General features: G+C 46.9%; 50 protein-coding genes, 1 tRNA gene and 1 pseudogene (2 of these 52 cut by a window edge). 41 read left to right on the top strand and 11 right to left on the bottom strand.

Features of this window, described 5'->3' with window-relative positions:
• The 7 genes and pseudogenes from IC571_RS06555 to IC571_RS06525 all read left to right on the top strand — a co-directional run.
• Positions 1–1545: the 3' portion of an efflux RND transporter permease subunit gene (locus tag IC571_RS06555; protein ID WP_215315530.1), read on the top strand. It extends 1533 nt beyond the left edge of the window; 1545 of the gene's 3078 nt are visible here — the last part of the coding sequence; the start codon falls outside the window, past its left edge; it ends in the stop codon at positions 1543–1545.
• A gap of 2 nt (positions 1546–1547) precedes the next feature.
• Positions 1548–2339, top strand: coding sequence for a 5'/3'-nucleotidase SurE (gene surE / locus IC571_RS06550; protein WP_215315529.1), 792 nt, complete (start codon positions 1548–1550; stop codon positions 2337–2339).
• Positions 2340–2368: 29 nt separating this feature from the next.
• Positions 2369–2992, top strand: a pseudogene (locus IC571_RS06545) (protein-L-isoaspartate(D-aspartate) O-methyltransferase); the annotation flags it as partial.
• A gap of 23 nt (positions 2993–3015) precedes the next feature.
• Positions 3016–3792 (top strand): peptidoglycan DD-metalloendopeptidase family protein, encoded by a 777-nt coding sequence (locus IC571_RS06540; RefSeq protein WP_251373270.1) that lies wholly within the window; start codon positions 3016–3018, stop codon positions 3790–3792.
• A gap of 53 nt (positions 3793–3845) precedes the next feature.
• Positions 3846–4667 carry a 3'-5' exonuclease gene (locus IC571_RS06535; RefSeq protein ID WP_215315526.1) on the top strand — a complete coding sequence of 274 codons (822 nt, stop codon included), beginning with the start codon at positions 3846–3848 and terminating at the stop codon, positions 4665–4667.
• Positions 4660–6084, top strand: a complete 1425-nt coding sequence (gene rlmD / locus IC571_RS06530; RefSeq protein WP_215315525.1) for a 23S rRNA (uracil(1939)-C(5))-methyltransferase RlmD — start codon at positions 4660–4662, stop codon at positions 6082–6084. The genes IC571_RS06535 and rlmD overlap by 8 nt, the downstream gene beginning before the upstream one ends.
• A 59-nt stretch (positions 6085–6143) precedes the next feature.
• Positions 6144–6698, top strand: a complete 555-nt coding sequence (locus tag IC571_RS06525; RefSeq protein WP_215315524.1) for an outer membrane protein — start codon at positions 6144–6146, stop codon at positions 6696–6698.
• 344 nt (positions 6699–7042) lie between these two features.
• Here the strand turns inward: IC571_RS06525 and IC571_RS06520 are convergent, their stop codons facing one another.
• Positions 7043–7744 carry a Bax inhibitor-1 family protein gene (locus IC571_RS06520; RefSeq protein WP_215315523.1) on the bottom strand — a complete coding sequence of 234 codons (702 nt, stop codon included), beginning with the start codon at positions 7742–7744 and terminating at the stop codon, positions 7043–7045.
• A gap of 269 nt (positions 7745–8013) precedes the next feature.
• Between IC571_RS06520 and ndk the strand changes: the two genes are divergently transcribed.
• The 15 genes from ndk to IC571_RS06445 all read left to right on the top strand — a co-directional run bounded on the left by ndk (position 8014) and on the right by IC571_RS06445 (position 25157).
• On the top strand, positions 8014–8439 hold the full coding sequence (gene ndk / locus IC571_RS06515; protein ID WP_215315522.1) for a nucleoside-diphosphate kinase: 426 nt from the start codon (positions 8014–8016) through the stop codon (positions 8437–8439).
• 87 nt (positions 8440–8526) lie between these two features.
• Positions 8527–9675, top strand: coding sequence for a 23S rRNA (adenine(2503)-C(2))-methyltransferase RlmN (rlmN, locus tag IC571_RS06510; RefSeq protein WP_251373558.1), 1149 nt, complete (start codon positions 8527–8529; stop codon positions 9673–9675).
• 36 nt (positions 9676–9711) lie between these two features.
• On the top strand, positions 9712–10980 hold the full coding sequence (gene ispG, locus IC571_RS06505; RefSeq protein ID WP_215315520.1) for a flavodoxin-dependent (E)-4-hydroxy-3-methylbut-2-enyl-diphosphate synthase: 1269 nt from the start codon (positions 9712–9714) through the stop codon (positions 10978–10980).
• A 23-nt stretch (positions 10981–11003) separates the two neighbouring features.
• The gene (gene hisS / locus IC571_RS06500; RefSeq protein ID WP_215315519.1) at positions 11004–12332 is read left to right on the top strand and encodes a histidine--tRNA ligase; all 1329 of its coding nucleotides are present in this window, start codon (positions 11004–11006) and stop codon (positions 12330–12332) included.
• Between the two features lie 73 nt (positions 12333–12405).
• The gene (locus IC571_RS06495; protein WP_215315518.1) at positions 12406–13065 is read left to right on the top strand and encodes a tetratricopeptide repeat protein; all 660 of its coding nucleotides are present in this window, start codon (positions 12406–12408) and stop codon (positions 13063–13065) included.
• On the top strand, positions 13065–14216 hold the full coding sequence (bamB, locus tag IC571_RS06490; RefSeq protein WP_215317849.1) for an outer membrane protein assembly factor BamB: 1152 nt from the start codon (positions 13065–13067) through the stop codon (positions 14214–14216). Before IC571_RS06495 ends, bamB begins: the two co-directional genes overlap by 1 nt.
• A complete protein-coding gene (gene der / locus IC571_RS06485) occupies positions 14213–15577 on the top strand; it encodes a ribosome biogenesis GTPase Der (RefSeq protein WP_215315517.1) in 1365 nt (454 codons plus the stop codon). Before bamB ends, der begins: the two co-directional genes overlap by 4 nt.
• 212 nt (positions 15578–15789) lie before the next feature.
• A complete protein-coding gene (gene hfq, locus IC571_RS06480) occupies positions 15790–16032 on the top strand; it encodes an RNA chaperone Hfq (RefSeq protein ID WP_215315516.1) in 243 nt (80 codons plus the stop codon).
• 70 nt (positions 16033–16102) lie between these two features.
• Positions 16103–17266 carry a GTPase HflX gene (hflX, locus tag IC571_RS06475; RefSeq protein ID WP_251373267.1) on the top strand — a complete coding sequence of 388 codons (1164 nt, stop codon included), beginning with the start codon at positions 16103–16105 and terminating at the stop codon, positions 17264–17266.
• Positions 17256–18830 (top strand): FtsH protease activity modulator HflK, encoded by a 1575-nt coding sequence (hflK, locus tag IC571_RS06470; RefSeq protein ID WP_215315515.1) that lies wholly within the window; start codon positions 17256–17258, stop codon positions 18828–18830. The genes hflX and hflK overlap by 11 nt, the downstream gene beginning before the upstream one ends.
• On the top strand, positions 18830–19699 hold the full coding sequence (hflC, locus tag IC571_RS06465; RefSeq protein ID WP_215315514.1) for a protease modulator HflC: 870 nt from the start codon (positions 18830–18832) through the stop codon (positions 19697–19699). The genes hflK and hflC overlap by 1 nt, the downstream gene beginning before the upstream one ends.
• A 20-nt stretch (positions 19700–19719) precedes the next feature.
• Positions 19720–20880 (top strand): ATP phosphoribosyltransferase regulatory subunit, encoded by a 1161-nt coding sequence (locus IC571_RS06460; RefSeq protein ID WP_215315513.1) that lies wholly within the window; start codon positions 19720–19722, stop codon positions 20878–20880.
• A 70-nt stretch (positions 20881–20950) separates the two neighbouring features.
• The gene (locus tag IC571_RS06455) at positions 20951–22291 is read left to right on the top strand and encodes an adenylosuccinate synthase (protein WP_215315512.1); all 1341 of its coding nucleotides are present in this window, start codon (positions 20951–20953) and stop codon (positions 22289–22291) included.
• 71 nt (positions 22292–22362) lie between these two features.
• The gene (locus IC571_RS06450) at positions 22363–24579 is read left to right on the top strand and encodes a malate synthase G (RefSeq protein ID WP_215315511.1); all 2217 of its coding nucleotides are present in this window, start codon (positions 22363–22365) and stop codon (positions 24577–24579) included.
• A 74-nt stretch (positions 24580–24653) separates the two neighbouring features.
• Positions 24654–25157, top strand: a complete 504-nt coding sequence (locus tag IC571_RS06445; protein WP_215315510.1) for a hypothetical protein — start codon at positions 24654–24656, stop codon at positions 25155–25157.
• Here the strand turns inward: IC571_RS06445 and IC571_RS06440 are convergent.
• Entirely contained in the window at positions 25144–25701 is a 558-nt protein-coding gene (locus IC571_RS06440; RefSeq protein WP_251373265.1) for a hypothetical protein, read from the bottom strand. The two genes, IC571_RS06445 and IC571_RS06440, sit on opposite strands and share 14 nt — an antisense overlap.
• A gap of 26 nt (positions 25702–25727) precedes the next feature.
• Here IC571_RS06440 and IC571_RS06435 point away from each other — a divergent pair, with 26 nt between their 5' ends.
• The 4 genes from IC571_RS06435 to IC571_RS06420 are packed head-to-tail and all read left to right on the top strand — an operon-like array spanning position 25728 to position 29027.
• The gene (locus IC571_RS06435; protein ID WP_215315509.1) at positions 25728–26969 is read left to right on the top strand and encodes an MFS transporter; all 1242 of its coding nucleotides are present in this window, start codon (positions 25728–25730) and stop codon (positions 26967–26969) included.
• Between the two features lie 9 nt (positions 26970–26978).
• A complete protein-coding gene (locus IC571_RS06430) occupies positions 26979–27665 on the top strand; it encodes a dienelactone hydrolase family protein (protein ID WP_215315508.1) in 687 nt (228 codons plus the stop codon).
• Between the two features lie 27 nt (positions 27666–27692).
• Positions 27693–28478, top strand: a complete 786-nt coding sequence (locus tag IC571_RS06425) for a DUF4239 domain-containing protein (RefSeq protein ID WP_215315507.1) — start codon at positions 27693–27695, stop codon at positions 28476–28478.
• A gap of 51 nt (positions 28479–28529) precedes the next feature.
• A complete protein-coding gene (locus IC571_RS06420; protein ID WP_215315506.1) occupies positions 28530–29027 on the top strand; it encodes a hypothetical protein in 498 nt (165 codons plus the stop codon).
• A gap of 17 nt (positions 29028–29044) precedes the next feature.
• On the opposite strand, the gene IC571_RS06415 is transcribed toward IC571_RS06420, so the two are convergent.
• Together IC571_RS06415 and IC571_RS06410 are read right to left on the bottom strand one after the other, a co-directional pair.
• Positions 29045–30361, bottom strand: a complete 1317-nt coding sequence (locus tag IC571_RS06415; RefSeq protein WP_215315505.1) for an APC family permease — start codon at positions 30359–30361, stop codon at positions 29045–29047.
• Between the two features lie 67 nt (positions 30362–30428).
• Positions 30429–30515 (bottom strand) — tRNA-Leu (locus IC571_RS06410).
• Positions 30516–30670: 155 nt separating this feature from the next.
• Between IC571_RS06410 and rnr the strand changes: the two genes are divergently transcribed.
• Genes rnr through IC571_RS06395 form a run of 3 tightly spaced genes read left to right on the top strand, consistent with a single transcriptional unit; the run spans position 30671 to position 34036 of the window.
• Positions 30671–33055, top strand: a complete 2385-nt coding sequence (gene rnr / locus IC571_RS06405; protein ID WP_215315504.1) for a ribonuclease R — start codon at positions 30671–30673, stop codon at positions 33053–33055.
• A gap of 11 nt (positions 33056–33066) precedes the next feature.
• Positions 33067–33822, top strand: a complete 756-nt coding sequence (gene rlmB / locus IC571_RS06400) for a 23S rRNA (guanosine(2251)-2'-O)-methyltransferase RlmB (protein ID WP_215315503.1) — start codon at positions 33067–33069, stop codon at positions 33820–33822.
• A 28-nt stretch (positions 33823–33850) separates the two neighbouring features.
• Positions 33851–34036, top strand: coding sequence for a DUF2892 domain-containing protein (locus IC571_RS06395; protein ID WP_215315502.1), 186 nt, complete (start codon positions 33851–33853; stop codon positions 34034–34036).
• Positions 34037–34048: 12 nt separating this feature from the next.
• Here the strand turns inward: IC571_RS06395 and tal are convergent, their stop codons facing one another.
• A complete protein-coding gene (gene tal, locus IC571_RS06390) occupies positions 34049–35023 on the bottom strand; it encodes a transaldolase (protein WP_215315501.1) in 975 nt (324 codons plus the stop codon).
• 79 nt (positions 35024–35102) lie between these two features.
• Between tal and rpiA the strand changes: the two genes are divergently transcribed.
• The gene (rpiA, locus tag IC571_RS06385; RefSeq protein ID WP_215315500.1) at positions 35103–35813 is read left to right on the top strand and encodes a ribose-5-phosphate isomerase RpiA; all 711 of its coding nucleotides are present in this window, start codon (positions 35103–35105) and stop codon (positions 35811–35813) included.
• Between the two features lie 285 nt (positions 35814–36098).
• On the opposite strand, the gene IC571_RS06380 is transcribed toward rpiA, so the two are convergent.
• Together IC571_RS06380 and argA are read right to left on the bottom strand one after the other, a co-directional pair.
• The gene (locus IC571_RS06380; RefSeq protein WP_215315499.1) at positions 36099–36371 is read right to left on the bottom strand and encodes an oxidative damage protection protein; all 273 of its coding nucleotides are present in this window, start codon (positions 36369–36371) and stop codon (positions 36099–36101) included.
• A gap of 32 nt (positions 36372–36403) precedes the next feature.
• Positions 36404–37768 carry an amino-acid N-acetyltransferase gene (gene argA / locus IC571_RS06375; protein ID WP_215315498.1) on the bottom strand — a complete coding sequence of 455 codons (1365 nt, stop codon included), beginning with the start codon at positions 37766–37768 and terminating at the stop codon, positions 36404–36406.
• Positions 37769–37833: 65 nt separating this feature from the next.
• On the opposite strand from argA, the gene hrpA reads away from it, so the two are divergent.
• The 11 genes from hrpA (at position 37834) to IC571_RS06320 (ending at position 52187) form a co-directional block, all read left to right on the top strand.
• The gene (hrpA, locus tag IC571_RS06370) at positions 37834–41859 is read left to right on the top strand and encodes an ATP-dependent RNA helicase HrpA (RefSeq protein WP_215315497.1); all 4026 of its coding nucleotides are present in this window, start codon (positions 37834–37836) and stop codon (positions 41857–41859) included.
• A 58-nt stretch (positions 41860–41917) separates the two neighbouring features.
• Positions 41918–42943: a cytochrome D1 domain-containing protein gene (locus tag IC571_RS06365; RefSeq protein ID WP_215315496.1), complete on the top strand. Its 1026-nt coding sequence runs from the start codon at positions 41918–41920 to the stop codon at positions 42941–42943.
• A complete protein-coding gene (locus IC571_RS06360; RefSeq protein ID WP_251373262.1) occupies positions 42944–43747 on the top strand; it encodes a polysaccharide deacetylase family protein in 804 nt (267 codons plus the stop codon).
• Positions 43748–43750: 3 nt separating this feature from the next.
• Positions 43751–44731, top strand: coding sequence for a sterol desaturase family protein (locus IC571_RS06355; RefSeq protein ID WP_215315495.1), 981 nt, complete (start codon positions 43751–43753; stop codon positions 44729–44731).
• A gap of 22 nt (positions 44732–44753) precedes the next feature.
• Positions 44754–45623, top strand: a complete 870-nt coding sequence (locus tag IC571_RS06350) for an EI24 domain-containing protein (protein WP_215315494.1) — start codon at positions 44754–44756, stop codon at positions 45621–45623.
• 127 nt (positions 45624–45750) lie between these two features.
• Positions 45751–46491 carry a molybdopterin-binding protein gene (locus IC571_RS06345; RefSeq protein WP_251373556.1) on the top strand — a complete coding sequence of 247 codons (741 nt, stop codon included), beginning with the start codon at positions 45751–45753 and terminating at the stop codon, positions 46489–46491.
• 206 nt (positions 46492–46697) lie between these two features.
• Complete coding sequence (gene glnA, locus IC571_RS06340) at positions 46698–48113, top strand: type I glutamate--ammonia ligase (protein ID WP_215315493.1); 1416 nt, start codon at positions 46698–46700, stop codon at positions 48111–48113.
• 92 nt (positions 48114–48205) lie between these two features.
• Positions 48206–49261 (top strand): nitrogen regulation protein NR(II), encoded by a 1056-nt coding sequence (gene glnL / locus IC571_RS06335; protein WP_251373554.1) that lies wholly within the window; start codon positions 48206–48208, stop codon positions 49259–49261.
• The gene (ntrC, locus tag IC571_RS06330; RefSeq protein ID WP_215315491.1) at positions 49258–50712 is read left to right on the top strand and encodes a nitrogen regulation protein NR(I); all 1455 of its coding nucleotides are present in this window, start codon (positions 49258–49260) and stop codon (positions 50710–50712) included. Before glnL ends, ntrC begins: the two co-directional genes overlap by 4 nt.
• Entirely contained in the window at positions 50705–51553 is an 849-nt protein-coding gene (gene xth, locus IC571_RS06325; RefSeq protein WP_251373259.1) for an exodeoxyribonuclease III, read from the top strand. Before ntrC ends, xth begins: the two co-directional genes overlap by 8 nt.
• A gap of 25 nt (positions 51554–51578) precedes the next feature.
• The gene (locus IC571_RS06320) at positions 51579–52187 is read left to right on the top strand and encodes a glutathione S-transferase (RefSeq protein WP_215315490.1); all 609 of its coding nucleotides are present in this window, start codon (positions 51579–51581) and stop codon (positions 52185–52187) included.
• Between the two features lie 10 nt (positions 52188–52197).
• Here IC571_RS06320 and IC571_RS06315 read toward each other — a convergent pair whose 3' ends face one another.
• The 4 genes in view from IC571_RS06315 to IC571_RS06300 are tightly spaced (at most 34 nt apart) and all read right to left on the bottom strand, a layout consistent with a single transcriptional unit that may run on beyond the window.
• Positions 52198–54324 (bottom strand): M3 family metallopeptidase, encoded by a 2127-nt coding sequence (locus IC571_RS06315; protein WP_215315489.1) that lies wholly within the window; start codon positions 54322–54324, stop codon positions 52198–52200.
• A gap of 18 nt (positions 54325–54342) precedes the next feature.
• Positions 54343–55197, bottom strand: coding sequence for a bifunctional methylenetetrahydrofolate dehydrogenase/methenyltetrahydrofolate cyclohydrolase FolD (folD, locus tag IC571_RS06310; RefSeq protein ID WP_215315488.1), 855 nt, complete (start codon positions 55195–55197; stop codon positions 54343–54345).
• Positions 55198–55215: 18 nt separating this feature from the next.
• Positions 55216–55863: a response regulator transcription factor gene (locus IC571_RS06305; protein WP_071467798.1), complete on the bottom strand. Its 648-nt coding sequence runs from the start codon at positions 55861–55863 to the stop codon at positions 55216–55218.
• Between the two features lie 34 nt (positions 55864–55897).
• Positions 55898–57671, bottom strand: the 3' portion of a protein-coding gene (locus IC571_RS06300; protein ID WP_215315487.1) for a PAS domain S-box protein. 749 nt of this gene lie beyond the right edge of the window; the window shows 1774 of its 2523 coding nt (coding positions 750–2523); its start codon lies beyond the right edge, outside the window — the gene reads right to left on this strand; it ends in the stop codon at positions 55898–55900.

Here is a 57671-nt window from a genome sequence, read left to right as displayed (position 1 = left end):
CCATTATTGCGTAAATGGATGGATCATCCACGCCATGTGATTGCGATTTCTTTATTTATTTTGGGCGTGACATTGCTTAGCGCAATTCGCTTAGGTACTGCCTTCTTGCCAACCTTGGAAGAAAACAATATTTGGCTACGTGTAGTGCTGCCTAATACAGTGGATTTGAACTACTCCGTTGAAGTGGCCAATCAATTGCGTGAGACTTTCTTAAAACAGCCTGAGCTAGAGCGCGTCGCCGTACAGATTGGTCGTCCGGATGATGGCACCGATTCCACAGGCGTATTTAATCAAGAGTACGGCCTGTATCTCAAAGCGCCTGACCAAATGCCTAAGGGCACGACGAAGCACGAGTTGATTAAGCATTTGCAAGCAGAGCTCGATAAGATTCCGGGCGTCAAATATAGCTTCTCGCAATACATCCAAGATAACGTGAATGAAGCCTTATCTGGGGTAAAGGGTGAGAACTCAGTCAAGATTTTTGGATCGGACTTAGAAGTACTTGCACAAAAGGCGCATGAAGTTGTTAATCAGCTTAAAAAAGTTCGCGGCATTGAAGATGAGAACATTCTCAAAGAGTTGGGACAACCCACTTTAAATATTCAGATTGACCGCGAGCAAGCAGCGCGTTACGGCGTGAATGTAAGTGATATTCAAACTGTAGTTGCGAACTCCATTGGGGGCGCCCCAGTGTCTAACTTCTTAGAAGAAGAGAAGACCTTTGGTATTGCTGTGCGCCTCAATGAAGCGAGTCGTAACGACATACCAGATGTAGCTAATTTACTGATTGATACGCCTAATGGCCAGAAGGTACCTTTGAGTATGGTGGCCAAAGTGCAATTAACAGATGGCCCATTCTTCATCTATCGTGAAGCCGGCAAGCGTTACATCGCGGTCATCTTTAGCGTACGTGGCCGCGACCTAGGTAGTGCAGTTGAAGATGCGAAGTATTTAGTGCAAAAGAACGTTGCCTTACCAACCAATTACACCATTGCTTGGGATGGTCAATTTAATCAGATGAAGGCTGCTCAGCAAAAGCTGATGGTCATCATTCCATTGACACTTGTGGCAATTTTCTTATTGCTGGTAACTGCTTTGGGTAACTTCCGTGATGCGGTGATTGTCTTGATTAACGTTCCATTCGCAGCCATTGGCGGCATCATTGCCTTGCATCTGGGTGGCGAGACCTTAAGTATTTCTGCTCTGTTTGGTTTCTTATCCTTGTTTGGTATTGCGATTCAGGATGGCGTCATTTTGATTTCGTATATCAATAAGACTGTCGCCGAAGAACATGGCGCCATGAAAGATGCCATGGTGGATGGTGCGGCATTACGTGTTCGCCCAGTGTTGATGACAGCGATGTTGGCAGGCTTGGGTCTATTGCCAGCGGCACTTTCCCATTCGATCGGTTCAGAAGCGCAACGCCCACTGGCATTGGTCATTGTGGGAGGCATGGTGACCACCACCGTTCTGACACTTTTAGTGTTGCCGGTGATTTATGCTGCTATGAGATCGCGCGGTAAGCATAAGCCTGGATTGGTATAAACATGTCTATACAGCCACACATTCTGGTGTCCAACGATGACGGCTACTTAGCGCCAGGACTGCTGGCGCTGGTGAATGCCGTGCGCCCCTTGGGTCGCATAACCGTGATTGCTCCAGAGCAAAACCATAGTGGCGCTTCAAACTCTTTAACACTCTCACGGCCGCTCTCGATTCATCGCGTTGCAGGAGGAGAGCGGGATGGGTTTTTCTTTATCAATGGCACACCCACCGATTGTGTGCACGTAGCTATGACAGGTTTCTTGGATGAGAAACCCGATCTCGTTATTTCTGGGATTAATCAGGGCGAGAACATGGGTGAGGATGTGCTCTATTCGGGCACAGTGGCCGCCGCCATTGAGGGTGTGATGTTTGGTGTTCCTGGCATTGCTTTTTCTCAAATCGATCGCGGCTGGAACCGAATTGACGATGCTGCTAAAGCGGCGCACGACATCGTGGCGCAAATGCTGGTATCCAACTTAAGTAAAAATCACACCGACGGTATGGCATCTTTACTGAATGTCAACATTCCAAATCGCCCATATGAGGACTTGTACCGTTGGCGCGTAACTCGTTTGGGTAATCGCCATCATTCACAACCAGTAGTTGTGCAAGATAGCCCACGTGGCGATAAGATTTATTGGATTGGTGCAGCAGGGCATGTCAAAGATAATTCCGAGGGTACGGACTTTCATGCGATTGACGATGGATGCATCTCCATCACGCCAATGCAATTAGATTTAACGCATCATGCGCGTTTGGCAGCGATGCGTGCAAACGGTTGGGACCGCGGTTGAAGCAGCCGGTAGAGCGATTCGCAGCCTATCGTCAGGCACTTGCAGCCAAAGTGCATGCTGCTGGCGTCAAGCACGGCAAAACATTAGAAGCGATTGCAACCGTTCCACGCCATGCGTTCATGGATCCAGGTTTACATGCACAGGCGTATGAAGATACCGCTTTACCAATTGGCCATGAGCAAACGATTTCTAAACCATCGGTAGTGGCGCGCATGATTGAGCTTATGCACAAACCGCGTCATCCCTTAGGTAAGGTATTAGAGATTGGTACAGGCTGTGGCTATCAAGCAGCTGTACTGAGTCTATTGGCTGATGAGGTCTATTCCATTGAGCGGATTCGGCCATTGCATGATTTGGCCAGAGCAAAGTTGCGCCCATTTCGGATTAATAACTTACGCCTGATTTATGGCGATGGTATTTTGGGCTTGCCACAAGCAGCACCTTTTGACGGCATCATCTTGGCCGCTGCTGGTTTAGGTATCCCGGATGCCTTGCTCGATCAGTTAGCCATCGGTGGTCGCCTAGTAGCTCCCGTTGCCAAGAATGAAAAAGAGCAGCAATTGGTGATGGTGGAAAGAATGAGCTCCCAGCGCTATCAAAGAACCGTTTTAGATGGGGTCTTTTTCGTCCCCTTACAATCAGGGGTAGTATGAGATTAATAAAGAAATCTGATTCTATGACCCTCCTATTTAAAGCAATTTTCTTTTTGGTTTTGTCTACTTCCATATTGTTAGTGGCAGGCTGTTCAACCCCTCGTACAAAACCAGCTGGCGTCATTGACCGTACCAGTGGATCTAGTTCATATGAGCCAGCACCTCCAGGTTACTACCGAGTGAAAAGAGGCGACACCTTGGCGCGCATTGCTCTAGATCATGGGCAGGCGCCGCGTGATGTGGCTCAGTGGAATAAAGCGGAGAATCCCAACTTTAATCCTGATGTCATTGAAGTCGGTGATTTAGTTTTGATTAAGTCACCAGCAAATACAAAAGCAGTTGCGGCAAAACCAGTAGATAAAAAACCTTCAAGTTCTGTGATAGATAAAGCGGATGCACCTACGCCAGTAGAGACGACTAAGCCTGAGATAGTTGCAGAGCCTGGTATTCGTTTGTCATGGCCAGCAAAAGGCAAAGTGACTGGTGAATTTAACGAAACCAACAAAGGTATTGATATTGCAGGTAAGGTTGGCGAACCAGTTCTGGCAGCAGCCGATGGCAAAGTCGTTTACGCTGGCAATAGCTTGCGTGGCTACGGTAATCTCGTGATTGTGAAACATGACAATACCTACCTGACTGCTTATGCTCATAACAGCAAGCTCTTGGTTAAAGAGGGTGATAGCGTGCGTAAAGGTCAGAAGATTGCAGAGATGGGCGATACCGATACCAATGCACCAAAACTCCACTTCGAGTTGCGCGTGAATGGCAAGCCAGTAAATCCAACGCCATACTTGCAGTAATTTGTAGCGGTATCTAATACTACATCTACAACTTCATCTCCACATCTTTATTCATGGCAACCGTTCTCGTCTTTGATATTGAAACTATTCCAGATGTAGCTGGTCTGCGTCGGGTCGAAGACTATCCCGAATCCATGAGTGACGCTGAAGTGGCTGCTAAGGCCATGGCAGCGCGCGCTGAGAAAACAGGCAGTGAGTTTCTTCCTCTGTTTTTGCAAAAAGTGGCGGCGATTTCTTGTGTCATTCGCAGAACCACTAAAGAAGGCGCACCTCAAATTAAAGTCGGTACGCTTGGCACACCAGAAGATGATGAGAAGGTGATTATTCAAGCCTTCTTCGATCTGGTTGAAAAGTACACCCCACAACTAGTTTCCTGGAATGGCAGTGGTTTTGATTTACCAGTACTGCACTACCGCGCTTTAGCCAATCACATTCAAGCATCACGCTATTGGGAGATGGGCGAGAGCCAAGAAGCCGATAGCCGTGACTTTAAGTGGAACAATTACATCAGTCGTTATCACATGCGCCATCTGGACATGATGGATTTGTTAGCTAAATTTAACGGTAGAGCCAACGCACCTTTGGATGGTTTAGCTAAGCTATGTGGTTTCCCCGGCAAGATGGGGATGGATGGCAGTCAAGTATGGCCAGCGTATCAAGAAGGCAAGATAAACGATATTCGTCGCTATTGCGAAACGGATGTGGTGAATACCTATTTGATGTACTGTCGCTTTCAGTTATTGCGTGGTGGATTTACTCCAGAAGAGTACCAAGAAGAAATCGCTTTTGTTAAAGCCTATTTAGAGAAAGAAGCCAAAGAGCCAAACGGCGGACAGTGGCAGGAGTATCTAAAAGGCTTCGCACCGGATGCGTAGAGGGGATAAGCCAGTCAATATTGAAGTGACTGAGCCCATTACTGTTACCTCCCTCGATTTAGATGCCCAAGGGATAGCACGCCTTACCCCGACTGAGCAGTATGATCCAGAATCTAGCGGTAAAGTGATTTTTATTAAAGGCGCCTTGCCTACTGAACTGGTGACCTACACCATTACTAGTGATAAAGCGCGCTTTGCTAAAGCCAAGGTACGTGAAATTCTCAAGCCCGCAGTCTTTAGAGCGCAACCGAAGTGTGCAGCGTTTGGCGTTTGTGGCGGCTGCACCATGCAGCACTTAGATATTCGGGCGCAAGTGGCAATGAAGCAGCGCGTGCTTGAAGATGACTTGCAGCACATAGCTAAAGTGACCCCAGAAGAAATTCTGCGTCCTATGGGTGGCCCTACCTGGGAGTATCGACATCGTGCACGTTTGAGCGCAGTCAATCGCTCGATTAAAAAAGGTACAGTCTTAATTGGATTTCATGAGGGTAAAAGTGGCTACGTAGCCGATATGCTTGCCTGCGAAATTTTGCCAAAGCATCTCTCTGATCTTTTGCCGGAGATGCGCAAATTGGTAATGGGCTTGTCGATTGTAGATCGTATGCCGCAAATCGAGATTGCCGTGGGTGAGCCAGAAGAGCCCAATTCTGAAGACCCCATAAAAGCAGCGCCCGTTACGGCTCTTGTATTTCGAAATCTCAAGCCCTTAACTAAAGCGGATGAGGATTTGCTACGGGCATTTGCTGACCGCCACAAGGTCTGGATTTGGTTGCAACCCAAAGGCATTGAAACGGTTGCGCCGTTTTATCCGGAGACTGGCAAGCTCTGCTATCGTCTGCCCGAGTTCGAAATCGAGATGCCGTTCAAACCAGCTGACTTTACGCAGGTTAATCACATGATGAATCGCTCGCTCGTCAGTAAAGCGATTCGTTTGCTAGAAGTAAAAGAGACTGACCGAGTGCTTGATTTATTTTGCGGCATTGGTAATTTCACCTTGCCGCTGGCACGTAAAGCAAAGCAAGTTTTAGGTATTGAGGGTTTGGCTACATTAACGACGCGTGCTAAAGCAAATGCGCAGCATAATGGCTTGGCAGATAAAGCTAGCTTCATGCAAAGCGATTTGTTTGAAGTGACTACAGAGACAATTGCTTCATGGGGCAAAGCCAATCGTTGGTTAATGGACCCCCCTAGAGAGGGTGCCATGGAAATCTGCAGGGCACTCGCAGAACTGCATGACCAGAAAAGCAATCTTTTGCCAGAACATATTGTCTATGTGTCTTGTAATCCCAAGACTCTAGCTAGAGATGCTGATATCTTGTGCCATCAGGCAGGCTACACCCTCAAGGGTGCAGGTATTGTGAATATGTTCCCACATACATCGCATGTGGAATCGATGGCGGTTTTTCACAAAAAATAGACCCATAAACCCCTCTGATATAGTCTTTCGTATTATTAAAAAAAGTGGTGGGATGTGTTGTGAAAAAAATTGCGTTCTTACTTTTGGTATTGCTAGCACCGATTGCCTACGGGCAGTCCCAAAATTTTGAAGGTTTTGGCCTTTCGTTTGATTACTCCCTAAACTCCATTACAGATAAATCCAATCCAGGCGGATCTGCAACTAGTAATAGTGGTATTCCGAGTATTACTGCAGATGCTTACAAAGCCATCAACGATCAATGGTTAGTTGGCATCTATGGAACCTATGATTTGGGCACAACAGATACTTCTGGATCTGACCCTGATGCGCATCACCCGATAGAGGCGGGTGCAAAAGTTGGCTACGCCATCACAGAAAAACTTCTGGGCTATGTAAAGCTTGGATACTCTTGGTCAAAATATTCATCACCAGGTTATTACCAATGGATTAATGGACCTAGTTACGGACTCGGTGTGGAATATCTGCTAACCAAGAATCTATTTACCAGGGCGGAGATTTCACAACAGAACTACAAAACGGTTTACTGGAGCGATGGCTCTAGCGATAAGGTAAACATCAACTCTTATGGCGTTTCTATCGGTTGGCGCTTCTAATAAATAAAGATGCACCAAATTAGCGCTTAGTCAGTACCTCTGTGGTGCGCAGTTCAAAAAGGTAGTGCGTATAAGTTCAACCCCAGTCCTCTGTAAGAGTAGATTGAAAGCGTGCGGTGATGGTTTGCCGTCAATCAATTGGCTGGGAGTAAATCATGAGAGCCTCGGATAGTTTTGCAATCCTATTAATTTTGATTGCACTGTCTTACGCTGTGAGTATGTTTGTAGCAAATTAATACAAACATAAGTTAGGCAGTAGAAAGATAGTAAGCAGGCAATAAAAAAGCGCCCGTAGGCGCCTAAAGAGAACAACACACTTTAATTAAAGTGTGTCTTGAATTCTCTTAGTCTCGGTTACCGCCAAAGATGCCCAAGAGGGCAAGTAAGTTGGTGAACACGTTGTACACATCTAAGTAGATCGCTAATGTCGCCATGATGTAGTTGGTTTCACCGCCATTTACTACACGCTGCACATCAACCAGGATGAAGGCGGAGAAGATAGCGATTGCTAAAACCATCACAGTCAACATTAAAGAGGGCAACTGCAACCAGATGTTGGCCAAAGAGGCAACGATCAAGAGCAGAACGCCCACCATCAACCATTTACCTAGGCCAGCAAAATCACTCTTGCTCACAGTAGCAATCGTAGCCATGGTCGCAAAGATTGCGGCTGTGCCACCAAAAGACAGCATGATGAGTGCTGCGCCATTGCTGTAGCTGTTAAGCGTAAAGCCAACTAAGCGAGAGAGCATGATGCCCATGAAGAAGGTGAAGCCCAATAAGAGCAGAACGCCTAGACCAGTGTCTTTGTTCTTATCGATAGCCCAGAAGAAGCCAAAAGCCACTGCCATGAATACGATGAAACCCATGAATGGGCTGCCAGCAAACAGGTCAAGACCCATGGCAACACCAAGCCAAGCGCCGATAACAGTAGGCACCATGGAGAGCGCCAAGAGCGCATAAGTATTGCGTAGCACGCGGTTGCGTACTTGAACGGTACTGATCGAGCCAGCTTGACCAAAGCCGTAAGAGTTAAGGTCACTCATAAAGACTCCTTCTTTCGTAGTAAACACATAAGCCCATCAAGGACTGTTGACACTAAGTATAGACAAAACACCCTAATTTCAAGATCTGGCATAAAAAGACTACAAAACGAGGGGTTATACCCTGTAAATTCAAGACCTTAGCCCTACCGTTATAGGGGTAAATACGGTCAGACAATGTATAATTCGGGGGTCGTTGGAGTGGGGTGTCCGTTTGGACTGACATAGACCTTACCCAACAAATACCTTTGAAATCACTATTGGAGTCCTGAATGGCAATCGAACGCACCCTCTCAATCATCAAACCTGATGCTGTCGCTAAAAACGTCATCGGCAAAATCTATGACCGTTTTGAATCAGCTGGTTTGAAGATCGTCGCGTCCAAAATGGCACATCTTTCACAGTCTGAAGCAGAGCAGTTCTATGCCGTTCACAAAGAACGTCCTTTCTTCAAAGATTTGGTGAGCTTTATGATTTCTGGCCCAGTCATGATTCAAGTTTTGCAAGGTGAAGGCGCAATCGCTAAGAACCGCGACTTGATGGGTGCTACCGATCCTAAGAAAGCAGAAAAAGGCACAATCCGTGCTGATTTTGCTGACAGCATCGATGCAAACGCAGTACACGGTTCTGACGCTCCTGAAACTGCTGCTGTGGAAGTTGCATTCTTCTTCCCTGGCATGAACGTTTTCAATCGTTAATCGTTACTTGCTGTTCAATACTTTTATTGATAAGTAGGCGCATTGACCTCCCCGCGCGTAAATCTCTTAGATTTTGACGCTGACCAAATGGCGGCGTATGTCGCGGGGTTAAATGAAAAGCCCTTCAGGGCAAAGCAACTCATGCAGTGGATACACCAGCGCGGCGTATCTGACATCAACGACATGAGTGATTTAGCAAAAAGCTTTCGAGCGACCTTGCTCGATAAAGCAGAAGTTCTCTCTCTTCCGGTTATCAAAGACGAACATGCTCAAGATGGCACACGCAAGTGGCTATTGGATGTGGGGGCAGGTAATGCGGTTGAGTCTGTTTATATTCCAGAAGATGACCGTGGCACTTTGTGTATCTCTTCTCAAGCTGGCTGTGCAGTCAATTGCCGCTTCTGTTCAACAGGGTATCAAGGCTTCTCGCGCAATCTGACTTCAGGCGAAATCATTGGCCAATTGTGGTTTGCTGAGCACCTATTACGCAATGACCCTGATGCAGTGCGTCGTATTGAAAAATATCCTACGCCAGGTTGGGAGCACACTGGGCGCGTAATTTCAAATGTCGTGATGATGGGCATGGGTGAACCATTGCTCAACTACGACAATGTCGTATCTGCATTACGTCTCATGCTCGATGATAGGGCTTATGGATTATCTCGTCGTCGCGTAACAGTTTCAACATCGGGCGTTGTGCCGATGATTGATCGATTAGCGCAAGATTGCCCAGTGGCGTTAGCAGTATCTTTGCATGCGCCGAATGACGCATTACGCGACCAGTTGGTGCCATTGAATCAAAAATACCCACTGCGTGAATTACTTGATGCTTGTGAGCGTTACCTGCCATTTGCACCAAGAGATTTCTTGACCTTTGAATACTGCATGCTTGATGGTGTGAATGATTCTGACATCCAAGCAAAAGAATTAGTGCGCTTGTTGAAAAACATCAAGTGCAAGATCAACCTCATTCCATTTAATCCTTTCCCTGAGTCTGGCTTGAAGCGTTCGCCGGCTCAACGGGTTAATACCTTTGCCAGTATTCTCTTAGATGCCGGTATGGTGGCAACGGTGCGTAAGACCCGTGGCGATGATATTGTCGCTGCCTGTGGTCAGTTAGCAGGGGATGTGATCGATCGTACTCGCGTACGTGAGCGCGCGGTACATGATTCTGAAATCATTGTCGACACACCATCGAATGAACGGCCGATTGAATGGCTGAAAAAGCTAAATTAAGAAATAAGTTAAGAAATAAGTTAAGCATTCATTGATATGAGCGATTCCTTAAATCAAACCAAGTTGCCTTTGGGTCCTTCTCCCAAACGTGCCACTCGCCAAGCGAGGGTGGTTTGGAAAACGAATATCGTGACGGTTGGTGGTGATGCCCCAGTGCGCGTGCAATCGATGACCAATACCGACACTGCAGATGCAGTCGGTACTGCCATTCAGATAAAAGAATTAGCACGCGCAGGCTCAGAGATGGTTCGTATTACCGTGAACACACCTGAAGCGGCGGCAGCAGTTCCTTATATCCGCGAGCAGTTAGACAAGATGGATATCTTGGTGCCGTTGATTGGTGACTTTCATTACAACGGCCATACGCTATTAAATGATTTTCCGGACTGTGCAAAAGCACTCTCTAAGTACCGCATCAATCCAGGCAATGTAGGTAAGGGCGCGAAGCGAGATCCTCAATTTGCGCAGATGATTGAAGCGGCATGCAAATATGACAAGCCTATTCGGATTGGTGTGAATTGGGGTAGCTTGGATCAAGATCTATTGGCTTCCATTATGGATAGCAATGCAACGCTCGAAGTTCCAAAGACTGCGCAAGAGGTGATGATTGAGGCCTTGATTCAGTCGGCCTTGCAATCAGCTGAGAAAGCGGTTGAGTTGGGCATGAACCCCAATCAAATTCTGCTCTCATGCAAAGTGAGCAACGTACAAGACCTAGTAGCTGTCTATCGTGATTTGTCACGTCGCTCAGACTACCCATTGCATTTGGGGCTTACTGAAGCCGGCATGGGCAGTAAAGGTATCGTGGCTTCGACTGCAGCCATGGGAATTTTGTTGCAAGAAGGTATTGGCGACACGATTCGTGTTTCTTTAACGCCTGAACCTGGCGCTCCGCGTGAGAACGAAGTAATCGTTGCTCAAGAAATTTTGCAAACCATGGGCTTGCGTAATTTCACGCCGATGGTGATTGCATGTCCTGGATGCGGTAGAACAACCAGCACCACTTTCCAAGAATTGGCGGCTAATATTCAGTCTTATCTGCGTCAGCAAATGCCGATTTGGAAAAAGACACATCCTGGCGTGGAAAACATGAATGTGGCAGTCATGGGTTGCATCGTGAACGGCCCTGGTGAAAGCAAGCATGCCAATATCGGTATTTCCTTGCCCGGCACAGGGGAGACCCCTGCAGCCCCTGTATTTGTGGATGGGGTTAAAGTAAAGACCTTACGTGGCGAGAATATTGCTCAAGAGTTTCAAGTCATCGTTGATGACTATGTCAAACAAAACTACGTTGCAAAGAATTAATTAAAAACAATAAGAACAAGACAATGACTGACCAGAACAATCAAGCTAAAGTTCAAAAGGCACAAAAAATCAATGGCGTGCGTGGCATGAATGATTTATTGCCGGCTGATGCTGCGCAATGGGCGCATCTTGAGCATGTTCTGCGTGACCTTACTCGTGCTTATGGTTATGAGTTTTTAAGAACGCCGATTGTGGAGGCTACAGCGGTATTTCAACGAGGCATTGGTGAAGTCACCGACATCGTAGAAAAAGAAATGTATTCCTTCGAGGATCGTCTTAATGGTGAGCAGCTTACATTGCGACCTGAAGGAACTGCGGCATTAGTACGCTCCGTTATTGAAAATAATCTTCTCTACGAAGGACCAAAGCGTCTTTGGTACACAGGTCCGATGTTCCGCCATGAGCGCCCACAGCGTGGCCGCTATCGCCAGTTCCATCAATTTGGTATTGAGGCATTGGGTTTTGCGGGCCCAGATATTGATGCTGAAATCATTCTCATGGGACAACGCCTTTGGGATGAGTTGGGTCTCAAAGGAGTGCGCCTTGAAATTAATTCATTAGGCCAAGCAAATGAGCGTGCCGAGCACCGCGCAGCCTTGGTGGCGTACTTCGAGAAAAACCAGTCACAGCTGGATGAAGATTCTCAACGTCGTTTATTAACCAATCCACTGCGCATCTTGGATTCTAAAAATCCAGAGATGCAAGCTTTGATTGAGAGCGCACCAAAGTTATTAGATTTCTTGGGTGAAGAATCACTCAAGCATTTTGAGGCAGTTCAAGCATTGCTCAAGGCAAACAATATTCCTTGCAAAATTAATCCACGCTTGGTTCGTGGTTTGGATTACTACAACCTCACCGTCTTTGAATGGATTACTGATGAGTTAGGTGCGCAAGGCACGATTGCAGGTGGGGGTCGCTATGATCCATTAATTGAACGCATGGGTGGTAAGGCTGCTCCGGCATGTGGTTGGGCAATGGGGATGGAGCGTGTTCTCGAACTCATGAAGGTTTCCGGATCTTTGCCTGAGACCCAAGCCCAATGCGATATTTTTGTTTTGCATCAAGGTGGCGAGACCTTGACTGCTGCCATGATCATTGCCGAGCGTTTGCGCAGTGCGGGCATCGATACGATTTTGTTCTGTCCGCCAGATGGTCAATCTGCCAGCTTCAAGTCTCAAATGAAGAAGGCTGATGCCAGTGGAGCAGCGTTTGCCGTCATTATTGGTCCAGATGAGCTGGCCAAGAACGAGGCAGCCCTAAAAGACCTGCGTGGTACAGGGGAGCAAAAGACCGTGCCTTTGGATGGGGTGCTTGAGGCAGCAATTGACGCCTTGGTTGGTGCCTCCGAATAGAATAGTGGAATAGCGATATACCTATATAAGTAGCTGTTACCTGAAACAACGTGATTTATGAGTTTGGATTGATATGCCATTAGATTTAGAAGAACAAGAACAATTAGACCAATTCAAAGCGTTTTGGCAAAAGTATCGCAACCTCATTACCGGCGTTGCCACAGTCGCATTATTTGCCTATGCCGCTTATAGTGGTTACGAATGGTGGCGCAATAGTCAAGCGCTTGAGGCATCCAAGTTGTACGAGACGATGGTAACTGCCATTGCAAAGGGTGATAAAGAGCAAACTTTACGTGCAGCAGATGATTTGCAAAAAGATTTTGCCCGCACACCATATGCACCAATGTCCAGTTTGATTGCTGCTCGTATTGCCTCTGATGCGGGTGATAGTGCTAAGGCATTAGATTATTTACGCTGGGCTGCTAAGAATGCTTCTAATGATGCCTATCTTGCTTTAGCCAAGATGCGTTTGGTATCTCAACTGATTGAACAAGGCACTGAAAAAGACTTTGCTGAAGCAGATCAGATTTTGCAGAGCAAGCCCATTGTAGGCTTCGAAGCCCTTTGGCTTGAGCGTCGTGGGGATTGGTATTTGGCGCAAAAGAAAAATGAGCAAGCTAAAACTAGCTATCAAGATGCTTGGAAAAAATTAGATCAAGCTAAAGAGTTTCCTGAAGAGGCGCGCCGTCTCTTGAAGGTGAAGCTTGATGCGGTTGGAGGAGTTGCACAGTGATGGTAGCTAAGCGCATGGTAGGGTTGGTAAGTAAAGTTTTCGTGCTAGGAGTAGTTGCAGCAGCGCTAGTCGCTTGCTCTGGAAACTCTCGTGTTCGTAAACCTGCCGAGTTGGTTGAAGTCAAAAATCAATTTGATTTGCAACCAGTGTGGTCTACCAGCGTTGGCTCATCCGAGTCATTTAATTTTCATCCGGTAGTAGCGGGTAACTCGGTCTATGCAGCATCGCACCGCGGCAATTTGGCGAAGATTGATTTGGCTTCTGGTAATAAGGTGTGGGAAGTCTCTGTACCTGAGCGTTTGGCTATTGGTCCTGGTTCAGACGGCCGTACGACTGTCGCAGTATCTATTAAGGGTAATGTTTATGCCTACGACGATACAGGCAAGGCCCTGTGGAATGTCAATGTCGGTAGCGAAGTATTAAGCGAGCCTGTAGTTGCCGGTGGCGTAGTCGTTATTCGTGCACTTGATAACCGTTTCATTGGTTTAGATGCACAAACAGGTGCTCGTAAGTGGAATTACCAGCGTCAACAATCCGCATTGTCATTGCGTGTAGGTTATGGCATGTTGCCAATTAACAATGAAGTGATTGTGACCGGTTTTGCAGGCGGTCGTTTTGGCATGATTGCACTTGCCAATGGCGGGTTAATTTGGGAGACCCCAGTGTCTTTTCCAAAAGGTTTCTCTGAAATTGAGCGCTTAAATGATGTGACGGCTAAGCCCAGCATGGAAGGGGAGATTCTGTGCGCAGTGTCTTATCAGGGGCGTATCGGTTGCGGTCAAGCACGTACTGGCAACTTGCTCTGGTTTAAAGATTTCTCAAGCTATACCGGAACTGCGCAAAGCTCAGATTTAGTATTCTCTGCTAATGAGAAGTCGCATGTATTTGCCTTTGCAACAAAAGATGGCGGACAGTTTTGGGAGAATACCCAGCTGACATTCCGTGATGTAGGAGAACCTCTTGCGGTTGGAAGAGTGCTATTGATGGGCGATGCACAAGGTTATGTGCATGCATTTGCACAAGCCAATGGTGAGATGGTGGCACGTATTCGTCATGACAGCAGCCCGATATCAGCAGCTCCGATTGCGGTAGGTGGTTTGATTGTGATTCAGTCTCAAGGCGGGAAGATTGCCGCCTATAGCCCCAAATGAATCCAGTCATCACCATCGTTGGTCGTCCCAATGTCGGGAAGTCCACTCTCTTTAATCGCTTAACGCGTTCGCGTGATGCTCTCGTTGCCGACTTTTCTGGTTTAACGCGTGACCGTCACTATGGCAAAGGTCGCATTGGCGATCGCGCATTTATTTGTGTAGACACCGGTGGTTTTGAGCCGGTTGCCAAGACTGGCATCGTGGCTGAGATGGCAAAGCAAACCAAACAAGCGGTTGCTGAGTCTGACATTGTGATTTTCTTGGTCGATGGCCGTTTAGGTTTAGCGCCACAAGACAGAGTCATTGCGGATTTCTTGCGCAAGTCTGGCAGACCCGTCATTTTGGCGGTGAACAAAACTGAGGGCATGCAAGCCGGTTTAGTGACTGCAGATTTTCATGAGCTTGGACTTGGTGAACCCTTTCCGATTTCTTCTGCGCATGGTGATGGTGTCCGTGGCCTGTTGGATGATGCACTCGATTCTTTAGGTATTGAGGAGCCGGACGAAGAAGAGTTAGCGAACGACCCTAATCGCCCTATGAAGATTGCGGTGGTGGGTCGTCCAAACGTGGGTAAATCCACCCTGATTAACAAATTGATTGGTGAAGAGCGCGTTATTGCGTTTGACATGCCAGGAACTACGCGTGATGCGATTGAAGTTCCTTTTGAGCGCAATGGCAAGCCTTACATCCTAGTAGATACCGCAGGCCTGCGTCGTCGTGGCAAGGTATTTGAGGCGATTGAAAAGTTTTCTGTTGTCAAAACATTACAAGCAATTGCGGATTGCAACGTCGTGATTTTGATGCTCGATGCGCAGCAAGATATTTCCGAGCAAGATGCCCATATCGCTGGCTTTATTGTTGAAGCCGGTCGTGCTTTAGTCGTTGCTGTCAATAAATGGGATGGTATTGATGCCTACGTGAAAGAGCGTGCGCGTCTAGAGATTGCGCAAAAATTACGTTTCTTGGATTTTGCTAATGTGCATCCGATTTCAGCGAAGAAGGGCACTGGTTTAAAAGAGCTCTTTAAGGATGTCGATTCTGCTTATGCGGCAGCGATGGCAAAACTGCCAACCCCACGCTTAACCCGAATCTTGCAAGAAGCAGTGGAGCATCAGCAACCTAAACGAGTAGGTATGGGTCGACCCAAATTGCGTTATGCGCACCAAGGTGGCATGAACCCGCCTATCGTGGTGATTCATGGAACATCTTTAAGTGGCGTAACCGATAGCTATAAGCGTTATTTAGAAGGCCGTTTTAGGGATGTCTTCAAGTTACGGGGAACCCCATTACGAATCCAGATGAATACCGCCAAAAATCCTTATGTGGATGCGGATAAGGGTAAAAAAGGGAAAAAGCGCTAGTTTTCTCCTGTTTTATCCCTAGATTCGAGTAAGGGCTTGATTTTTATAAAATTAGGCTCAATATACCAAGTTCAAGAATCCATTTTTAAGCAGAATTAAGACACGATTAAAACGGCAACAAATTAAAAGCAACGCAATAAAAGCAGCACAACAAAAGCAAGACTCCCATAAAAAACAAATCAATAAAAATTCAAAAATAAATTAGGAGCGGTATGAGCGCTAAACAAATCCAATTACTTCAAGATCCATTTCTGAACGCTTTGCGTAAAGAACACATTCCTGTGTCGATTTATCTGGTTAACGGTATTAAGTTGCAGGGCAATATTGAGTCATTCGATCAATACGTTGTCTTGTTGCGTAACACCGTGACGCAAATGGTTTACAAGCATGCGATCTCGACGATCGTTCCTGCTCGTGCTATTGATTTTCGTATAGAAGAAGGCAGCCCTGTATAAAACTGGAGTAGATGCGGCACGCGCAGTTCTGGTTGGAGTAGATACAGGACGCGAAGATTTTGCAGATAGCATGGCCGAACTCAGCCTTCTGGCTGATAGCGCTGGCTCTATACCCGCAGCTAGTGTGATTGCCCGTAAGGGTAGAACCGATCCTGCTTTATTTATCGGTTCAGGTAAAGCCAATGAGCTTAAGCGGGTGATGGAAGAGCAAGACGCAGAGCTGGCCATCTTCAATCACCCCTTATCTCCAACTCAGCAGCGTAATCTCGAGCGTCATATTGGGCGCCATGTGATGGATCGCACTGGCTTGATATTAGATATCTTTAGCCAACGCGCACAAAGTCATATCGGTAAGACTCAAGTGGAATTGGCGCAAGTGCGCTATCGCATGTCACGATTAGTCAGAGCATGGAGTCACTTGGAGCGGCAGCGTGGTGGTATTGGTGTACGCGGTGGTCCCGGTGAAACCCAGATGGAGCTCGACCGCAGGATGTTGGCAACCAAAGCCAAGCGCCTAGAAAACGAATTAGAAAAACTTCAGCGTCAGCAACGCACGCAACGTCGGGCACGTAATCGCAAAGATGTGTTTTCGGTATCGTTGGTTGGCTATACCAATGCTGGCAAGTCAACTTTATTCAATGCTTTAACTAAGGCTGGTACCTATGCTGCTGATCAGCTCTTCGCCACCTTGGATACCACCTCCAGAAAGGTGCATTTGGATGGGGTGGGGTCGATTGTGGTGTCTGATACGGTGGGCTTTATTCGGGAGTTGCCCCACCAGTTGGTGGAGGCATTTAGGGCTACTTTGGATGAAACGATCCATGCGGACCTGATATTGCATGTGATTGATGCCTGCAGCCCCGTTGCCAAGGAGCAAAAAGCAGAGGTAGAGGCGGTTTTAGCTGAAATCGGGGCGGATGAGATCCCCCGCATTGAGGTGATGAATAAGATCGACCTGATGCCCCAAACCTTTACCCATGGGGCGGTTTTAGAGAGGGACGCCCAAGGCTTCCCAGCCCAGATTTTCCTATCAGCCCAGTCCGGCTTAGGCCTTGATTTACTGCGCTCAACCTTAGCGGAATGCTCCCAAATGACTGATAAAATGAGGGCTGAACAAAATCGTGCCAAAACTCAGATGACTCCTGAGGAGTTTTTAGCTCCTCTACCTGAAAGACCCGAGTCATCCGAATTTAATCCGATACCTAAGCAAAGCTATTTTTCGAATGATGCGTAAATTCTTGGGCCTGTTTTCGGTCAATGATCCCAATTGGGGCAATAGCTCTAACGGAGGATCTAAAGATGCCAAAGAGGGGCAGGAGAATGAACAAGCTCCAAAAGTAGATCCAGGTCAAACCAACGCACCAGCAGATAAACCAACTGGTCAGCAAACCAAACCAGATGGCCCGCCCGATTTAGATGAATTGTGGCGTGATTTCAATGACCGCATTGCTGGCTTATTTGGTGGCAAGAAAAAGCCAGGAGGTGCGAGCAGTGGTGGGAATGGAAGTGGAAATGGAAACACGGCTTCCAATCCAAATCCAAATGCTAATAAACCGAATAGCACCGATATTCCTCCGCCATCTCAACGAGGTAATTCAGGAGGTGGTGGCAATGGTTTTTCTGCCCCCAACTTTAATTTCGTAAATCCATTTGAATCCAAAAAAGGATTTTTGGTGACGATTGCCATTGCTGCCTTTATTTGGCTAGGCAGTGGCTTTTTTATTATTCAAGAAGGTCAGGCAGGCGTAGTGCTGACTTTCGGTAAGTACGATTACACCGCTAAGTCCGGCATCAACTGGCACTTACCTTGGCCGATTCAATCGGAAGAGACAGTGAACTTATCGGGTGTTCGCTCAGTTGAGGTGGGTCGCCCAGTATTAATTAAGGCAACCAATCAAAAAGATTCTTCAATGCTCACTGAAGATGAAAACATTATTGATGTGCGCTTTGCTGTGCAGTACCGCCTAAAAGATCCAACTGATTATTTATTTAATAACCGCGACCCTGATGCTGCTGTAGTGCAAGCAGCAGAAACTGCTGTGCGCGAGATCGTGGCGCGTAGCAAGATGGATACCGTGTTGTATGAAGGGCGCGAAAAGATTGCGATTGATCTGGCGAGTTCTATTCAGAAAATTCTGGATAGCTACAAGGCTGGTATTTATGTGACCAGCGTTACCGTGCAAAACGTTCAGCCTCCAGAGCAAGTGCAGGCAGCTTTTGATGATGCGGTTAAAGCAGGTCAAGACCAAGAGCGCCTCAAGAGCGAGGGAGAGGCATACGCTAATGACATCATTCCGCGCGCCAAGGGTACGGCTGCGCGCTTGGTTCAAGAGGCAGAGGGTTATAAGGCTCGTGTAGTAGCGACTGCGGAGGGTGATGCAGCTCGCTTCAAACAAATTCTGGCGGAGTACACCAAAGGACAGCAAGTCACGCGCACTCGCATGTACATCGACACTATGAGTGAGGTGTATAGCAATGTAACCAAGATTTTGGTGGATACCAATAAGAGCAATAGCTTGTTGTATTTGCCGCTTGATAAGATCGTTTCCCAAGTAAATGCCGAAAGTGCGCAAGCAACGGGCGTGCCTGCAACAACTAGCGGTACACAAACCCCTTCGGGCTCTGTAACTGTTGGTGGTGCAACTGGATCCAATAATTCAGCGAGCTCTACAACGGCGCCACCAGCGCCGACGGGAGCTGCAAATAATTCAGGTGCATCAAGTGCTGCAAATACTTCTGGCAGCAAGTCAGTAGATAAGCGTGATGGCTTACGCAGTCGCGATCGGGATTCACGCTAATGAATGCCAATCGTCTTATCGCTGGTGTTATTGCCTTTGTCGCTTTGATCTATGTGCTCTCATCAAGCATTTTCATCGTAGATCAACGAAAGTTTGCCGTCGTCTTTTCGTTTGGTCAGATTGTGCGCGTGATTGAGAAGCCAGGTATCCAGGTGAAGTTTCCTGCGCCATTTGAGAGCGTACGTTTCTTTGACCGCCGTATCTTGACCATTGATAACCCAGAAGCAGAACGCTTTATTACAGCTGAAAAGAAGAATCTACTTGTTGATTCTTATGTGAAGTGGCGCATCGTAGATCCACGTAAGTTCTTTATTAGCTTTAAAGGCGATGAGCGCCTTGCGCAAGACCGTTTAACGCAGTTGGTGCGCTCAGCATTAAATGAAGAGTTCACAAAGCGCACTGTTCGTGAATTGATTTCAGATCAGCGCGAGCAAGTCATGCAGGGCATTCGCAAAAAGGTTGCTGATGACGCTTCTGATATCGGCGTTGAGATCGTTGACGTTCGCCTAAAGCGTGTTGATTTATTAGCTGAAATCAGTGACTCTGTTTACCGTCGTATGGAAGCTGAGCGTAAACGTGTGGCGAATGAGCTGCGCTCGATGGGCGCTGCAGAGTCTGACAAGATACGAGCCAATGCCGAGCGCCAGCGCGATACGATTTTGGCGGAAGCTTATCGTGAAGCCCAAAAAATTAAAGGGGCGGGTGATGCTAAGGCAATTGCTATCTATAACGAAGCATTCTCCAGAGATCCAAACTTTGCTGAGTTCTATCAGAGCTTGCAGGCTTATCGCAATACCTTCAAAGATAAGAAGGATGTGATAGTGGTAGAGCCCAATAGTGATTTCCTGAAGTATCTGCGTAAAAAATAAGAAAGCGAATAGTTCACATCATGAATCGTTGGTTACTTCCTGAAGATATTGCAGATGTTTTACCAGCCGAGGCTCGTAAAGTCGAATCTTTACGTCGCTCGATTTTGGATCTCTATCAATCCTATGGCTATGAACTCGTAGCACCTCCTATCCTGGAGTTTTTGGATTCATTATTGACGGGTACTGGTTCCGATCTCAATCTACAAACCTTCAAGTTAGTAGATCAACTATCTGGTCGTACTTTGGGATTGCGTGCTGATATCACGCCACAGGTGGCACGGATTGATGCGCACCTATTGAATCGTGTGGGAGTCACTCGTCTTTGCTATGCAGGGTCTGTGGCACACGCTCGTACCCCGGTAGGGAGCTCTTCACGTGAACAGTTGCAGTTGGGTGCAGAGATTTATGGTTGCGCTAGCTGGGAAGCTGACTTTGAGGCGATTACCTTGCTACTCAAAACTCTAGATGTCGCAGGATTGAAGAGGGTCTACCTAGATCTATCTCATGCCGGAATTTTGGCTGGCATCTTAGCGGATCAAAAACTCGATAAGAGCACTGTCGAATCTTTATATGGCTTGTTGCAAAGTAAAGATCGTCCCCGTTTGCGCCAGTGGGCTACATGCTTACCTGCTAAGGTAGCTGATGCATTGCTGGCATTGACTGAGCTCAATGGCCCATGCGCAGAAGTATTGGCTAATGCTAAGAAAGTATTGCCAAAGCACGCTGCTATAGATCAAGCCTTAACGGATTTAGAGCGCATCGTCACTACTAGTAAGGCCAATAGCAATCTTGAGCTCAGTATTGATTTGGCTGACCTGCGTGGTTACCAGTATCACAGTGGGGTGATGTTTGCAGCTTATGTCGACGGATTGCCTCAGCCGATTGCCAGAGGGGGTCGCTATGACCAGGTAGGCCAAGCCTTCGGTCGCTCACGCCCGGCGACAGGATTCTCATTGGATTTACTGACCTTAGCAAGCTTGTCACCGTTAATTGTTCGCAAGATGGCCATCTTGGCGCCTTGGGTACAAGATGCTGCTTTGGAAAAAGCGATTGCTGATTTGCGTAATCGTGGCGAAGTGGTTATTCAGGTACTCGCTGGTGAATCCGTTGAGGCTGCTGAATATGAATGCGATCGAGAGTTGGTAAAGCAGGGCAGCTCTTGGGAAGTAAAGAAGAAATAAAGAAGAAGCAATCAACTTAAAACAGAATTTTTACCCTTAACCTATTTTGTAATTATCTTTTGGATTAAATATGTCTTCAAAGCAGCAAGCACAAGGTCGTAACGTCGTTGTCATTGGTACCCAGTGGGGTGATGAAGGCAAAGGTAAGGTGGTCGATTGGTTAACTGATCATGCTCAAGCAGTAGTTCGCTTTCAGGGTGGTCACAATGCCGGCCACACACTCATTATTGGTGACAAGAAAACAATTTTGCGTTTGATTCCATCAGGCATCATGCATAAAGATGTCATTTGCTACATTGGTAATGGTGTTGTGCTCTCACCAGAAGCGCTCTTTAAAGAGATTGGTGAGCTCGAAGCTGCTGGTTTGAATGTCCAGTCGCGTTTGAAGATTTCTGAAGCAACGACTTTGATTCTGCCGTATCACGTGGCGATCGATCATGCACGTGAGAAGAAGCGTGGTGAAGCCAAAATTGGTACAACCGGTCGTGGCATTGGCCCTGCATACGAAGATAAGGTAGCGCGTCGTGCCTTACGCGTTCAAGATTTATTCTATCCAGAGAAGTTTGCAGCTCAGTTACGTGAAAACTTGGAGTATCACAACTTCATGCTCACCAATTACTACGGTGCTGAGCCTGTGAATTATGAGAAGACGCTTGCTGAAGCAATGTCTTATGCTGAACGCCTCAAGCCCATGGTGGTTGACGTTTCTAGTGCCTTATATGCTGCTGAACAAGCTGGTCAAAACCTCTTGTTTGAAGGTGCGCAAGGCACTTTGCTCGATATTGATCATGGCACTTATCCGTATGTAACCTCTAGTAACTGTGTGGCAGGTAACGCGGCTGCCGGTTCTGGTGTTGGCCCAGATTCATTGCAATATATTTTGGGTATCACTAAAGCTTATTGCACTCGTGTTGGCGCAGGCCCTTTCCCAAGCGAACTGTATGACCATGACAATCCAGCAAGACAAGATCCAATTGGTGTTCGTCTTGCAGAAGTAGGTAAAGAGTTTGGCTCTGTAACAGGACGTCCACGCCGTACAGGTTGGTTGGATGCTGCCGCTCTGAAGCGCTCAATTCAGATTAATGGTCTTACTGGTTTGTGCATCACTAAATTGGATGTGCTTGATGGCTTAGAAACCATTCGTTTATGTGTTGGCTACACCTTGGATGGCAAGAAATTGGATGTATTGCCACGTGGCGCTGAATCGGTTGCTCGCTGTGAGCCAATTTACGAAGATTTCCGGGGCTGGAAAGGCACGACTTTTGGTATTCGGGAGTGGGGTAAGTTACCGGTTGAGGCGCAAAATTTCCTGCGCCGTATTGAGGAAGTGGCCGGAAAACCGATCGCCATGGTGTCTACGGGCCCAGAGCGTGATGAAACGATCTTGCTCCAGCATCCTTTTCAGGATTGATGGAAAATAATCGATTCCTCCCTTAATTATTTAAGTTATTTAATTTTTGCATTAGAAACTAAGGTTTAAACATGACTGCGCGTACTATCTGCAATAGCCTTCAAGTGGCAACCCCTTTATATCGTTTTATTGAAGACAAAGTGCTTCCTGGAACCGGCATTAAGAGCGCCGACTTCTGGAAAGGTTTTGATGAAATCGTTAAAGACCTCACTCCTAAAAATGAAGCATTGTTGGCCAAGCGTGACCGCATTCAGTTGGATTTAGATAAATGGCATCAAGCTAATCGTGGCCCGATTAAAGATATGCCTGCCTATCGCAAATTCTTAAAAGAGATTGGCTACCTTGATGAAGTCCCAGGCAAAGTTGCTGGCACAACTAAAAACGTTGATGATGAGTTAGCTTTACAAGCAGGTCCTCAATTAGTTGTTCCTGTGCTCAATGCACGTTATGCATTGAATGCTGCTAATGCCCGCTGGGGTTCTCTATATGACGCCTTGTATGGCACTGATGTTATTTCAGAAGATGATGGTGCCACTAAAGCAGGGGCATACAACCCGATTCGTGGTGCAAAAGTAGTTGCTTATGCACGTAATTTCTTGGATCAAGCAGCGCCTTTGGCAAAGGGCTCACATCGTGATTCAGTAGCGTACACAGTAGATGGTAATAAATTGTCTGTGAAGCTCAAAGATGGCAGCACTACCGGCCTTGCAGATGAGAAGCAGTTTGTAGGCTACCAAGGCGATGCAGCAGCCCCAAGTTCTGTGCTCCTACGTAATAACGGCGTTCATATCGATATCGAAATCAATAAGAGCAAAACCATTGGCGCTGGTGATCCAGCAGGCATCAATGATGTTGTGCTTGAGGCAGCGCTCTCTACCATTTTGGATTTGGAAGACTCAATTGCTGCAGTGGATGGCGACGATAAGGTACTCGCCTATGAAAACTGGCTTGGTATTTTGAAGGGCACCTTGGTTGAAGAGGTCAGTAAGGGTGGCAAGACCTTTACTCGCACTCTGAATCCAGATCGCCAGTACAAAGCTGGTATTGGTGCAGTAAATGCCAAAGATGGTGTAGTGACTTTGCATGGCCGCTCACTCTTATTCCTCCGCAACGTTGGCCACTTAATGACTAACCCAGCCATTTTGACTGGTGAAGGTAAAGAGATTTATGAAGGTATTTTGGATGCGGTAGTAACGGTATTGATCGCGCTCTACGACATCAATCGTCCAGCAAGCCAAGCTATTGGCAATACCCGTAAAGGTTCTGTTTACATTGTTAAGCCAAAAATGCATAGCCCAGAAGAAGTGGCTTTCGCTGCTGAACTCTTTGGTCGTGTAGAGAAGTTATTGGGCTTACCAGCAGATACCGTAAAACTAGGCATCATGGACGAAGAGCGTCGCATGAGTGCAAACATCAAAGCAGCTATTGCAGCGGCTGGCGCACGTGTGGCCTTTATTAATACCGGCTTCTTGGATCGTACCGGCGATGAAATGCATACTTCTATGTACGCTGGCCCAATGATCCGTAAGGGCGATATGAAAACCAGCAAATGGTTGTCCGCCTACGAGCGTCGTAACGTATTTGCTGGTTTGGATTGTGGCTTGCGTGGTCGCGCTCAGATCGGTAAGGGTATGTGGGCAATGCCAGACATGATGAAGGCGATGGTTGAGCAGAAGATTGTTCATCCAAAAGCTGGTGCAAATACTGCTTGGGTTCCATCACCAACAGCGGCTACCTTGCATGCGCTTCACTATCACCAAGTAAACGTGGCTGAACTCCAAAAGGAAATGGAAAAGTTGGATACCGCTGCTGAAGCCGAAGCCTTGCTAAATGACTTGTTAACTATTCCAGTGGCTGAGCAAGCAAATTGGTCTAAGGAAGAGATTCAGCAGGAGTTGGATAACAACTGCCAAGGTATCTTGGGTTATGTAGTGCGCTGGATTGACCAAGGTGTTGGTTGCTCTAAAGTTCCTGATATTCATAACGTTGGTTTGATGGAAGACCGTGCAACTTTGCGTATTTCTAGTCAGCATATCGCTAACTGGTTATTGCATGGCATCGTCACTGCGGATCAGGTGAACGAAACATTGCAGCGGATGGCCAAGGTAGTAGATGGCCAGAACGCAGGTGATCCACTGTACAAGCCAATGATGCCGAACTACAAAGATTCTTATGCTTACAAAGCAGCTAGCGATCTGATTTTCAAGGGTCTTGAGCAGCCAAACGGCTACACTGAGCCGCTCTTGCATGCATGGCGCTTGGAAGTGAAAAAGGCGCAAGCGAAGTAACCCCCATTCGCTTGCAAATGAAATGGATTTGTCGAGAGGCAAATCCATTTTTTATTGCGCAGACCTGTTAAGTCATGTTTAGTTTTCTCAATCCATTCCTGCGTTTTCAGCGTTCGCATATAACCTTTCCATTTATGCATCATGATGGTGGAAGAGAGGCTGCCGGTTTCAAAGGCGGGGCAGGTGACTGTGTAGTCAGGTCAATCGCAATTGCTGCCAAACTTCCTTATCTGCAAGTCTATGAAGACTTGCGCCAAGCAAATGCGAGCTATGCGCTTGAGCGAGATAACAAGGTGTCAAGACATCTTGCCCGCAAAGGTTCATCTCCGCGAAATGGTAATCATCGAGATGTCTTTCATGACTACATTCTTAGTCATGGCTTTGATTGGGTGCCAACCATGAAAGTAGGTGCGGGCTGCCAGGTGCATCTCAGGCCAGATGAGCTACCTGCAGGCACATTGATCGTCAAAGTATCAAAGCATCTGACTACTGTGATTAATGGGGTGATTTATGACACGCATAACCCATCTAGAGGGGGAAATCGTTGCGTGTATGGCTACTATATTAAGAGTCGTTGAAGCTGCTGCGACCATATTTAAGGTTCCAAGCCGCTTTATACGTATTGGTCATGCCAATCATGATTGAAGTGGTCCAGGCCAAAGAAAACAGGCCAGTAAAGGCAATAAAGAAAGCGAGACTTTTCCAGCCGGCTGGCAAGATATCCGCCACAAATCCGACGGTTGTATAACAGCTTCCGGCAAATAGCAGCGCTTGAACTGCATCGTCGATTAAACCAAGACCCAGCAGGTAAAAGCACCATAGGATAATTTCGCAGAGATGTACTAATGCCACGAAGAAAAAAGAGGCATAAAAATGGATGAATACACGGTTGTATTGCCCATTGTTTAAATTGACATCAGTCCTTTTTTCAAAGCGCATGATGATGTGATTAATGCCGCTACCATGAAATATCAGTACGACCACCATTCCAACAAGACCAAAAAATACATCGGTAATCAGCGGAATGAGGGGAAGGCCCATGATGCTGGAGTTGGCAATCTGTTCAGGTAGGAGTGGCATGGAAAGCCCTGCAAGTATTGGTATCAAGAGGGATAATGTCATATTGACCAATTCCTGTAAAGCAAACCTTGAAGCAGCCATCCCCTCTATTTGAATCCCCAAAGCGCGAGCGTTTTTTTCTCTTTGCGCTTGCCGGAATTCAGTTCACTCATATCTTGGACTTCATGATCATGATGCCTTTAGGGCCTCAGTTCATTACAGCGCTATCGATTAACACCCACGAGTTTGGCTTATTGCTTTCTTCTTACACTTTCGCCGCTGCGATAGCGGGAGTATTTGCCACCTATTACATTGATCGCTTTGAGAGAAGGCAGCTACTGCTACGCCTATATGTCTGCTTTATTGTGGCAACGGTCGCCTGTGCGTTTGCGCCAAACTATCACATGCTATTTATTGCGCGTGCTTGTGCTGGTGCATTCGGGGGAATACTAGGTTCTTTTGTGCAAACCATTGTTGCCGATTCCATCCCGTTTGAGCGTAGAGGTAAAGCCTTGGGAACGGTGATGGCGGCTTTCTCGGTATCTACGGTTGCTGGTGTACCCCTGAGTTTATTTCTGGCAAACCATATCTCCTTCTTAGGCTGGCGTGCGCCATTCCTATTCATCGGCATTATTTCTATTGTGATTTTGTTTATTGCTTATCGCAATATTCCCAAGATTGCTGGCCATCTCGGCCACGTCAACGAAGGGAATCGTTTTAAGCAAATCTATGAGATTGCCATTGCCCATCAACATGCCCGCGCATTTCTATTTATGGGCTTGATCATGATTACTGGTTTCTCGGTTATTCCCTATATAGCCTTGTATCTCACTTCAAATGTTGGGGTGGCTAATTCATATATCTCTCTCATCTATTTGTGTGGGGGCGTTGCTACTTTAATGAGCTCAAGATTAATTGGTCATATGGCCGACCAGTATGGCAAGGTTAGGGTGTTTAGAGTGCTGGCTATCATCAGTTTGATTCCCTTGATTGTTACCACCAATTTAGTGCCCGTACCCTTGTGGGTCGTTCTAATCAACTCTACCTCGTTCTTTATATTAATTTCAGGGCGCATGATTCCAGCAATGGCAATCGTAAGTCAATTAGTTGAACCAAAGATCAGAGGCGCTTTCATGAGCTTAGTGGGCTCAACACAGATGCTTGCTTCTGGCATTGCATCTGTTCTAGCGGGCCTTATAGTGACTATTACCCCAGATGGAAAGATGGAGCATTACAGCCTAGTTGGATATGGCGCTGCAGTCTGCGGTTTGCTAACTTTTTGGCTGGTAGGATATATACATTCTGATACAGATAAGCATACGAAAGCATAAGGAGACAATATGATTGAGTACAAAAGACCCGATGGCAACTCTGTTCAAGGCTACCTAGCTGAGCCTGCTCAGCCACAAGGCGCTCCTGGTGTAGTCGTCATACAAGAGTGGTGGGGTCTTGATGATGAGGTCAAGTCCGTTGCTGATCGCTTGGCAACAGCAGGCTATCGCGCACTCGTACCAGATTTGTATCGCGGCAAACTTGCATTAGAGGCCAAAGAAGCTGAGCACCTGATGGGCGACCTCAATTTTGGTGACGCGGCAGGTCAGGATATTCGCGGAGCAGTGCAATATCTTAAAGCTACTGGCAGCGCTAAGGTCGCGGTCACCGGATTTTGTATGGGTGGAGCACTCACCGTATTGTCCGCATGCAATGTGCCTGAGCTTGATGGCACAGTGGTTTGGTATGGTTACCCTCCATTAGAGTATGTGGATGCAAACGCAATTACAAAGCCCATGATGGCGCACTGGGCTACTCACGACGATTTCTTTGCCATTTCTGGGGTAGATCAACTGGAGGCAAAGTTAAAAGAAGCGAATGTCAATCATGAGTTCTATCGTTACGATGCCAAACATGCTTTTGCTAATCCGAAATCTAATTCTCGTGGCTTGCCACCCCTACAATACAACGCAGAGGCAGCTAAGTTAGCCTGGGATAGAACCCTGGATTTCCTACAAAAGAACCTTCATCGCTGATCTGAATTCATCAATACTGGATTACTCATGCTCTTTAATTGGATATATAAACGCAGTAATGCTCAGATTCTGATTCTGTTGGTCTGTTTCTTCGTGGTTTTATTAGATGCCGCCCCTCGGGTGCTGCAGTCTATTCCGGCGCTGGCTCCGTCACAAGATAGTACTCGCCTAGGATTGAGTCTATTTGGATCCATTATTACCTTGAGTGGATTGCTCATCGGTTTTCTCTTAAACCAAGCGCAAATGAATTTACGCGAAGTGCAATCCTTGGTGTCTCAAGAAGCGGGGCGCATTAATAACTTAGATCGCTTACTGACTCGTTATGGAGACCCGGCCATTGCCGTTATTCGTAAGGAGCTATTTGAGTATATGAACTCCATCGTGAATGACGAGTGGCCTGATTTGGAAAAAGCGCAGGGCAGTAGCAAAACCCATATGCTGTGGCGCGGAATCTCTCGCAAAATTATGTCGCTTGAGCCTGTGAGCAATCGTCAAATTGCAATGTATACCGACATCATTAAAAAGTCAGAAGAGGTGGCTGAAAGTAGGGAGGCTCGTATAGAGCGGGCTAGCATCCACTTGCCTGGTTTGTTCTGGATTGTGATTCTGATTTGTATCTTTTCTCTTGTGGCGATCAACACGTTATTCTTGCCCTCTGATTCCTTTGCCTTTGGCCTGAAAATCCTGCCAGTGACATTGGGCGCCTTGATTTCGCTATTGGTAATTACGGATCAGCCATTCAAGGGCCAAAGCGCTGTGAAGCCAGTCGCCTTTTATAAGATCATTGATTCGATCAAAACACGTACCGAATAAAATTTATACACTGATTTATAAATAAAAAATACAGAAAAAGTTCACGCCAATATGCATCTCTTTTCAGAAAATCTCGCTGTCGAAGTTTCAAGCTATTACCGCAATATCGTTCTAGGGCATGGAGCGACGCCTAAGGTATTTACTATGGTGAATGGTGATGGCAGTCAGTATCTGTTCTTTATCGATGATTTACAGATGGAGCGCGCTGACGAAGATCAGTTTCTAGCCTACATCGTCAAAGAGCATGATGCGGTAACTTATGCTAGAGGCACTTTAGTGATTGTTGAGAAGACGCAGCAATTTATCGAATTTGCTGTAGTTGACCAAGATGATGATCAAGCAATTGTTTGTTCGGCTGAGCTGACGCGGGATATGGAAGATAAGCCGATTGGTCTAACGGAGTTTGAAAAGACCCTGGTAAAACGAAATTCAATCGTATTTGGTCATCTCTATGATCCCATAAATCTCTCGGAAGAAAAGACTGAGGATTTTGAAAGTCTTTGGGAAGAAATGAAGCCCAAGATTCTGCACAGAACCATGGGGCTCTAGCTAGTTAAGACGATGAGTCAGTGAGATGTAGAGCCAGGCTTAGCAACAAGATATTTTCTTGAAAGTGCTTCAAGCCCAAAGGATCCAATCAGTGCTGCGGTAAGGGCGATTGCACTACCCGGAGTACTTTCGACCACATTGATAAATAGGGTGATGAACAAACCCAAATTAATGGTGATGGCCGTCCATAAAGGCCAGAGCTTGGCTCCAGTTTTATTTCGTACTTGAATATGACCAAAGGTAATGGCAGCATAGACCAATAAAAAGGATAGGCTAGCCATCTTGCCAACCACATCCAGTGGAAAAGCGATGACCAATGCAATCACAATGATTGAAGAAATGGTTAGCGCGCGAGTTTGAGTCTTAAGAACGGTAGATCCCAGCATTGCAGAGATAGAGCGTTTAGTCGCCATATCAGCAGCAATATTGGAAGCGGCAAAAATCGTTGCATTCAATGCTGCAGCACAGGCAAGCAATGCCGAAGTTCCTATGATCAGTAGTCCCAGTTTGCCGTCTACTATTTGGGCGGCATCGGCAAGCACGTGGCCATTAAATTGAGCAAATTGCGCCGGGGTGAGTAGGAGCACTGATGCTGTGCTTACAAGTATGTAAGCAATCGTGACTAAGCCTAATGCTGTGAACATCGCCAACGGAAGTTCTCGCTGTGGTCTTTTCATGGCATTTGACGAATTCGTTATTACTCCAAAGCCTTGGTAGTTGATGTACAAAATGCCAGCAGCCAGTGCAATCCCATTGATAGACCAGCCTGACATCTCAAAATGGCTTAGGTTGGCTACGTGAATACCGCCAGCAGAAAATAGTAGAAGGGCAATCGTTACAAAGCTGATAGCTAAGGTCTCGGCTCGCCCCACGATACGAGTACCCAAGAGATTAATACCTGCACACAAAATGACAATGACAGCCCCAACCACTTTCACCTCCAATGGGGAGAGCTTGCCACCAATCATCGTATTGGCGTATTCAGAAAACCCTGCTGCGTAGAGTGCTGCTGCAATAAGGTAGGCGATATATTGAAAGATATTTAGGCCACCTGAAATTAAGCCATCTCCAAAGCTCATCACAGTGAAGGTGGCACCCCCGCCGCTACTTGGATAAGTTGCGCCTAATTTTGCATAGGAGTAGACCGAAAATGAAGCGGCTATGGCTCCGATTAAAAATGCCAATGGAATATGGGTGCCTGCATGAGCGCTGGCCGTTCCTAATAGGGAGAATAGGCCTGCGCCCATCATGCCTCCAATACCAAGAGCGGTGGCCGCAAACAAGCTAATGTGTTTGCTGCTCTCGTCGGACTTCTTGAGGAGGTTGGAATTCACGAAATTACTAGCAATAAAGGGTTGTATTTGCTTAATTAGACCCCATATATGGTCTGTAGGGAGAGTTTGGTGCCCAGGAAGGGACTCGAACCCCCACAACCTTACGATCGCCAGCACCTGAAGCTGGTGCGTCTACCAATTTCGCCACCTGGGCATCCCTCCATTATAGAGGGCTGGGCGTTTTAGGCTTCCCCGGGACCCATTTTGGCTTTTTCCCTTCAGACTCAGTGGTTTGATACAGTAGCCTTATTCATAACAATAATAGATATCAGTAGATATAAATAAGGCAGGAATTGCCAAAGGAATTAAATGCGTAAAGCGAAAGACTTGATGCCTAGACAGGCGGATCGTTTAGGTACGGTTCAAGGGCATCGAGATGGATTTGGATTTGTAATCCCCGATGATGGTGGTGAAGATATTTTTCTCTCTGAGCGAGAGATGTCTCGCGTCATGCATGGTGATCGAGTTAATGTCAGAGTAATCGGCACTGATCGACGTGGTCGCCCAGAAGGGCAGATTGTTGAGGTAATGCAGCACGTCAACAAAGTGGTGATTGGGCGACTCTTAAATGAAAATGGTGTACTCATTGTTGCGCCGGAAGATAAGCGTATTGGTCACGATATCTTGATTCCGCCTAAAGGTCAGGGTCAAGCTAAGTTGGGTCAAGTGGTTAGTGTCGAGATTATTGATTATCCGGATAGCTATCGCCAAGCAGTAGGGCGTGTTGTTGAGGTGCTGGGTGAGATTGATGATCCCGGCATGGAGATTGAAATTGCCGTACGTAAGTATGGCGTTCCCCACGAGTTCTCTGCTGCCGCCATGAAAGAGGCTGCTGCCTTACCGGATAGTGTTCGCCAAGAGGATCTTGAGGGTCGCGTCGATTTGCGCGATGTCCCATTGGTCACAATTGATGGTGCTGATGCTAGAGACTTTGATGATGCCGTCTACTGCGAGCCAGTAATGTATGGCAAGACTAAAGCATGGCGTCTGATCGTGGCTATTGCTGATGTGTCTCATTACGTTAAACCTGGGCAACCTCTAGATGATGAGGGGCTATTGCGTGCCACCTCGGTATATTTTCCAAGGCGCGTTATTCCCATGTTGCCTGAAAAGATTTCCAATGGATTGTGCTCGCTTAATCCAGGCGTAGATCGTCTATGTATGGTGTGTGATTCGGTAGTGGATAACAACGGTGTTGTCTTGGCTTACCAGTTCTATCCAGCAGTCATGCATTCAGCACAGCGATTTACCTATGACACTGTTTGGGAGATTCTTTCAAATAGTAAGGGTCCTGAAGCTGCACGTTTTGCGCAATTCCGTCCACTATTAACCAATCTCTACTCTTTATTCAAGATTCTCTTGGACGCTCGTGAAAAGCGTGGTGCCATTGAGTTTGAAACCACTGAGACACAAATTATTAGCAATGAGCTTGGAAAGATTTTACGAATCGAGCCTCGTATTCGAAATGATGCGCACCGCTTAATTGAGGAGTGCATGCTTACGGCAAACGTTTGTGCCGCGGATTTCATTGAAAAGAATAAGCATTTAAGTCTCTATCGTGTACATGGCGAACCTTCTGAAGAGAAGTTGATGACTTTACGTCAAGTGCTCAGAACATCAGGTCTGTCATTGGGTGGCGGCGAGAAACCTAAGCCAAAAGACTTTGCAAAATTGATGCGCGAGATTAAAGACCGTCCTGATGCCAACATGCTGCAATCAGTCGTGCTGCGTTCGATGCAGCAAGCGATGTATCAGCCGGATAATGAAGGCCACTTTGGTTTGGCTTATCCAGCGTACTCTCATTTCACAAGCCCGATTCGTCGCTATCCAGACTTACTGACCCACCGTGTCATTAAGTCGATCTTGCAGAAAAAACCTTATGTACCAGTATTGCCACCTAAGGTTCCTCTAAACCTAACCTTACCGCGTAAGGGCAAAGGTAGGGAGAATGCGGTCAATGCTAAAAAATCCCAAAGCGATGCTAAGGCAGGTGAAGCAAAAGGGGCAAAGGGCGCAAAAGTGCCCAAGGGTGCAAATGCCGCTCTGCCGATTTGGGGTCAGTTAGGAGTGCACTGTTCATCGAATGAGCGCCGTGCTGATGAAGCCTCTCGTGATGTTGAGGCATGGTTAAAGTGTTACTACATGCGGGACCATCTAGGCCAAGAATACGCTGGCACAGTTACGAGTGTTGCTGGCTTTGGTTTGTTTGTTCAACTAGAGAATCTCTTTGTTGAAGGGATGGTGCACGTCACGGAATTGGGCGGCGATTACTTCCAATACGATGAAGCCCGTCAAGAGTTACGTGGTGAACGCACTGGTATTCGTTATCGTTTGGGTGACCGAGTGTATGTCTTAGTAAGCCGTGTTGACCTTGATGCTCGTAAAATTGAATTCAGTCTTGTTAAAGCGTCCAGTGCTGATTTAGGTGGTTCATCAGGCCGACGCCAAACCCTGCTAGCCGCTGATACTGGCAGACCAAATAAGAAGGCTGCCTCTACAAAGAGTAGGCCGTCTCATAAATCACCTCAAAAATCGGGCGGGGTAAATGTCAACGCAGCAAAATCGGCGGGCACATTAAGCGCAACTCAGTCCAAAAGCAAGGCCAGTCGAAAGAGCGGCAAACCAAGCAGGTCTGCTGGTAAAGCAACTAGCTCCAAACCACCAGTGCGTAATACTAGAGCCAGACGTAAATAGAGTAATAGAAGATGAAACAGATATTAGTAGGATTTCATGCGGTTCAAGCGCGTTTGCGAGTTGATCCCGATAGTTTGAAGTCAGTGTACTTTGATCCAACTCGTCGCGATCGACGCATGGGAGATTTTTTAAAGCAGGCCGAAGAAATTTTGGGCGAGCGTTTGCATGCAGCAGATGCTGAGCGACTCCATAAGTTAACCGGCCATGATCGTCACCAAGGCGTTGTTGCTTTGGCAGAAAAGATGACCATGGCTCGTACCATTACTGAAGTTGTTGAAGATGTTGAGGGCAGCAAAGAAAAACCGTTGTTTTTGGTGCTAGATGGCATCACTGATCCCCATAACTTTGGCGCTTGCCTGCGTGTTGCTGATGGTGCAGGCGTCAATGCAGTTGTTATTCCAAAAGATCGCTCTGCCTCGATCAATGCTACGGTGAGTAAGGTCTCTAGTGGCGCATCTGAAGTGATGCCAGTGATTACCGTGACCAATCTTGTCCGTAGCATGAAAGAAATGCAAGAGGCGGGTGTCTGGCTCATCGGTACTGACGATGAAGCTGAAAAATCGATTTATGACATTGATTTAACAGGTTCCGTTGCAATTGTGATGGGCGCTGAAGGTGAGGGCATGCGCCGCCTGACTCGCGAAACTTGCGATGAGCTAGTGCGCATCCCCATGCAAGGAGTAGTGTCAAGTTTGAATGTATCAGTAGCTAGTGGCGTATGCTTATATGAGGCGCTCAGACAACGCCAGGTTAAAGCAGTTAAGTAACTAAGTAGCAAGACACAAGGAGCTCAATATGAAATGCAATATAGGTCACACCGATCGCGTTCTTCGCATGACTGTTGGCGTCACGCTAATGGGTTTAGCAGGCTTCGGAATTACTGGGCCTTGGGCATGGATTGGCATCCTGCCTCTATTAACTGGAATGCTTGGCTACTGTGGAGCTTATAGCCTATTAGGCATCAATACCGCCAAGAAGTAAGACGCTAGCAAATTAGTTTGCTAGCAAAGCTTCCAGTTTTTCGGTATCTACACAGAAATTACGGATACCTTCAGCTAATTTCTCGGTTGCCATTGCATCATTATTCAATTGCAATCGGAAACTTGATTCATCTAGCTTGAGTGGCGTTATGTTTTCAGCGCTCAGCGCACCTTGGGCATTAGCCGCATCTAATTTCTTGCTTATTGCGCCAGTATTTCCACTGAGTTCAGCCAATAGCTCAGGGCTAATAGTTAAAAGGTCGCAGCCTGCAAGTTCCAGGATCTGGCTGGTATTACGAAAGCTGGCACCCATGATCTCTGTGGAAATACCAAAGTGCTTGTAGTAATGAAAGATTCGCTTGACGGATGTAACGCCCGGGTCGTTGGCGCCACCGTTGTTGGCATCACTCCAATTACTTCCTAATTTTGCTTTGTACCAATCTGTAATACGCCCAACAAATGGGGAAATGAGTTTTGCGTTAGCGGCACCACATGCAGCAGCTTGGACCAGTGAAAAGAGTAGGGTCATATTGCAATGGATACCTGATGCCTCCAGTTCTTTTGCGGCAGCAATGCCTTCCCATGTGCCAGCAAGCTTAATTAGGATGCGCTTGCGATCGATGCCATGCGATGCATAAAGGGCAATTAAATGTTTAGCCTTAGCAACGGTTGCTTTGGTGTCAAACGAAAGGCGTGCATCTACTTCAGTAGATACGCGACCAGGAACAATCTTCAGAATCTCCAAACCAAATGCGACTAAGATGTAATCGACTAAATCGGTGGCACTCATGCCTGGATGAGCAGACTTAACTGACTGAACCAAAGATTGATAGTTGCTTTGTTGGGCCGCCTTCAGAATGAGCGAAGGGTTAGTGGTTGCATCCTGCGGCTGAAAAGCCTGCATCCGCTCAAAGTCTCCGGTATCTGCCACTACCGTAGTGAATTTTTTCAGTTGCTCTAGTTGGCTTGGGGCTGAGGTGCTGTTCATAAGGGAATTTGCAGGGTCAATATCTTGAATATCATATGATAGATGCATTAAATACGATGTTCCAGTAAATGGCGGATATATGAATCAGGATCAACTCAAGCAAATGGTGGGTGAGGCTGCCCGTGACGAGGTACTCAAGTTGCCCGTAGGTCAGATTCTGGGTGTAGGCACAGGCTCTACTGCCAATTGCTTTATTGATGCCTTAGCTCCACATAAAGATCACTTTGCCGGCACTGTATCTAGTTCAAATGCAACTACCGAGAGGCTGCTTAAGCATGGCTTTAAAGTGCTTGATCCAAATGAGGTTCAAGGTTTGCCTGCTTATGTTGATGGTGCCGATGAGATTGATCCCAAAGGCAACATGATTAAAGGCGGTGGCGGAGCGCTTACCCGTGAAAAAATTATCGCCTCAATGGCTAAGCAATTTATTTGTATTTGCGATGCCTCAAAACAGGTTCCCGTACTCGGTAACTTTGCTTTGCCTGTAGAAATCATTCCCCTAGCTAAAGGGGGGGTTACCCGTGAATTAGAAAAGCTTGGGGGTACGGTTAGCTTGCGTTCATCTAAGTCTACGCGCGCTGATCTAGGCCAAACACCAAGTGAGCCTTTTGTCACTGATAACGGAGGTTGGATCTTGGATGTGGCTGGCTTGCGGATTGCTAACCCAATTCAGATGGAATCCCAGATCAATCAAATCGCAGGCGTGATTACTGTTGGTTTGTTTGCTAAAGAAAAGGCCAATGTGCTTTTAGTAAGCAATGCAACGGGTGTCAGCCGCATTACCTTTTAAGGTCTTATTCTTTTGACATTAAAAAACCCGACGGGGTATGCCCATCGGGTTGTTTGCCATGGTTCGCATGGCGCAGGCGCTCGGAAGGTATCTAGTTCCTTAGCCTTATAAGCACATAGATGCGCTTATTTTTAATGGCTTTCGCCAATGTAGCGAAGCACAATATCTGCCTTGCTACAATTTCATCCTATGCCTCAGTAAATGCGATGTCAATCTTCAAAATCGGATTTATGAAAAATTAATTGAAGATTTTTATGCTGTAGCGCAGCAGCCAAAAGGGGTTAATTACTCAGTAGGCGGTACGAAGCCTTGGGCGGTATCGGCACCGCCTTCAAAGAAATGCTTTTCTACTTGCTTTAAAAGGTGCTGGCGGGCGCGAGGGTCGGCCATATTGAGGCGGTTCTCGTTAATCAACATCGTTTGCTGTTTTAACCAACCAGCCCATGCCTCTTTAGAGACTTGATTCCAAATTCGTTTGCCAAGCTCGCCAGGAAGGGGGGCGAAATCCAAGCCCTCAGCTTCTTTATTGAGTTTGATGCATTGAACCATCCGTGCCATCTGTAATACCTTTCTTAATTGCTTAATTTCTTTTATAGGTCTTTAGTTAAAACCATGGACTTGCGGTCCCAGTTATAAATTTGTTTTCTTTCTTCAGGCAAGTCATCCACTGTCGCCCGTTTAAAGCCACGCTTCAAGAACCAATGTTCTGTTCTGGTGGTTAAAACAAATAATTTTTTAATACCTTCTTGCTTGGCACGCATTTCAATGCGTTTTAGCAAACGTTCACCATCGCCAGAGCCTTGAACATCTGGATCCACTGCCAGGCAGGCGAGTTCACCAACTCCATTGGGGAAGGGGAAGAGTGCTGCGCAACCGAAGAGCACGCGATCATGCTCAATGACTGAGAAGCGCTGAATATCGCGCTCAATGACATCTTGGCCACGAGCAGCCAAGATACCTTCTTCTTCTAAAGGCATAGTAAGTTGCAAAATGCCGCCCACGTCATCTTGATTGGCTTCACGTAAGTTTTCGATATCCGATGAGGCAAGCATCATGCCAATACCATCGTGCGTAAAGAGCTCTTCAAGTAGCGCACCATCTTGATTGCAGGGCAAGAAGTGCACACGGCTAACGCCTGCCCGAATGGCACGACCAGCAATATTGAGCATTCCCTTCATGCCAAGATCTAAATCTTTATGCTGCATGACATAGTCTTGCATCTGCGGCATTGAGAGTTCCGTAATGAAATCACCCTCGTCATCCTTAAGACCTTCATAGGGACTTAAGAAGATGAGCTTATCGGCTTTGAGAGCTGCAGCAGTAGAAGCGGCAACATCCTCGAAGGCTAAGTTGAACGCTTGACCTGTTGGGGAGAAGCCTAAAGGTGATAGCAACACAATCTTATTGCTATCAAGCGAGAGTTTGATAGAGGTAGAGTCAACCTTACGGACTAAACCTGTGTGAATGTAATCAATACCATCGACTACACCCACAGGCATGGCAGTAATAAAGTTTCCAGAAATCACTGAGATGCGTGAACCAGCCATCGGCGTATTGGGTAGACCGCGACTAAATGCCGCCTCAATATCAAGGCGCAATTCACCAGCAGCTTCTTTGACGCATTCAAGGGCGGCAGCATCGGTAATCCGATAGCTGTGCATTGCGCTTTTGCCAAACTTGCTCTTAATCTTGCGTAGCTTGAGTTGTTCTTCAATTTGCGGACGAATGCCGTGTACCAGAACAATTCGCATACCCATGGCATGCAACATCGCAATATCTTCGATAAGATTCTCAAGACCAGCTTCTTGAACCAACTCACCCGCAAAAGCGATTACAAAGGTTTTCTCTCGGAAGCTATGGATGTAGGGTGCGACATCGCGCAACCACCCTACAAAGGGGAAGTTCGAGGTAGATTCTTCGGCGCTGGACGCCTGGTTTGGTGCATTTGTCGGCATAGTGAGAAAATTATAGGGTGCAAGAGCCCATAAACCAACAAAAACCCCAGCCAATATCAAAGCCTGTGCCTGCTTCCAACACTGGACGAAGGCTCGAGATCCGCTTCCCGGAAGAATTGCCTGTCTCAGGTCAGCGTCAGCTGATCAAGGATGCCTTGCAAAGCCACCAGGTGGTCATTGTCTGTGGTGAGACGGGCTCGGGCAAAACAACGCAGCTACCAAAGATCTGTTTGGACCTTGGCAGGGGCGCCATCAATGGCGGGAAACTCATAGGTCATACCCAACCTCGCAGAATTGCCGCGACTGCGACTGCCAAGCGTATTGCTCAAGAGCTGGGCTCGCCGATAGGGCAAGACGTCGGCTATCAGGTTCGCTTTGCAGACAAGACGAGCAATACCGCCTCCGTCAAATTAATGACCGATGGCATCTTGTTAGCTGAGACACAGCGTGACCCCCAACTGCGAGCTTATGACACCCTCATCATTGACGAGGCACATGAACGTAGTCTGAATATTGATTTCTTGCTTGGCTATCTGAGGCAGCTATTACCTAAACGCCCCGATCTCAAGCTCATCATTACATCAGCAACCATCGATGCACAGCGCTTTGCTGAGCACTTTGCCTTAAATGGCAAGATGGCTCCTGTAATTGAAGTGAGTGGCAGACTCTTTCCGGTGGAGCAGCGTTATTCACCACTCGAGCCTGATGCTAAGTCAGAAAATAAGTCAGAAAATAAACCTGACGCCAAAAAAGAATCGAAGGCCGCTAAAGAAATTCCGGAGGCGGTTGCAGAAGAGATTGCAAAGCTTTGGCGAGAGGGCGCTGCTGGCGCGGGTGATGTGTTGGTATTTTTGCCGGGCGAGCGTGAGATTCGCGATTGTGCTGAAGCGCTTCGCAAGGACCATGTTTTGCAGCAACGCTTACATCCAGAAGTATTGAGTCTCTTTGCGCGCCAATCCGTTGCAGAACAAGAAAGAGTGTTTTCACCTGGTAATGGACGTCGAATTATTCTCACGACAAACGTTGCAGAGACTTCTCTGACGGTGCCCAATATTCGCTATGTTATTGATAGTGGGTTAGCTCGAGTAAAGCGCTATTCCTATCGTAACAAGGTGGAGCAGTTGCAGATCGAACCCATCTCTCAGGCTGCTGCTAATCAACGCGCAGGTCGTTGCGGACGTGTGTCAGATGGTATTTGTGTGCGACTCTATAGTGAGCAAGATTTTCTGGGTCGTCCTAAATTTACCGACCCAGAAATTCTACGTAGCTCATTAGCGGCAGTCTTATTGCGCATGAGTGCTTTGCGTTTGCCAAGGATTCAGCATTTTCCATTCATTGATAAGCCTCTAGGTAGGGCTATTGCCGATGGCGTGCAGCTTTTAGACGAGTTGGGTGCCATTGAATTTGAGGACGCGCACGCAGGTGATGCTAAAGATAGCAAAGAGCAACATCAGCACTTTAAGTTAACGCCTATTGGTAAACAGTTAGCCGACTTACCGCTTGATCCGCGCATTGGCCGAATACTGTTGGCAGCGAAAGAGCAGAATGCCTTAAAGGAAGTCACGATTATTGCTTCAGCTCTAGCCACCCAAGATCCACGTGAACGCCCTATGGATCAGGCTGGCGCTGCAGACCAGGCGCATTTGCAGTTTGCGGATGAGCGCTCTGAGTTCTTGAGTTTTGTGAAGCTCTGGAATTGGTATCAGGATGCCTTGCAACACAAACACAGTAATCGTCAGTTAGAGAATTTATGCCGCAGTAAATTTCTATCGCCACGTCGCATGCGTGAATGGCGTGATGTGCATGGTCAACTGCATACCATGCTCGGAGAGAAGGGCTGGAAAGAAAATGGTCTCGCTGCTACCTATGAGCAAGTCCATTTATCACTCCTAACTGGCTTACTAGGCTTTATTGCGAAAAAAGAAGAGGATGAAAAATCTCAAGACCGTAATAGTAAGACAGGTGGTTATGTCGGTGCCCGAGGCATACGTCCATTCATTTGGCCGGGCTCAACTATTGGCAAAAAAGCAGGGGCATGGATTTTGGCAGGCGAGTTGCAGGAAACCAGCCGCATGTATGCTCGCACGATTGCCAAAATTGAGCCGCAGTGGGTCGAGAAGGTCGCAGCACATCGATTAATTAAATCCTTGAGCGACCCCTTTTGGGATAACCGTCAAGGCGAAGTGCTGGCATTTGAACGGGGCACCTTGTATGGACTGCCCATCTACCATGGACGTCGAGTGCGCTACGAGCCTCATGGCGTAGAAGAAGCGCGTGAACTATTTATACGCCAAGCCTTAGTGCAAGAAGAGTTATTTGGGCGAATGGATACGCCCGCATTACAACGCGAAACCGAGGCCGATGCCAAGCTCAAATATTCCAACACCTTTGGCTTCTTTTGGCACAACCACCGCCTAGTAAAAGAGATCGAAGCTTTAGAGCATCGCTCACGTCGTCCTGATGTCTTGGTAGATGATGATCTTCTGTTTGCCTTCTATGACGCCCGCATTCCAAAAGATATTTGTAATCGCGAGGGACTTAAAAGTCATCTCAATAAACATCTCGATCTTGATACTCAGCTACGTCTTGAAAAAGCAGATCTCATGCGGCATGAGGCGGCAGGTATCACGGTTGATCGTTACCCCAAGGTCATGAAAGTAGGTGGTACACAGCTCAACTTAACATATCACTTTGAACCAGGCAGCCCCAAGGATGGTGTAACTCTTGTAGTGCCATTGGCGCAGCTCAATCAAATTGATGGGCGTCGCTGCGACTGGCTCGTGCCAGGCATGTGCGAAGAGAAGATTCTGTTGTTGCTGAAGACGTTGCCACAAAAACTGCGGCGCCATTGTGTTCCTTTGCCTGATTACGCAAAGTCATATTTGGAGCGTAAGCTCGAAAGCAATCAATTTGGGGTGGGCGATTTTTTAGACAGTCTGATTGATGATATTCGGCAAGAGCGTGGCCTAGAAATTAAGAGAGCAGATTTCCGGCCAGAGGCGCTACCATTGCATTGCTCCATGAACTTTCGTTTGATAGATGAGCACGGTCGCCAATTAGAGCTCGAACGTAATTTAGCCCGTTTGCGTTCTGAATATGGTCAAACAGCGCGCGAGGCATTTCAGGCTGTAACCCAAGAGATAGCTGGTGCCGAGTTGGGTATTGATCCAATGAAGGTCACGAATACCAAAGAGCAGGCGCCACAACGGGCTCGGAAGGTGGAGCAGGGTGGCTACCGCACTTGGGAGTTTGGTGAGCTTCCAGAAACCCTAGAAATTGCCAAGGGCAACAAGACGCTCTTTGGTTATCCTGCGCTGATTGATCGTGGCGATTATTGCGATCTCGAAGTATTCGATGATTTATTGGAAGCGCGCAAGCAGCATGCTCAAGGTTTGCGTCGACTGTTTGCTTTAAGTAATAAAGACACCTTAAAAGCACTACAAAAACAATTACCCGGTATTCGGGAGATTGGTTTGCTCTTCATTAATGTCGGCTCAGTAGATGGTTTACTGGAGCAGATTCTCAACCTTTCTGTAGAGCGTGCCTTTATGGCAGAGCCATTGCCCAATACATCAGAGCTATTTACGCAGAGACTTCAAGAGGGTAAGCCGAGATTAGCCTTAATTGCTCAAGAGATTGCGCGCCATACTCTAGCGGCTTTACAAGGCTACGCTGATTTACAGAAAAAAATAGCTCAAGCAAAAGCAGCCTCTCCAAGCGCATATGCGGACATTCAGACACAAGTGCAGGGATTAATTTTTGAGAGGTTTGTTGCTGAAATTCCTTATGTGCAGTTGGTGCATTTACCGCGCTACCTCAAGGCCATTGCATTGCGAATCGATAAGATGCGATCTAACCCATCCCGTGACATGCAGTGTCAAAAGGATTGGGAGTCAGTGGCAAGACCATGGCAAAAGCTGGTACAGGGGAATAGGGGATCTGCTGCCTACGCAATGGAGGGTGACCAATCCCTCAAGGATTTTCGTTGGCAGTTGGAAGAGCTGAGGGTGGCCCTGTATGCCCAAGAGCTTAAAACGCCTACACCGATGTCGATTAAGCGTTTAGAAAAAGTTTTGGCCAGCTTGCGCTAGGTCAAATTTAACCTCCTAGAAGGGGTTTTAGCCATGCTGCATTGCTTACAATGTCGTTATGCATATATTTATCAAGATTAGAACTTTTGGCGCTGCTGTCTTATTCCTAGGTTTAGCCTTCGCCAATGCTCAAATACCTGCGTACGCGCAATCCAATTCCTCTAATGCTCCAGCACAGCCAAAGTTAGCGGTCATTCTGAATTCTGGTGCGGCATCCGTCAGCTTGATTGATATGCAAACGCGTGAAGTCGTTAAAACGATTCCAGTTGGCAAAGAGCCGCATCACCTGATGATGACCCCAGATCAAAAAACCTTGCTGATTGCCAATGCCGCCGGCAATGATGTGGTGTTGATGAATCCAGTAAGCGGTGAAATCACAGGGCGCGTACCCAACATCATTGATCCATACCAAATTGGTTACTCGCCAAATCACAAATGGTTTGTGTCGAATGGTAATCGTTTGGATCGAGTGGATATCTATGCCGCAAATGGCGCCGATCTTAAATTAGCCAAGACAGTTAAATTAGCCAAGACACCAAGCCATATTGCATTTACTTCGGATAGCAAGATCGCATTTATTACTTTGCAAGATTCCAGTGAGCTTGCAGCAATTGATCTTGAAACACAAAATGTTCTGTGGGTCATGCCAACAGGCAAGGTACCTGCAGGATTGTGGATGACGCCTGGCGATCAGTATTTATTGGTAGGCATTACTGGTGAAGACAATGTTCAAGTAATCGACTGGAAAAATCGCAAAGAAGTTAAACGTATCTTCACTGGCAAAGGAGCACATAACTTTCGCCCTCTAGGCGATAAGAAGCATGTCTTTGTCAGCAATCGCATCGCTTCCACTATTAGCCTGATCAATATGCAAACCTTAGAAAAAGTGGGCGAGATCACTGGGCTTCCTTCGGGTCCAGATGATATGGAAATTACCCCTGACGGAAAGACGATGTGGGTAACCTTTCGTTTTGCTAAGAAGGTAGGGGTCATTGACATCCCTTCCATGAAGCTAGTGACTGTTATCCCGGTTGGCAAGTCTCCTCACGGCGTCTTCTTCTATCCTAGGGCAGCATGGGAATAAATGGCTAAGGCGATGAAATGTATTCACATCATTTATTTTGCAGCCGGGCTCATGCTCGGCTGTTTTTCATTTGGTGTGAGTGCTCAGGCGCAGACTCAAGCTCAAGCGTGCAATAAAACGGTATATCTGACGTTTGATACAGGCAATATGTCAGTGGCTGAAAAGGTAGCGGAGATACTCAGACGACAAGATATTAAAGCTACTTTTTTCTTGGCGAACGAAAAAACCTTTCGTGGTGACTACGCTCTAGATGATGCATGGAAACCATTTTGGCAATCGCTGGCAAAAGAAGGGCATCACTTTGGTAGCCATACCTATGACCACACCTATTTTGTTAAAGATGGACCCAAAGGTGAGGTCTTTGAAAAACCGCAGTTTGGTCCGAAAGCGGAGATGACCATTTTGTACAACGAGGCGGCGATTTGCAAAGAGATACGCCGAGTAGATCAACGCTTTCAGGAACTCACGAACCAGTCTTTGCAAAAAATTTGGCGCGCTCCTGGTGGAAAAACTTCTCCGACCCTCATTCGGATGGGGGGTATGTGTGGATACCAGCATATTGGATGGGCGCCAGCGGGATTTTTGGGTGATGAGCTCAATTCAGATAAATATCCTAATCAGGCCTTATTGGAAAAAGCCAGTAAAGCCATTCAGGATGGCGACATCACCATGGCGCACTTAGGTATTTGGTCTAGAAAAGATCCTTGGGCGCCTGCAGTATTAGAGCAATTAATTATCAATTTGAAGCAACGCGGCTTCTGTTTTGGACTGCTACCCAAAAGTTCGGAGAATCAGTCAAAATAAAGTATGGAATGGATCACGATTACCTCTGTAATTTCAAGCGCGTACGGTAGCGTTCAAGAATGGTTATTTACCAATATCGTTGGCCCGGTCCTTTATCAATTCGATCTGATGTCATGGGCTGAAGATGCCTTTGATGGAATTGATTGGTTTTTATTCGGCTGTATTCAAATCATTTTGATTGTGGTTTTTCTGCGCACTTGGGAGCGATTTCAGCCCGCGGAACCACAAGAACGTTTTGCATCATCTACAAAAGCAGATGTGTTCTACACCGTTTTTCATCGCCTAGGCATCTTTCATGGATTGATGTTTATTGCTTTATCTGGATTCTTTTTTGAGATTGACTCGGTGTTACATGATTTTCGATTTGATCGTCTCAATGTCGAGAGTTGGTGGCCTGGCATCACCTCCATTCCTGTAGTAAGTTTTGTAATTTATTTGATCTTGTTGGATTTGGTGGATTATCTCTACCATCGCGCCTCACATGCTTTCAATTGGTGGTGGCAATTGCATGCTCTGCATCACAGTCAAACAGTCATGACGGCTTGGTCTGATAATCGCAACCATCTTCTTGATGACATCATGCGCGCGACAGTCATGGCGTTTTTTGCCTTACTGTTTGGTGTATCGCCAGGGCAATTTGTTGCTTTAGTGGCCATCAGTCAATTCATCCAAAGCTGGCAGCATGCCAATATCAAAAATGATTTAGGTGTGGGGCAGTACTTACTCATTTCCCCGATGTATCACCGTATGCACCATGCCGTGGGTTACGGTCATGAAGCACAAGGCAAGCCTGGCGTACTGGGTGGTTGTAATTTTGGGGTGTTATTTCCTTGGTGGGACATGATATTTGGGACTGCCATTTTCCCAAAGGCGGTCTATCCCACTGGCGTGCGAAACTTAACGGTCTCGCAAAATATCGTGACACAACAATGGCAGGGTTTGGTACACGCAGCGCGTGAGTTGTTTGCTAAACAGCGAACCTAGGCGCTGGTGAGTTAGGAGTTATATGGTCGGTATACAGCAAGTATTTAAATCGTTTGGACTTGCGTTAGTAGGAACAATGCATCCGCGGATGCTGTGGTTAAGTCTGCGCCCATTTTTAATTGTGTCAGTACTTTGGGGGTGCCTGATATGGCTCACTTGGACTCCGGCACTTGAAGCTCTCAGTATTTTTCTGACCAACTCGATATTCACAAGCTGGATACAGGAAGGCTTAATCTGGGCTGGTTTTGATAATGCGCGAGCATGGATTGCACCATTATTCTTTGTAATGCTCATCATTCCACTCATCACCATTAGTCTTTTGGTGCTGATTGCATTTTCGACTGTACCTTCGATTGTCAATATTGTTGCTAGGCAATCGCAGTACCATGGATTGGAGCGAAGACAGGGTGGAGGCTTCTTTGGTAGTCTGGTCTATACGCTTTGGTCTGCTTTGATTTGTTTGGCGCTGGTTTTATTGACATTGCCAGTGTGGTGGGTGCCACCGCTTGTGGCCATCTTGCCGCCTTTGCTTTGGGGTTGGTTGACAATGCGCCTCATGTCCTATGACGTGTTAGCAAAACATGCCAGCACAGAAGAGCGCGATCTCTTAATTGAAAAATACCGTTGGCCATTATTGGTGATGGGTATTGCTTCAGGAATGCTGGGGGCTGTACCAACATTCTTTTGGGCAACCTCTGCATTGGCCTTGGTGCTCTTTCCTGTGGTGAGTTTTGTAGCCCTCTGGATTTACTCACTCATTTTTGTTTTTGCCGCATTATGGTTTAGCCACTTTCTATTAGATGCCTTAAAAACCTTAAGACAGGAAGAGTTGGATAAAGCCTTGACTATCCCAACACGTGTGATTGAAACGGAGCTTCCCTATCATGGCTGATGAAATAGTTAATGCAGTCAAAAAGGTGGAGGTCGATACTCCAGAAGGCGAGGCTAAAGCTGTTAGACGCTTTGGTCTGATTGTGATTGGCGATGAAATTTTGTCAGGTCGCCGTCAAGACAAGCACATGAATAAACTCATTGAGTTATTAACAGAGCGCGGCTTGAGCCTAAGTTGGGCTAGATATGTAGCTGACGATCCTAGGCAAATCACTACGACTCTAAAAGATAGTTTTGCGAGTGGTGATGTGGTCTTTAGTACCGGCGGTATTGGAGCAACACCAGATGATCACACGCGACAGTGTGCTGCATTAGCGCTTGGTACCAAAACAGAATTGCATCCGACTGCACGCGAGTTGATTGCCGGGCGCATTCAGTCGATGGCTGAAGGCGATCCCATTAAAGCAGATCTCAACACCCCAGAAAATCAACATCGTTTCAAGATGGGTGAGTTTCCGATTGGTAGTGACATCATTCCCAATCCCTACAATCAAATTCCGGGATTTCGGATTAAAGAACACCACTTTGTTCCTGGCTTTCCGGTGATGGCGGCACCGATGATGGCGTGGTGCTTAGATACCCATTACAAAGACTTGTTTCATCAAGAAAACTGGGCAGAGCAGAGCTTTATTGTGCCCAAGGGGATTGAGTCAACCTTGACGCCGCTGATGGAGTGTATCGAAGCCAATTTTCCGGGGGTAAAGGTCTTTAGCCTCCCTTCCGTGGGGGATGCCACTAGGGGCGGGGTATATGCCCAGCGACATATAGAACTTGGCATTAAGGGTAACGCTAATTTGCTAGAAAGTGCTTGGATTGCCTTAAGGACAGGCACTCAAGCGCTGGGTTACGAAATCCACGATATTACCTAAGCAATTTATGCCCTAAAACGGTGCAAAATAGGCGTTTCTATGGGGTAAAGCAGGTATTCCGGCACTTAAACAGTGCAATAATGAGGATTCCCCGTTGTTTGCTTCAGTAAATTACATACATCCGAGAGGCATGTTGCATGCCTGGAATAAACAAGGGTGTATGCCTTAGTTTTGAATTCCAAGTTTAGTTAATAGAGGAGAGCTGCATGACGAAGACCGTCGCCGATGTGATGAAGTTAGTTAAAGAGAAAGAATGTACTTTCGTTGATTTCCGCTTTGTAGATACAAAGGGTAAAGAGCAACATACAACGGTGCCTATTTCTGCTTTTGACGAAGACAAGTTTGAGAGCGGTCATGCATTTGACGGTTCTTCTATTGCTGGTTGGAAGGGTATTGAAGCTTCTGACATGTTGCTCAAACCAGATCCAACCGCTGCTTATATCGATCCATTCTATGAAGAGCCAACTTTAGTGTTGACTTGTGATGTGATCGAGCCAGCAGACGGTAAAGGTTACGATCGTGACCCACGCTCTATCGCAAAACGCGCTGAAGCTTATTTGAAGAGCACTGGTCTTGGCGATACAGCTTACTTTGGTCCAGAGCCAGAATTCTTTATTTTTGACGGCGTTCGTTGGGGTGCCGACATGCAAGGTTGCTTTGTGAAGATTGATTCTGAAGAGGCTCCATGGTCTTCATCTAAAGAGATCGAAGGCGGCAATACTGGTCACCGTCCAGGCAAGAAGGGTGGTTACTTCCCAGTTGCTCCAGTAGATACATTCCAAGACATGCGTTCTGAAATGTGTTTGATCCTTGAATCATTGGGCATTCCAGTTGAAGTGCATCACCATGAAGTTGCTGGCCAAGGTCAGAACGAATTGGGCACAAAGTTCAGCACATTGGTACAGCGTGCTGACTGGACTATCTGGCAAAAGTATGTGATTCAGAACGTTGCTCATGCTTATGGCAAGACAGCTACTTTCATGCCTAAGCCAGTTGTTGGCGATAACGGTTCTGGTATGCACGTTCACCAATCTATTTGGAAGAACGGCGAGAACTTATTTGCTGGCAATGGTTATGCTGGTTTGTCAGAGTTTGCGCTCTACTACATCGGTGGCATCATTAAACATGCCAAAGCTTTGAATGCGATCACTAACCCAGGTACAAACTCATACAAGCGTTTGGTACCAGGCTTCGAGGCTCCTGTGAAGTTGGCTTACTCAGCACGTAACCGTTCTGCTTCAATTCGTATTCCACACGTTGCGAATCCAAAAGGCCGCCGTATTGAGACTCGCTTCCCAGATCCATTGGCAAACCCATACTTGGCATTCTCTGCATTGATGATGGCTGGTTTGGATGGCGTTCAGAACAAGATTCATCCTGGCGATGCTGCAGATAAGAACTTGTATGACTTGCCACCAGAAGAAGATGCAAAGATCCCAACCGTTTGCGCAAGCTTGGAAGAAGCTTTGGCAGCACTCGAGAAGGATCATGAGTTCTTGACTCGTGGTGGTGTATTCACTGAGTCCATGATTGATGCTTATATCGGATTGAAGATGGAAGATGTCACACGTTTCCGTATGACAACTCATCCAATCGAATTCGATATGTACTACTCCCTGTAAGCGAAGGAGAGAACTTGAGCGCAGGTTTGTTGCGCAATTCGTTCAAAGGAGCAGCTACGGCTGCTTCTTTTTTTCCGACATTGCTCGATCAGATGCCCAATGCCATCGTGGTATTTGAGGCTGAGAACCAACAATTGGTTTATGTGAATCCCGCTGCGGAGTCCGCACTGGATCTTTCACGCAAGTCACTTGAAGGTCAATCTGTGCACGATTTATTTGGTGACAATCAAGCTCTCAATGGCATGATTGGCGACATCAAGCAGGGTCACGTAATGGCTCAGCGCCAAGAGATGGTCTTGCATTCATTGCCTGGCAGTATTCATCAGGACTCTATTCCTGCGCATGTGGTAATTGCGGCTTTGGAAGATCCGGCATTGATCATGATGGAATGGTTTCCGATTGATCAGCAGCTTAGAAGTGAGCGCGATGAGCGTGTAACGCAGCAAGTTGAAGCGAATAAACAGTTAATGCGCAATCTGGCGCATGAAATCAAAAATCCCTTAGGCGGTATTCGTGGAGCGGCTCAGCTTTTGGAGTTTGAGTTGCCTGAAAAGGGCTTACGCGAATACACGCAGGTCATCATTAAAGAATCCGATCGATTGCAAACGCTGGTTGATCGACTGCTGGCGCCGCATCGCAAGGCTCATGTGATTGAGTCTTTTAATGTGCATGAGGCATTAGAGCGGGTAAGAAGCTTGGTGCTTGCTGAGTTTCCAAAAGGCTTGCGAATCATTCGTAATTACGATACTAGCTTGCCTGACATTATGGGTGACCGCGAGCAATTAATACAGGCAGTTCTCAATATTGTGCATAACGCAGCCCAAGCCCTTTCTGAGGAAATTAGTCAGGGCACTGCGCAAATTGAATTAAAAACCCGCGTAGCTCGTTCAGTCACGATTGCAAAAAGACGCTACAAGCTGGCGATGGACTTGCATGTAATTGATAACGGGCCCGGCATTCCGAAAGAAATTATCGATCGCATCTTCTTTCCATTGGTATCTGGGCGCGAAGGGGGTAGCGGTTTGGGTTTAACCCTGGCACAAACATTTGTTCAGCAACATCAAGGCTATATCGCCTGCGATAGTCGTCCTGGACGCACCGATTTTCATATTCAAATTCCATACCGTAACCGGGAGAGGGCATCATGAAACCAGTCTGGATTGTCGACGACGATCAGTCTATTCGTTGGGTATTAGAAAAGGCATTGGCACGCGAGAATATTCCACACAAGAGCTTTTCTAATCCGAATGATGTCCTCAATGCATTAGAGAAAGAGGCTCCACAAGCAATCATTTCAGACATTCGTATGCCACGTGGCAATGGGTTAGATTTGTTGCAGCATATCAAGGTAACGCATCCTTATTTACCCGTGATTATCATGACGGCTTTTTCGGATTTGGATTCAGCGGTGTCCTCTTTTCAGGGCGGTGCATTTGAATACCTCACCAAGCCATTTGATGTTGAGAAAGCGGTGGAGTTGATTCATCGGGCTGTAGAGCAGGGCGTCAGAAGTGATGCCAGCATTAAAGAATCAGCAGCTTGGAGGCAAGAATCAACTGAGATTATTGGTCAAGCTCCGGCAATGCAAGAGCTGTTTCGTGCGATTGGTCGTTTGGCACAGTCTCATGCAACTGTCTTAATTACTGGTGAGTCAGGCTCCGGTAAAGAATTAGTAGCGCAAGCTCTACATCGTCATAGTCCTCGTGCCAAAGGGCCTTTTGTGTCTTTAAGTACGTCAGCAGTTCCTAAAGATTTGTTGGAATCAGAGTTATTTGGTCACGAGCGTGGTGCTTTTCCTGGTGCGCAGACACTGCGTCGCGGACGCCTGGAGCAGGCTGATGGCGGCACATTATTTTTGGGAGAGATTGGCGACCTACCATTTGATCTGCAGACTCGCCTATTGCGCGTATTAACGGATGGTCATTTTTATCGCCTTGGCGGTCAAGACCCCATTAAAGCCAACGTGCGCATCATTGCTTCTACCCACCAAAATCTTGAGCAGCGTGTAGCTGCTGGTTTATTCCGTGAAGATCTCATGCATCGCCTGAATGTGATTCGCTTGCGTATGCCGGCTTTGCGTGAGCGTTCCGAAGATATTCCTTCGCTTGCTAAACATTTCATGATGATCTGTGCGAAGTCACTTGGTGTAGAGCCTAAGAAACTCTCAGATGAGGTTCTCAAAGAGATGACTGCAATGCCGTTCCCAGGCAATGCGCGTCAACTGGAAAATCTTTGCCATTGGTTAACTGTCATGACCCCTGCAAACGTAGTGGGGGTTGGTGATTTACCTGCTGACATCATTTCACAAGCGAGTGAGCAGCCAATTCTGATTCAAGGGGAATCATCTTCCATTACCAACACGGTGCCTGCAAAGACAGGCGCTGTTGATTGGGAGAGTGGTTTGTATCGCTTAGCGGTGAAGATGCTCCAAGATGGCGATAAAGCCGTTTTTGATGTTCTGAACTTACGTTTCGAAAAGGCGGTATTGCAGGCGGCTCTGGAGGTAACCCGTGGCCGCCGTGTTGAGGCAGCGCAGCGTCTTGGCATTGGTCGCAATACGATTACTCGCAAACTGCAGGAGCTTGGTATTGATGACTGATTCCATCCGAATTGCTGCTTGGAATGTGAACTCCTTAAAGGTTCGTCTTCCGCACGTGCTTCGTTGGTTGCAAGATCAAGAGAAAAAACAGCAGGCAATTGATGCGGTCTGTTTGCAAGAGCTCAAGCTCACTGATGATAAGTATCCTCATCAAGAGCTTGAGGCCGCAGGCTATCTCAGCCTTGCTGCAGGCCAGAAAACCTACAATGGGGTGGCGATTATTGTGCGCAAGGCTGCGTTAGCACCTATCGCAACCGATGTGAACACGACCTTTCTAAAGCCCGTACGAAATATGCCCAATTTTGAGGATGAGCAACAGCGCATCTTGGCGGCAACCATTCCATTTGCAGGCACCCAGCCAATACGCTTGGTGTCAGCATATTTTCCAAATGGGCAATCGCCTGATAGCGAGAAATTTGCCTATAAGCTCAATTGGTTAAGTTCTTTACAAGCCTGGCTGACAGGCGAGTTGGAGCAAAACCCACGTCTGGCACTATTAGGTGACTTTAATATTGCTCCCGCGGATGAAGATGTGCATGATCCAAAAGCATGGGAAGGGCAGAACTTGGTTTCGCCACCAGAGCGAGATGCCTTTAGATCGCTAGTGAGTCTAGGTCTGCACGATTCCTTTAGGATGTTTGAGCAAGCACCCAAAACATATAGCTGGTGGGATTACCGCATGATGGGTTTTCGTCGCAATGCAGGTTTGCGTATCGACCATATTTTATTGGGTGATGCTCTTAAGGAAAAGTGCAGTGCAAGCATTGTGGATAAAGAACCAAGAACTTGGGAGCAGCCGTCTGACCACGCTCCAGTAATTGCGCAAATTAAAAAAGCTTAAGTAGCTTTTAGTTGGCAACAAAGTAATGGCGACCATTTTGTATTCATATCGTCGGTGCCCCTATGCGATGAGGGCGCGGATGGCGCTAAAGTATTCCGGTATTCCTGTTCAGATTCGCGAAATCTCACTGAGAGATAAGCCCGCATCAATGTTGCGGATATCTCCAAAAGGAACCGTGCCCGTTCTATGTGCTGGTGATCTGGTTTTAGAGCAAAGTCTCGATATCATGCGTTGGGCATTGGAGCAATCTGACCCTGATGGCTGGCTATCAATAGATCCGCAACTGGCGCAAGAATGGATTTTAAAAAACGATGGCCCGTTCAAGAAATTACTTGACCAATACAAATATCCAAATCGTTATCCCGAACTAATGCCAGCTGTCGTTTTGGAGAGCGCCATAGCTTTGATGCTACAACCTATGGAAGACAGTCTAAGGACTCACGGGTATTTAATTGGATCCAAGCTCAGTTGGGTGGATATTGCCATCTTCCCCTTTATTCGGCAATTTTCAATGGTCAATCCGCAGCAATTTGAAGGGCTACCATTTCCAAGCTTAAAACGCTGGCTTGCTGAGCGAATCAATTCAGCATTGTTTCAGTCGGTGATGGAAAAACATCCCACTTGGGTTGAGTAGTTAGCTAACCTTAAGCAAGACCGCCGTGGCGTAAGAGCGCATCAATGCTCGGCTCACGACCTCGAAAGGCTTTGAAGGATTCAGCAGCAGGGCGACTGCCGCCTACTTCTAAGATTTCTTCTCGATAACGCGCGCCGGTAACGGGATCTAGTACTGAGCCTGTGAGTTTGGCTGCCTCTTCGAATGCAGAGTAAGCATCAGCGGATAAGACCTCGGCCCACTTGTAGCTGTAATAACCCGCCGCATAACCGCCGGCAAAGATATGACTGAAGGTATTAATCCATCGAGAAATTTCAGGCTGAGAGATGACATTGAATTCATCGGCTATCTTGCGAGATAGATCCAGAACAGCTTGGCCTTGAGCAGACTTTGCATCAAAGTGTGAGTGTAATCTCCAGTCCGTTAAGGACATCACGATTTGGCGCAAAGTCATCCATCCGTTTTGGAAATTTTTGGCAGCCAACATTTTTTCAAATAGCTCACGCGGCAATGGTTTTCCAGTATCTACGTGAGATGTCATTTTTTCTAATACTTCCCATTCCCAGCAGAAGTTTTCCATAAACTGGCTTGGTAACTCCACGGCATCCCATTCCACCCCATTGATGCCTGATACACCTAAAGCGCTTACTTGAGTTAGGAGGTGGTGCAAGCCATGACCGCTCTCATGGAAGAGGGTGATGACATCATCGTGGGTAATAGTGGGTTGACGTAATACACCATCAACTTTGACGGGTGGCGCAAAGTTGCAAATTAAATAGGCAACCGGTATTTGAATTTCACCATTTGGCAATACTCTACGACCACGCCCATCATCCATCCAGGCACCGCCACGTTTGCCTGGACGAGCATAGGGGTCTAGATAAAAATACGCACGTAATTTTCCTGTGAGATCTTTTACTGCAAAGGATTGCACATCTGCATGCCAAGTAGGTAGATTGGCGGACTCAATTTTGACGTTAAATAGCGTTTGAATAACGCCAAAAAGGCCCTCTAAGACTTTCGGAAGAGGGAAGTATTGCTTTAGCTCGTTCTCAGAAAACGCATAACGAGATTGCTTTAAGCGCTCCGAAGCAAATGCGACATCCCAGGGCTGAATGCCATCCCTTATCCCAAGTTCATTTTGAGCAAAAGCGTAAAGCTCATCCCAATCCCGTTTTGCATAGGGCTTGGATTTGATGGCGAAGTCAGTCAAAAAGCGATCGACCTCGTCCACGGTATTGGCCATCTTGGGTGCGAGACTGAGTGCCGCAAAATTAGCAAAGCCCAACATGCGAGCCTCTTCATCACGCAGACGTAATTGCTCCAGCATGTTTTGCGTATTATCCCAATCCAATTTGCCGTTACCAAATTGAGGCGATAATTCTGATGACCGAGTGATATAGGCTTCATACATCAGACGACGCAACGCCCGGTTCTCTGAATATTGCATCACTGGGTAGTAGGAAGGGAAGTGCAGCGTAAATGCCCAGCCTTGTAAGCTTTTTTGTGCAGCGGCATCCGCTGCAGCTGCCTTGATATCCTCAGGCAATCCAACCAACTCAGATTCATCGGCAATCCGATGCACAAAATGATCGGTAGCATCTAATACGTGATCTGAAAATGCTTTGCCTAATACTGCTTGCTCATCCTGAATTTGGGCAAAGCGAGGTTTATCGGCATCACTTAACTCTGCGCCGCCTAGGCGAAAATCCCTGAGAGAGTTTTCAATCACTTTTTTCTGCGCACGATTGAGTTTTGCAAACTCTGGACTCTTGCTTAGGTCTTTGAACTTTTGATACAAGGCTAAATTCTGCCCAAGGCTAGAGAAAAATGCAGTTACCTCAGGAAGCATTGCGCCATAAGCTGCTCGAAGCTCAGGCGTATCAGCTACGCTATTTAAATGAGAAATGACTCCCCATGATCTACCCAATGCTTCCGTTGCATCTTCTAAAGGTTCCGCCAAATGATCCCAGGTAGCGGGAGTGCTGGGATCGGTAGCAAGATCTACTGCAGCCTGAGCGCGCTCTAGTAGCAACTCAATTGCTGGGGTGATGTGCTCGGGTTTTACTTCTGAGTAGGATGCAATGCCTCTACCAAAATTGAGTAAAGGATTGTTTTGTAATGCCGCAGGAAGCTTAGCTTGAGAGGGTGTATTCATCCCTCTAGCTTAATGGATCTAGAGTTTTGCTGCTTTTTCTGCGGCTTCTAAGGTATTCATTAAAAGCATAGTGATTGTCATCGGACCAACACCACCAGGAACAGGGGTAATCCAGCCGGCAACGTATTTAGCTGTGTCGAAGTCAACATCGCCACAAAGCTTGCCATCAGGTAAGCGATTAATGCCTACGTCAATTACAACAGCGCCACTCTTAACCATATCGCCAGAAATCATTTTGGGCTTCCCTGTGGCCACCACAAGAATATCGGCATCTTTGGTGTGGTGCGCCAAGTCACGAGTTTTACTATTGCAAATCGTGACAGTAGCTCCAGCTTGCAAAAGCAACATTGCCATTGGTTTGCCAACAATATTGGATGCACCAACGATGACGGCACGGGCACCGCGAATGGGGTAGTCAATGCTCTCTAATATCTTCATGCAACCATAAGGGGTGCAAGGCTTGAATTCAGGTTGACCCACCATGAGAGCGCCAGCATTGGCAACGTGAAAGCCATCGACATCCTTTTCAGGGGCGATTGCTTCAAGCACACGCTCAGCGGCGATATGTTCTGGAAGTGGGAGTTGCACCAAGATGCCATGGATAGAAGGATCTGCATTGAGCATTGCAATGCGTGCCAACAATTCTTCTTCACCAAGCTCAACTGAATAGCGCTCTAGTACTGAATGAAAACCCACATCTTCACAGGCTTTCACTTTATTGCGCACGTATACCTGACTGGCGGGATTGTCGCCAACAACGATCACTGCTAGACCAGGGCGAACGCCCTTGGCGGTAACAATGGCGCCACGAGCAGCGATTTCAGTGCGTAGTTTCTTGGAGAGTGCGTTTCCGTCGAGTAATTGAGCCGGCATTACGAGTGGTAGGATAAATTAATTGGGTTGTGGGTCAGATAGTGCAAGGCGCAACAAGTCTGCTACGGTATTGACGTTGAGCTTTTCCATAATGTTGGCACGATGCGCTTCAACAGTTTTGATGGAAATGCCAAGATCATCTGCAATTTGCTTATTCAAACGACCGGCAACAATGCGCTCTAACACTTGGCGTTCACGACCCGTCAGTTTGCTAAGTAGGCTTTGAGTAATTTTGCGTTGGCTTGCTTGTGAGTAGTCCACACGTGCTTTAGCCAACATGCGATCCACTAGCCCACAAAGATCGTTCTCTTTAAATGGTTTTTCAATGAAGTCAACAGCGCCACGTTTCATGGTGGATACTGCCATTGAAACATCGCCGTGACCAGTGATAAAGGCAACTGGCATTGGCAGGTTTTCACTAATCAAGCGCTCTTGTAGTTCGAGGCCTGACATACCAGGCATGCGCACATCCAAAATAGCGCAGGAGATCGTTGACTTGTCAGTGCTTTGCAATGATTGCAAGAAACGTTCAGCACTTGCGTGGCAACGCACGACATAACCATTGCTCTCTAAAAGCCATGTCAAAGAGTCGCGAACTGCTTCGTCGTCATCGACAACATAGACAACTTCAGCTTGGTTGGGTTTGGTGCTGGCGCTTAAGTTCATAAGGGGTCTCGCAAATTCATCATCAGTACGGCAGTTATACAACCTCTCTAGATTCAGGAGATTCTAGGGGTAGCAATATTGTAAAGGTGCAGCCGACCAGCTTGGTATGTTCGGCATCCATGGAATTAACGGCCCAGAGCCGGCCATGGTGGGATTCAATAATGGAGCGACAAATATTGAGGCCCATGCCCATTCCATCGGATTTTGTACTAAAAAAGGGCTCAAACATGCGTTGTGAGACCGATTCAGCGATTCCAGCACCGCCATCTTTTACCTGAATACGGAGCATGGCTGGGAAAATGCTGGTATCAAGGTCAGCGCTAATGGAGACTGGTGGGGCCGACCAGCGGGAGGATAGGGGGTAAGCCTCCCTGGTGCTATCTAAGCCGTTCTTCAGCAAATTGACTAAAACCTGCAAGATCAGAACTGGGTCGATATTGATCTCAGGAAGGTTTTCAGTGATGTTCGAGGTAATTGTGAGACGGTGACGATGCGCCTCAATTTCTACGAGTCCAACGGCATCGTTGATGATGTCGCTAATCGCAATCAGCTTTCGTTGCGGTTCGCTACGTTTTACAAAACCTCGGATGCGCTGAATGATTGTGCCGGCTCGATGGGCTTGCTCTGAGGCTTTTTCTAGCGCAGGCAAAATTTCTTTATTGAGTGCTGGATCCAGATTTCCCTCTAATCTTTTGACAACGCCCATGCAGTAGTTTGAGATAGCAGAGAGTGGCTGATTAAGCTCATGCGCCAACGAGGATGCCATTTCCCCCATTGTTGTCAAACGACTCGTAAATTGCATGCGCTCCTCTTGCTGGCGTGCCAAGTCTTCAGCCTCCTTGCGCAAAGTAATGTCCGTTGCAATGAGTAGTTGCGCAAGATGACCGTCAACCCAAGGAATAAAACGGCGACGTACTTCGTACCATTTGTTGCTGCCATCGCTTAATTGCACCTCTTCGGATTCAGATTCTTGGTACAAGAATGAAGTCGGTATTCCAGGAGGGGAGTCTTGTAAATCCTCGGCAATATTATGCAGAGTCTGCATATTGTTATCTTGATGAGCTAGTTGAAAATGACCTTTGGAGTCATTGCCGAAATGCTCACGATAGAAGCGATTCGCAAAGAGGAGCTCATCAGTTTCTAGTGAGACAACAGAAACCGCCGCATCGAGACCTTCAAGCACGGTTGTAAAGCGCTCTTGCGAGGCTGCTAACTCTTCTCGAATCTTCTTCGGTTCAGAGATATCGATTAACGAAGTGACCCAACCCGTTTGTTTGCCACGTTCGTTGATCAATGGAGCAATAAAAGTCCGAGTTTGAATGAGAGTGCCATCTTTTCTGAGGATGGCGCCTTCAATACCTTTCTTCAGTCCGCTATTGATGTCTGCTTGAAGTGCCCGATTCATTTTCTCAACGAGCTCATCTCTGCGGCTATCGGGCCAAAAAGGGAATGGCGGCTCAAGCCCAATGAGTTCTTTGGCGCTCCATCCCGTCATTTCACAAAAGGCGCGATTGACATAGGTAATTCGCTTTTGCATGTCATGTGCACGAATACCCACGGGTGTTGAGTTTTCCATCGCGCTACGAAAGTTTGTTTCTAAACGTAAATTCGCTTCAGCTTCTTGTCTGACTTGCATCTGCTTTAAGACAGACCAAAGACTCCAGATCACAAATGCGGAAAGGCCAATTACCACGCCAATCAGCATGCGGAATGTGAGATTGGTTGGAGGTGGGTAAGTATCAATACGCAACACCATATTCGGGCTGAGCACACCAATGTCTAAACTGGTTTGGTTGCTAAATGCCCGT

The sequence above is a fragment of the Polynucleobacter sp. MWH-UH2A genome, from assembly GCF_018687195.1.
Lineage (GTDB): Bacteria > Pseudomonadota > Gammaproteobacteria > Burkholderiales > Burkholderiaceae > Polynucleobacter.
This window is presented reverse-complemented; position numbering and strand designations above follow the sequence as displayed.

Bases quoted from the DNA above. Each gene is read 5' to 3' on its own strand.
- surE (WP_215315529.1), top strand. From the start codon at position 1,548: ATGTCTATACAGCCACACATTCTGGTGTCCAACGATGACGGCTACTTA.
- IC571_RS06540 (WP_251373270.1), top strand. From the start codon at position 3,016: ATGACCCTCCTATTTAAAGCAATTTTCTTTTTGGTTTTGTCTACTTCC.
- IC571_RS06535 (WP_215315526.1), top strand. From the start codon at position 3,846: ATGGCAACCGTTCTCGTCTTTGATATTGAAACTATTCCAGATGTAGCT.
- rlmD (WP_215315525.1), top strand. From the start codon at position 4,660: ATGCGTAGAGGGGATAAGCCAGTCAATATTGAAGTGACTGAGCCCATT.
- IC571_RS06520 (WP_215315523.1), bottom strand. From the start codon at position 7,744: ATGAGTGACCTTAACTCTTACGGCTTTGGTCAAGCTGGCTCGATCAGT.
- ndk (WP_215315522.1), top strand. From the start codon at position 8,014: ATGGCAATCGAACGCACCCTCTCAATCATCAAACCTGATGCTGTCGCT.
- rlmN (WP_251373558.1), top strand. From the start codon at position 8,527: ATGGCGGCGTATGTCGCGGGGTTAAATGAAAAGCCCTTCAGGGCAAAG.
- ispG (WP_215315520.1), top strand. From the start codon at position 9,712: ATGAGCGATTCCTTAAATCAAACCAAGTTGCCTTTGGGTCCTTCTCCC.
- hisS (WP_215315519.1), top strand. From the start codon at position 11,004: ATGACTGACCAGAACAATCAAGCTAAAGTTCAAAAGGCACAAAAAATC.
- IC571_RS06495 (WP_215315518.1), top strand. From the start codon at position 12,406: ATGCCATTAGATTTAGAAGAACAAGAACAATTAGACCAATTCAAAGCG.
- bamB (WP_215317849.1), top strand. From the start codon at position 13,065: ATGGTAGCTAAGCGCATGGTAGGGTTGGTAAGTAAAGTTTTCGTGCTA.
- der (WP_215315517.1), top strand. From the start codon at position 14,213: ATGAATCCAGTCATCACCATCGTTGGTCGTCCCAATGTCGGGAAGTCC.
- hfq (WP_215315516.1), top strand. From the start codon at position 15,790: ATGAGCGCTAAACAAATCCAATTACTTCAAGATCCATTTCTGAACGCT.
- hflX (WP_251373267.1), top strand. From the start codon at position 16,103: ATGGCCGAACTCAGCCTTCTGGCTGATAGCGCTGGCTCTATACCCGCA.
- hflK (WP_215315515.1), top strand. From the start codon at position 17,256: ATGATGCGTAAATTCTTGGGCCTGTTTTCGGTCAATGATCCCAATTGG.
- hflC (WP_215315514.1), top strand. From the start codon at position 18,830: ATGAATGCCAATCGTCTTATCGCTGGTGTTATTGCCTTTGTCGCTTTG.
- IC571_RS06460 (WP_215315513.1), top strand. From the start codon at position 19,720: ATGAATCGTTGGTTACTTCCTGAAGATATTGCAGATGTTTTACCAGCC.
- IC571_RS06455 (WP_215315512.1), top strand. From the start codon at position 20,951: ATGTCTTCAAAGCAGCAAGCACAAGGTCGTAACGTCGTTGTCATTGGT.
- IC571_RS06450 (WP_215315511.1), top strand. From the start codon at position 22,363: ATGACTGCGCGTACTATCTGCAATAGCCTTCAAGTGGCAACCCCTTTA.
- IC571_RS06445 (WP_215315510.1), top strand. From the start codon at position 24,654: ATGTTTAGTTTTCTCAATCCATTCCTGCGTTTTCAGCGTTCGCATATA.
- IC571_RS06440 (WP_251373265.1), bottom strand. From the start codon at position 25,701: ATGACATTATCCCTCTTGATACCAATACTTGCAGGGCTTTCCATGCCA.
- IC571_RS06430 (WP_215315508.1), top strand. From the start codon at position 26,979: ATGATTGAGTACAAAAGACCCGATGGCAACTCTGTTCAAGGCTACCTA.
- IC571_RS06425 (WP_215315507.1), top strand. From the start codon at position 27,693: ATGCTCTTTAATTGGATATATAAACGCAGTAATGCTCAGATTCTGATT.
- IC571_RS06420 (WP_215315506.1), top strand. From the start codon at position 28,530: ATGCATCTCTTTTCAGAAAATCTCGCTGTCGAAGTTTCAAGCTATTAC.
- rnr (WP_215315504.1), top strand. From the start codon at position 30,671: ATGCGTAAAGCGAAAGACTTGATGCCTAGACAGGCGGATCGTTTAGGT.
- rlmB (WP_215315503.1), top strand. From the start codon at position 33,067: ATGAAACAGATATTAGTAGGATTTCATGCGGTTCAAGCGCGTTTGCGA.
- IC571_RS06395 (WP_215315502.1), top strand. From the start codon at position 33,851: ATGAAATGCAATATAGGTCACACCGATCGCGTTCTTCGCATGACTGTT.
- tal (WP_215315501.1), bottom strand. From the start codon at position 35,023: ATGAACAGCACCTCAGCCCCAAGCCAACTAGAGCAACTGAAAAAATTC.
- rpiA (WP_215315500.1), top strand. From the start codon at position 35,103: ATGAATCAGGATCAACTCAAGCAAATGGTGGGTGAGGCTGCCCGTGAC.
- IC571_RS06380 (WP_215315499.1), bottom strand. From the start codon at position 36,371: ATGGCACGGATGGTTCAATGCATCAAACTCAATAAAGAAGCTGAGGGC.
- argA (WP_215315498.1), bottom strand. From the start codon at position 37,768: ATGCCGACAAATGCACCAAACCAGGCGTCCAGCGCCGAAGAATCTACC.
- IC571_RS06365 (WP_215315496.1), top strand. From the start codon at position 41,918: ATGCATATATTTATCAAGATTAGAACTTTTGGCGCTGCTGTCTTATTC.
- IC571_RS06360 (WP_251373262.1), top strand. From the start codon at position 42,944: ATGGCTAAGGCGATGAAATGTATTCACATCATTTATTTTGCAGCCGGG.
- IC571_RS06355 (WP_215315495.1), top strand. From the start codon at position 43,751: ATGGAATGGATCACGATTACCTCTGTAATTTCAAGCGCGTACGGTAGC.
- IC571_RS06350 (WP_215315494.1), top strand. From the start codon at position 44,754: ATGGTCGGTATACAGCAAGTATTTAAATCGTTTGGACTTGCGTTAGTA.
- IC571_RS06345 (WP_251373556.1), top strand. From the start codon at position 45,751: ATGAATAAACTCATTGAGTTATTAACAGAGCGCGGCTTGAGCCTAAGT.
- glnA (WP_215315493.1), top strand. From the start codon at position 46,698: ATGACGAAGACCGTCGCCGATGTGATGAAGTTAGTTAAAGAGAAAGAA.
- glnL (WP_251373554.1), top strand. From the start codon at position 48,206: ATGCCCAATGCCATCGTGGTATTTGAGGCTGAGAACCAACAATTGGTT.
- ntrC (WP_215315491.1), top strand. From the start codon at position 49,258: ATGAAACCAGTCTGGATTGTCGACGACGATCAGTCTATTCGTTGGGTA.
- xth (WP_251373259.1), top strand. From the start codon at position 50,705: ATGACTGATTCCATCCGAATTGCTGCTTGGAATGTGAACTCCTTAAAG.
- IC571_RS06320 (WP_215315490.1), top strand. From the start codon at position 51,579: ATGGCGACCATTTTGTATTCATATCGTCGGTGCCCCTATGCGATGAGG.
- IC571_RS06315 (WP_215315489.1), bottom strand. From the start codon at position 54,324: ATGAATACACCCTCTCAAGCTAAGCTTCCTGCGGCATTACAAAACAAT.
- folD (WP_215315488.1), bottom strand. From the start codon at position 55,197: ATGCCGGCTCAATTACTCGACGGAAACGCACTCTCCAAGAAACTACGC.
- IC571_RS06305 (WP_071467798.1), bottom strand. From the start codon at position 55,863: ATGAACTTAAGCGCCAGCACCAAACCCAACCAAGCTGAAGTTGTCTAT.